We start from the raw sequence: 56,731 nt of genomic DNA, 5'->3' as shown, positions 1-56,731 counted from the left end.
GGCGGCCACCCCCAGCCGGTATCTTCGTTGCGAAAGACCAGCGTCTTGCCGTTCGGGCGCACCGTGTTGATGAAGCGCACATCGCGGCTCGTGGCGTTCGCAGTGCCTACATCGGGCGCGGCCCAGAAGATCGAGTTCTCGCCGAAGTCGATCCGGCGCACCTCGGTGCCGACGATCCGCACGATGTCATGGCGTGGCAGGTTGTAATGCAGGAACACCGCGGCGAAGCCGATCACGACCAGCCAGAAGCCCCATTTCACGTAACGCATCGCACCCTCACCTGTAATTCATCAGATAGACAATCAGCCCGACCACGACGATCGGCAGGACATAGACCAGCCAGATCAGCTTGCGCAGCAGACTTTTCTCGTAGTCTCGCATCCCGGCTTCGACATAAGCCTCGCGTGTGGTCTCGGCCCGACCCTCGGCTGCGGCCTCGTTCCAATCCTCTTCCAGCGCCTCGCGCCGGACCGACCGGGCATAGAGACGCACCAGCCAGAACAGGACCGTCAGTACGATCAGGCCGAATATCGCCAGTCGGATGAAGGCCAGCATCGCGCGCCCTCCTTGCCCCTCGCTGTCGCAAGCCTAGGCCGCAGCGGCGGGCTTGACCAGATCAGCCTTTGCGGCGCGCCATGCCGATCCGGATCAGCTTGATCACGATCGCGGAGGCCGCGACCGGGATCAGCGCCATCACGTAGGTCGCGGCGAACATCTGCCGCGGCACGTAGCCGTTCGAGCAGCTCGCCGTGTCAGAGAAGAAATGCAGCACGAAGCCCGCGCCGCAGGCGGTGCCGGTCATGTAGAAGGCAGGCACGATCATCGCCACAGGCACCAATGCCAGAAGCTTCGCCCAGTCGTATTTCGACAGCCACCCTCCGACCGCGATGCAGAGCACGAGCGCGAAGGCCAAGAACAGGTTCATCCGGTCCCTCCGTAGGATTTTGTCCCGCAATAGCGCGCGCCGTCCGCGAAAGCCACGTGTTTTCAGTCCAGCTGTTTTCGCTTGGCCCGCCGCGCCGAGCGGCGCTAGCCTTGGGTATGGACCTTGCCACTCGCCTCAAGACCGCCATTGATGCCCGCCGCGACGCGTTGATCGCGCTGACGCAGGCCTTGATCCGCATCCCGACGCTGAACCCGCCGGGGCGCAATTACCGCGAAATCTGCGAATATCTTGCCGAGCGTCTCTCCGAACGCGGGTTTGCGACCGAGATGATCCGCGCCCGTGGCGCGCCCGGCGACAGCGAGCCCTATCCGCGCTGGAACCTCGTCGCCCGCTTCGAGGGCGCGCGCCCCGGCGACTGCGTGCATTTCAATTCACATCACGACGTGGTCGAGATCGGCCACGGCTGGACCCGCGATCCGTTCGGCGCCGAGATCGACGGCGACCGCATCTACGGGCGCGGCGCCTGCGACATGAAGGGCGGGCTGGCGGCCTCGGTGATCGCTGCAGAGGCCTTCCTCGACACCTGCCCCGACTTCAGGGGCAGCATCGAGATTTCCGTCACTGCCGACGAGGAATCGGGCGGCTATGGCGGCGTGGCCTATCTGGCCGAGCAAGGCCGCTTCGATTCCGCCCGCGTGCAGCACGTCATCATCCCCGAGCCGCTGCACAAGGACCAGATCTGCCTCGGCCATCGCGGCGTCTGGTGGGCCGAAATCGAAACCCACGGCCGCATCGCGCATGGCTCGATGCCCTTCCTCGGCGACAGCGCGATCCGCCATATGAGCGCCGTTCTGAGCGAGATGGAGGAGACGCTCTATCCCCTCCTTCTGGGCAAGCATACCGAGATGCCCGTGATCCCCGAAGGCGCGCGGGCCTCGACGCTGAACGTCAATTCGATCCATGGCGGCGCGCCGGAAGAGGAGGCCGATTACACCGGCCTTCCCACGCCTTGTGTCGCCGATCGCTGCCGCATCGTAATCGACCGCCGCTTTCTGATCGAGGAAGACCTTGCCGAGGTAAAGGCCGAGATTGCAGACCTGATGGAACGCGTGAGGGCGCAGCGCCCGAGCTTCCGATACGAAATCCGCGACCTGTTCGAAGTGCAGCCCACGATGACCGACAAGGGCGCGCCTATCGTGCGCTCCACCGCCGCCGCGATCGAGGCTGTGCTGGGCCGCGAGGCGGCGTATGTCGTCTCGCCCGGTACCTATGACCAGAAACACATCGACCGCATCGGCCGGCTGCAGAATTGCATCGCCTACGGGCCGGGCCTTCTGGAACTCGCCCATCAGCCCGACGAATGGGTCGGCATCGAGGATATGACCGACAGCGCGAAGGTCATGGCGCTGGTTCTGGCGGAACTGCTGGGTTCGTAGGGGCGCTGCCCCTCGGCGCGTGCCGCGTCTCACCCCGGGATATTTCAACCAAGGCGAAGCAGGATCACCCGGCTTTCGGGCTTGTCCAAGTATCCCGGGGGGCGACGTCGTCGCGGGGGCAGCGCCCCCTCGAGATATCAGACCGCGATATTGTCGATCAGACGCACATCGCCGAGCCAGATCGCGGCCAGCATCCGCGTCGGTTGCGACAGATCCGCCGCGGGCTTCAGCCCGTCGACCGTGCGCAGCTCGAGGTAATCGAGTTCCCCAAAGCCCGCTTCCTTCAACTCGGCTTTCGCATCGTTGAGCGCGCCTTCGACCGGCACGCCGTCGCGGATCTTCGCGGCCGCCTCCTGCATCACCTTATGCAGACGCGGCGCCAGTGCTCGCTCCCGAGCGGTCAGCCGCACATTGCGCGAGGACATTGCCAGACCGTCCTCTTCGCGGATGGTCGGGCAGCCGATGATGCGGATCGGCATGTTGAGATCGCGGGTAAGCTGCTGGACCACCTGCAATTGCTGCCAATCCTTCTCGCCGAAGAATGCGCGCCCCGCCTGCGTCATGCCGAAGAGCTTCGAGCAGACCGTCGCCACGCCATCGAAATGGCCCGGCCGGAAGGCGCCCTCGAGCGGCTCGGTGATACCCGACACGGACACGGTGGTAGAGAACCCGTCGGGATAGACCTCGTCCACACCGGGCGCGAAGAGCACGTCGACCCCTTCCGTTTCCAGAAGCGCCAGATCCTGTGCCTCGTCGCGCGGGTATTTGTCGAGATCCGAGGCATTGTTGAACTGCATCGGGTTCACGAAGACCGTCACGATCACGCGGTCCGATTGCTTGCGCGCGGCGCGGGCGAGGCTGAGGTGGCCGTCATGCAGCGCGCCCATCGTCGGCACCACGCCGACCAGCATCCCCGAGCGCTTCCACGCCGCCACCTTGTCGCGCAGTTCAGCGGCCTTGCGGATCACCTGCGTCATTTCTTCACCTCGTCGGCGAAGCTGTGCTCGGCTGCCGGGAAGCTGCGATCACGTACTTCGGCTGCGTAATCGGCGACGGCGGCTTCGGCTTCCTGACCGAGCTGGCCGAAACGCTTGACGAATTTCGGTTTGAAATCGGTGAAGAGGCCCAGCATGTCATCGACCACCAGCACCTGCCCGTCGCAGCCGGCGCCCGCGCCGATGCCGACAGTGGGGATAGCGACCATCGCGGTGATCTCGTCGGCCAGCCCCTGCGGCACTTTTTCCAGCACCACCGAGAACGCCCCCGCGTCGGCAACCGCCTTCGCATCCTTGACCAGACGCGCCCGGCTGTCGCCGCGGCCCTGCACCTTGTAGCCACCCAGCGTGTTCACCGATTGCGGGGTCAGCCCGATATGGGCCTGCACCGGGATACCGCGCGCGGTCAGGAAAGCGATGGTCTCGGCCATATGCGCCCCACCTTCGAGCTTCACCGCCCCCGCGCCGGTCTCGGCCATCAGCCGCGACGCGTTGCGGAACGCCTGCGCCGGGCTTTCCTCGTAGGAGCCGAAGGGCATGTCGATCACCATCAGCGCATTCGACAGACCGCGCGCCACGGCCTTGCCGTGGAGGATCATCATTTCCATGGTGACGCCCAGCGTCGAAGGCAGTCCGTGGAGCACCATGCCCACCGAGTCGCCGACCAGCACGAGATCGCAATGGCTGTCGACCAGCTTCGCAATCGGCGTGGTGTAGGCGGTCAGGCAAACGATCGGCGCGCCGCCCTTCATCGCGAGAATATCTGCGGGCATCTTCTGCCGCGTGGTTCCGGTGACGCTCATGGCATCCTCCTGATCTGCTTGCGCGCGAGTCCTAGCGTCACCCGGCCCGCAAGGAAAGACGTGAACGCGCAAACGCTGCGACATCGGGCGTGTCGCGCATGATTTTGCCCCGCTCGCGAAAAGACCGAGCCCCCATGAAAAACGGCGCGAGGTTGCCCCACGCGCCGCAAATTTCTTGTCCAAGATCGGTTCGATCAGTTGTTGCTATCGACACAGGTGCCGGTGCCGGAATAGCCGCAATCGACAGTGGAGTTGGCATTCTCGCCCGAGCCGCCGACCTCTTGGGCCATCGCGACCGAAGCCTGATGCTGTTCCTCTTCGACTTTCTTCTGATCGGGAATCCGGCCCGCTTTCCACGCGGCCTCGTCCTCGTTGATCGCCACCTGATTATAGGCGGAGACCACGTAGCCCGAATGCAGCTGCACCACGGGCCCTTCCATCTCGAGGCTTTCGGCGCGGCTGCGAACCTTCACCGGCGTGCCCTTCGGCACTTTCGAAAACAGGTCGATGATGTCCTGGTTGAAGAGGCGGATACAGCCGGCCGAGGTGGCACGACCGATCGAGGACGGGTCCATCGTGCCGTGAATCCGGTAATAGGTATCGCGGTTGCCCTGGTAAAGATAAAGCGCGCGCGCGCCCAGCGGGTTGTCCAGACCGCCCGGCAGACCGTCTTTCAGCGGCCCGTAGAGGTCGGGATCTTCCTGGATCATGTTCTGGGTCGGCGTCCAGCTCGGATATTCCTGCTTGCGCTCGATCGTGGCGCTGCCCGAGAAAGTCTTGCCATCGCGGCCCACGGCGATGCCGTAGCGCTCTGCCTTGCCCGGCTCGGTGATGTAGTAGAGGAAGCGCGCATAAGGATCGACGACGATCGTCCCGACGGCCTCGGGCCCGTGATAGGGCACGATCTGACGGCGGTTGCGCTCAACCAAATACTTCGGGTTGATCGCCGGGATGGTTTTCCCGTCATCTTCGCGCGCCTGATATTCCGAGGGCACGGCCTTCGTCGACTGGGTCGGTTGCGCGTAGCGCTGTTCCGGCGCACTCGCGCAGGCAGCCAAGATGCCAGCCAGCCCGAAGAGCATGGCCGGTCGGATCGCGCGTTTGAGCGTCGAATAACTCGCGGTCACTTGCAATATTCCTGTCTCTTTTTCGGTGGGCCTTCTGCCCGGTTCCGTCATTCAAGGGGCTAGATAGGGGAAAGTTCCCTCCACTCACACTCACATGAATGTGATCGGAGCGACTCCGGCAGATTCCTGCCCCCTTGATTTTCCGCGCGTGCAAGCGGAGCGTGCTGCGAAATCGCGTGACAAGAGGAGGTGCCGCGCATGAGTTTGCCGCTTTGGTTCGATCCCGAGGAGATACTGATCGGAGGCGTCTGGCACAAGACCAATGCGCGCCTGCAAGTGGAATGCCCGTCCGATGGGCGCGAAATCGCGCAGATCGCCCGGGGCGGGAAGCCGGAGATCGACGCGGCGGTCGAGGCCGCGCAGGCCGCGCTTGCGGGCGAATGGGGGCAGTTGAGCGCGGCGGAACGCGGGCGGCTCCTGCTGAAGATGTCGAGGCTCGTGCTGGCCCATGCCGAGGATCTCGCGGTGATCGAGGCGCTCGATGTCGGCAAACCACTGACGCAGGCGCGGGCCGATGTGGCGGCGCTCGCGCGCTATCTCGAATTCTACGGCGGCGCCGCCGACAAGGTGATGGGCGAGACGATCCCCTATCTCAACGGCTACACCGCCTACACGCTGCGCGAGCCGCATGGCGTGACTGCGCATATCGTGCCGTGGAACTACCCGATGCAGATCATCGGCCGCTCGGTCGGGGCCGCGCTGGCGATGGGCAACGCGGCGGTCGTGAAACCCGCCGAGGAAGCCTCGCTCACCGCGCTGGCCTTCGGACGGATCGCGCAAGAAGCCGGAATGCCAGCCGGCGCGCTCAATATCGTGCCCGGTCTGGGCGAAGAAGCCGGCGCCGCGCTCTCGGCCCATCCGGGGATCGACCACATCTCCTTCACCGGATCGGTCGCGGTGGGCCAGCGCATCCAAGCTGCGGCGGCCACCAATGTCGTGCCCGTCACGCTGGAGCTCGGTGGCAAATCCCCGCAGCTCGTCTTCGCCGATGCCGATCTCGACCGCGCGCTGCCCTTCCTCGTGAATGCTGGCATCCAGAACGCGGGCCAGACCTGCTCGGCCTCGTCGCGCATCCTCGTACAGCGCAGCCGCTACGACGAGGTTCTGGAAATGATGGCCGCACGCTATCGAAGCCTCGTCGCGGGACCCGCGCTTGGCGATCACGACCTCGGCCCGCTGATCTCGGGGCGGCAGAAAGAGATCGTCGAGGGCTATCTGGCGCTCGCCGCCGACCTTACTATCGCGGCCCAAGGCCGGATCGCCGAGGACGTCCCCGCAGGCGGCCATTACGTCGCGCCGACCCTGATCGGTGGCGGCCACGGCGCACATCGGCTCGCGCAGGAGGAAATCTTCGGCCCGGCGCAGATCGTCATCCCCTTCGAGGACGAGGAAGAGGCCGTCGCCATCGCGAACGGCACAGAATACGGGCTCGTCGCCTCTGTCTGGTCGGAGAATGGCGGGCGCACGATGCGGCTCGCCCGCCGCCTGCGCGCGGGACAGGTCTTCCTGAACAATTATGGCGCAGGTGGCGGCGTGGAGCTTCCCTTCGGTGGCGTCGGCAAATCCGGCCACGGGCGCGAGAAAGGGTTCGAGGCGCTCTATGGCTTCTCCGTCCTGAAAACCGTCGCCGCCTGGCATGGCTGAGGGTTTCGGCTTGGCGGAAATACCCCGGGGGTGAGGCGGGATAAGCGGCCTTCCGGTGGAAGGACGCCCCGACGAACGCCCGAAGCGCAAGCGAAAGGGCCGGCAGACCGGGGGGCAGAGCCCCCTTGCACCCGATGTGTCCTGCGACAACAGTAGGCCCCGAGGAGGAGCACCGATGAGACTGGAAGGCAAAAGCGCGATCGTCACCGGCGCGGGCTCGGGCTTCGGCGCGGGGATCGCGCGCCGCTTCGCCGCCGAGGGCGCGCGTGTACTGGTCGCGGATCTCAACGCGGAGGCCGCACAGGCCATTGCGGACGAAACCGGCGGCGTGGCCTGCACCGTGGATGTCAGCCGCGATGCGGATGTTGCTGCCATGGCGGAGGCCGCACGCGAGGCCTTCGGTCAGATCGACATTCTGGTGAACAACGCCGGGACCACCCATCTGCCGAAGCCGATGGAGGACGTGAGCGAGGAGGAATTCGATCGCATCCTGAGGGTGAACGCGAAATCGGTCTACCTGACGGCGCGCCATATCGTGCCGGAGATGAAGGCGCGCGGCGCGGGCGCGATCCTGAACGTGGCCTCCACCGCCGGCGTTAGTCCGCGGCCCAATCTAAGTTGGTACAACGCCTCGAAGGGCTGGATGATCACAGCCACCCGCGCGATGGCGGTCGAGCTGGCGCCGTCCGGCGTGCGGGTCAACGCGATCAACCCGGTCGCCGGAGAGACCCCGCTCCTGAAGAGCTTCATGGGTGAGGACACACCGGAGATCCGTGCGAAGTTTCTCTCCACCATCCCGCTCGGGCGGTTTTCGACCCCCGAAGATATGGCGAATGCAGCGCTGTTCCTGTGCTCGGACGAGGCGAGCATGATCACCGGCGTTGCGCTGGAAGTGGATGGCGGGCGCTGTATCTGAGAACAGCGGTTTGACTTGGGGGCGTTGCCCCCAAACCCCCAGGATATTTGGACCAAGAGGAAGATGAAGGCAGGGCCGAACAATCTGATCACCGATATCGCCGGGCTGCGCGTGGGCAATGCCGAAGATGCGGGCCTGCGCTCGGGCGTGAGCGTTCTGGTCGGCGAGCGCCCCTTCACGGCGGCGGTGCAGGTGATGGGCGGCGCCCCCGGGACGCGGGAGACCGATCTTCTTGCGCCGGACAAGCTGGTGCAGGAGGTCGATGCGCTTGTGCTCTCGGGCGGTTCGGCCTTCGGGCTTGGTGCCTGCGATGGGGTGATGGCGGGGCTGCGCGCGCAAGGCCGCGGTTTCGCGGTGGGCGATCAGCGCGTTCCGATCGTGCCCGGCGCGATCCTGTTCGATCTGCTCAATGGTGGCGACAAGAGTTGGGTCGACACGCCCTATCCCGGGCTCGGGCGCGCGGCGCTCCAGGCGGCTTCTGAGCGGTTCGAGATCGGCAGCGCCGGGGCGGGCTTCGGGGCGATGACCGGCACGGTGAAGGGCGGACTTGGCTCTGCCTCGGCCGTGCTGGAGAGCGGCTTCACGGTGGGGGCACTCGTAGCAGTGAATGCGCTCGGCTCGGCGACCGTCGGCGAGGGGCCGCATTTCTGGGCCGCGCCTTGGGAAATCGCGGGCGAATTCGGCGGACTCGGTCCAGCGCCCCGGCACGGTCCCGCCACCGAGCCCGAACCGACGAAACGCCAGGGCGAGGCCACCACCATCGCCATCGTCGCGACCGATGGAGCCCTCAGCCAAGCGCAGGCGCAGCGCATGGCCACCGCGGCCCATGACGGCATGGCGCGGGCCATCGTGCCCTCGCACACGCCGATGGACGGCGATCTGATCTTCGCCGCCGCGACCGGCGAGAAGCCCCTGCACGACCCGGTCCGCGACCCGTTCCAGCTTGGCCATGCGGCGTCTTGCGTGCTTGCCCGGGCCATCGCCCGCGCCATCTATGAGGCCAAAGAACACCCCGGCGATCTGCAGCCCTGCTGGCGCAGCCGTTACGGAACATCCCACACCCCGGCGCATTGACCGGACGACCCATCCAGCCCTTCGGAGGACATCATGCTCGACGACAAGACCGACCTCAAATCCATCCTCAAGGATCCCTCGCTTCTGGTGACCAAGGCCCTCGTCGCGGGCGAATGGGTCGATGCCGATGACGGCACCACCTTCGAGGTGACCAACCCGGCGCGCGGCGACGTGATCTGCACCGTGCCCGATCTGGGCCGCGCCGAAACCGCCCGCGCCATCGCTGCCGCCGACGAGGCGATGAAGGACTGGGCGGCGCGCACCGGCAAGGAACGCGCGCAGATCATGCGCAAATGGTACGACCTGATGATGGAGAACCAGGACGATCTCGGCGCGATCCTGACCGCCGAGATGGGCAAGCCGCTGGCCGAGGCGAAGGGCGAGATCGCCTATGGCGCAGGCTTCATCGAGTGGTTCGGCGAAGAGGCCAAGCGCGTCTACGGCGAGACGATCCCGGGCCATCAGCGCGACAAGCGGATCACCGTGATCAAGCAGCCGATCGGGGTAGCAGCCTCGATCACGCCGTGGAACTTTCCCAACGCGATGATCGCGCGCAAGGCGGGCCCGGCGCTTGCCGTGGGCTGCGGCTTCGTCTGCCGCCCGGCCTCGGAGACGCCGCTCTCGGCGCTGGCGATGGCGGTACTGGGTGAACGGGCGGGCCTGCCCAAAGGCATCCTCTCGGTCATCACCTCCGCGAAAGCCTCCGATATCGGCAAGGAATTCTGCGAGAACCACACCGTGCGCAAGCTGACCTTCACCGGCTCGACCGAGGTGGGACGTATCCTGCTGCGTCAAGCGGCGGATCAGGTGATGAAATGCTCGATGGAGCTGGGCGGCAACGCGCCCTTCATCGTGTTCGACGACGCAGATCTCGATGCGGCGGTCGAAGGCGCGATGGCGTCGAAATTCCGCAATAACGGTCAGACCTGCGTCTGCGCCAACCGCATCTACGTCCAGTCCGGGGTCTATGAGGCTTTCGCCGAGAAGCTGGCCAAGGCGGTCGAGAAGCTCAAGGTGGGCGATGGTCTGAAGGAAGGCGTAGAGGCCGGTCCGCTGATCAACGAGGACGCGGTCAAGAAGGTGCAGGAGCACATTCAGGACGTGCTCGACCACGGCGGCTCGATCGTCACCGGCGGCGCGCGTCACGAGATGGGCGGTACCTTCTTCCAGCCGACCGTGCTGACCGGGGTCACGCAGGAGGCCAAGGTATCGCATGAGGAGACCTTCGGCCCGGTCGCCCCGCTCTTCAAGTTCGAGACCGAGCAGGAGGCGATCGCCAAGGCCAATGACACGATCTTCGGCCTCGCGAGCTATTTCTACGCCCGCGACGTGGGCCGCATCACCCGCGTGCAGGAGGGTCTGGAATACGGGATCGTCGGCGTGAACACCGGCCTGATCTCGACCGAAGTCGCGCCTTTCGGCGGCGTGAAGCAATCCGGTCTGGGCCGCGAGGGGTCGCATCACGGCGTCGAGGACTATCTCGAGATGAAATATATCTGTCTCGCGGTCTGAGACCGGCGCGCGGCAGAAGAAATCTTCGGAGGGCGGGCCGCGTGTCCGCCCTCTCTTTCATTAATACTCACCGCTGCTTATCTTGTTCGTGAACGAGGACGAGGGGCAGGCTTTGGGCATTTCCGACATTGCGGACGGCATCACGCGCGGGATCGAAGGCATGGGCCAATCGGTCTCGGAAGCGCTGTTCGAACCGGTGATCCGGCTCGGCGTGACGGGTCTGTCGCGCGCGGGCAAGACCGTGTTCATCACTTCGCTGGTCGCGAACCTGCTGGACCGGGGGCGGATGCCTGCGCTGGGGTCCGCCTCCGACATCACCGCCGCCTATCTGCAGCCGCAGCCGGACGACACCGTGCCGCGCTTCGACTACGAGAGCCACCTTGCCGCGCTGACTGGCCCGTCACCGCATTGGCCGGACGGCACGCGCGCGGTCTCGGAGTTGCGCCTGTCCTTCCGCATCCAGCCGCGCGGGATGCTGGGCGCGGTGCGCGGGCCGCGCGTCGTGCATCTCGACATCGTGGATTATCCCGGCGAGTGGCTGCTCGACCTCGGGCTGATGGACAAGAGCTATGCCGAGTGGTCGGCCGAGGCGCTGGCGCGTCTGCCGAACCGTCCGCAAGGCGCAGAGTATCTGGCGCAGTCCGAAGCGACGGATGGCACGGCGGAGTTCACCGAGCCGCAGGCCAAGGCGCTGGCGGCGGGCTTCACCCGGTATCTGGTCGCGGCGCGCGATGCGGGGTTCTCCGATTGCACGCCGGGGCGCTTCCTGCTGCCCGGAGAGATGGCCGGATCACCCGCGCTGACCTTCGCGCCGCTGCCCGCGGGCGACGCCCCACGCAGCTCGCTCCGGCGCGAGATGGAGCGGCGCTACGACGCCTATAAGCGCGAAGTGGTCCGCCCCTTCTTCCGCGACCATTTCGCCAAGATCGACCGGCAGGTGGTGCTGGTCGACGTACTGGGCGCGATCCACTCCGGGCCTGCCGCGCTCGACGATCTGCGGCAGGCGATGGCGGATATCCTGGCGGCCTTCCGTCCGGGGCGCGCGAGCTGGCTGACCTCGCTGATCGGCGGCAAACGGGTGGAGAAAATCCTCTTCGCCGCGACCAAGGCCGATCACCTGCACCACACCCAACACGCCCGCCTGACCGCGATCACCGGCGCGCTGCTGCGCGAAGCCAGGGACCGCGCCGATTTCGCGGGTGCGAAGACGCTGGCCCTATCGATCGCGGCGCTGCGCAGCACTACGGAAGAAACCCTCACCCATGACGGGGCGGAGTTGCAGGCGGTGCGCGGGCGGCTGGAGAATGGTAAATCGGTCGCGCTCTATCCCGGCGAATTGCCCGCCGACCCGGCGCAGCTTCTCTCGCCCGCCGCCCAAGGGGCCAGCGCATGGCTTGACGAAGACTATTCGATCATGAACTTCGCCCCGGCCCCGGTGATCCTGAGGCCCGGCGAAGGCCCGCCGCATATCCGGCTCGACCGCGCGGCCGATTTCCTGATCGGGGACAAGCTATGAAAAAACCGGTGATGATCGAGATCGAGGACGCGCCCTCGCCCGCCGAGGCCGCGCCGATCGAGGATATGCCGAGCGCGACCGAGGAACGTCTGGAAGGCCGCGCCATGCAGATCGCGACCCGACTGGGGGCACGCCGCGCCTCGCCCATCGTGCGGTTCTTCTGGCGCGCGACAGTGGCGCTGGTCGGTTTCCTGATTTCCGTCGCGCTCTGGCGCTTCATCGACGGGCTGTTCGCCACCCATCCGATCCTCGGCTGGATCGGCACCGCGCTGGTAGCGGCCTTCGCGCTTGGCGTGCTGCTGATCACGGCGCGCGAAATCGCCGCCTTCTCGCGGCTGGCGCGGCTCGACAAGGTCCACAAGGAAGTCTCGGAAGCGTTGAGCGCCGACGACCTAAGCCGCGCCCGCAAGGTGACGGCCCATGTCTCCGGCCTCTATGCCGCGCGGCCCGAAATGGATTGGGCGCGCAAACGACTGGCCGAGCAAACGGGCGAAGTGCTCGACACCGACACGCTGATGGGGCTGGCAGAGACCGAGCTGATGGGACCGCTCGACGCCGCGGCCCGGCTGGAGATCGAGGCCGCGTCGCGCACCGTCGCCACGGTGACCGCCGTCGTGCCGCTTGCGCTGGCCGATGTGTTCACCGCGCTTACCGCAAACCTGCGGATGATCCGGCGCATCGCGGAAATCTATGGCGGGCGCTCGGGCACACTCGGCTCGGTGCGGCTGGCGCGGACTGTGATGACCCATCTCGTCGCGACCGGCGCGGTAGCGGCGGGCGACGATCTGATCGAGACCGTCACCGGCGGTCATCTGGTCTCGAAACTTTCGCGCCGCTTCGGCGAAGGCGTGATCAACGGCGCGCTGACCGCCCGCGTCGGCATCGCCGCGCTGGAGGTCTGCCGCCCGATGCCCTTCCGCAAACTGCAAAAGCCGCGCGTGACCAACCTGATCGGGCGGTCGCTGACGGGCGTGTTCGGGAAGAAAGGGGACTGATCCTCTTCTTCTTGGCTTAAATATCCAGGGGGGCTGGCGGTGCCAGCGGGGCAGAGCCCCCACCGTCATTTCAGTTTCGGAATACCGCCTGGAAGCGTCTCGCGTTCGACCACGCCCTGGCGCAGGCTCATGCCAATGCGATGGGCGAGCGCTGACCAACCTTCCGCCTGTTCGGGCGAGAGCTCCTCGCGCAGCACCTTGTCGAATTCTGCAAGCCAGGTCGAAAACATGCCCGGGCGCACGTTGCCCGCCGCCCGGTGGACCTGCATGGGCGAGCCGTCATAGACCGGTTTGCGAAGGATCGCGTTCTTCCAGAACCGTGCGACCTTGTCCTCATGTGTCGGCCAGTCGGTGACATGCACCGCAAAGACCGGGCCCAGCATCGCATGTTCCCGGACGCGCTCGTAGAAGCGCGCGACGACGCGGTCGATCTCGGCCTCGGTGATCTCGAAACGTGCCAGGGGATTAGCCATCGCCGAACAGGTCCGTCTGCGGGGTTGCAGGTTTCGGAGCTTCCAGCCCCAGATGCCGCCACGCCCGCACGCCCAGCATCCGCCCGCGCGGGGTGCGGCTGATCAGGCCCTGTTGCAGCAGGTAAGGTTCGATGACTTCCTCGATCGCGTCGCGGCTTTCCGAGAGCGCGGCCGAAAGCGTCTCCACCCCCACCGGGCCGCCGCCGTAATGATCTGCCATCAGCATCATGTAGCGCCGGTCCGCGCCGTCGAGACCGAGATTGTCGACGCCGAGCCGCGTCAACGCCCGGTCCGCGATCTCGCGGGTCAGCCGCCCGTCGCCTTCGACCAGCGCGAAATCGACGACGCGGCGCAGCAGGCGGCCGGCGATGCGCGGGGTACCGCGGGCGCGCTTGGCGATCTCGCGGGTGCCTTCGGGATCGGACGGGATACCCAGCAGCCGCGACCCGCGCGTCACGATCAGGTCCAGCTCATCCTCGGTGTAGAATTGCAGTCGGGTCGGGATGCCGAAACGGTCGCGCAGCGGCGTCGTCAGCAAACCAAGCCGCGTGGTCGCGCCGACCAGCGTGAAAGGCTGCAATTCGATCCGCACAGTGCGCGCGGCGGGGCCTTCCCCGATCACGAGGTCAAGCTCGAAATCCTCCATCGCGGGATAGAGCACTTCCTCGACCGCCGGATTCATCCTGTGAATCTCGTCGATGAACAGTACGTCGCGCGCTTCGAGATTGGTCAGGATCGCAGCAAGATCACCCGCCTTGGCCAGAACCGGCCCCGAGGTCATCTTGAAATTCACGCCCAGCTCGCGCGCCATGATCTGCGCGAGCGTCGTCTTGCCCAGACCGGGCGGGCCGTGGAACAGCGTGTGATCCATCGCCTGGCTGCGCATCTTCGCGCTCTCGATGAAGACCCGCAGATTGGCGCGGGCCTCGGCCTGACCGGTGAATTCTTCCAGCGCCTGAGGCCGCAGAGCGCGGTCGGCGTCTTCGGGCAAGCGGTCGGGCCGCAACGTGGGATCGGGTTCGCTCATCGTCATCTACTGTCGCGCCTTTGGCGGAGGGGAGCAAGCGGGGCCCTGCCCCGCACCCCGGGATATTTAGATCAAGAAGAAGATCAATCCTTCGGGGCCAGGAGCCGAAGCGCCGCGCGGATCAGCTTGGCGGTATCGGTGACCTCCGGATCGTCATTGGCCTGCGCCACAGCCCCTGCCGCGTCCGAGGGCGCGTAGCCCAAATTGGTGAGCGCAGAAATCGCCTCGGCGGTGAAGTTCACCTTCGGCGTGGCGGCGGGCGCAGCTTTCTTCGCGGGCTTTTTCGCGGGCGCATCCTCGATCACCTCGGGAGAGGCGTCGACGGTCAATTCCGCGCCCATTGCCATGACGGAAGGTGCTTTCTCTTTCAGTTCCAGCACCACACGTTGCGCGAGTTTCGGACCGACGCCGGGGGCCGATTTCACCGCTGACCAATCGCCCAGCGCGATCGCCCGGCCCAGCCCTTCCGCGCCGAGCGTGCCGAGGATCGCGAGCGAGGCTTTCGCACCGATCCCCTGTACCGAGGTCAGCAGCCGGTGCCATTCCTTCTCCAGCAGCGTCGGGAAGCCGAAGAGTTGCAAAAGGTCTTCGCGCACCAGAAGGTCGGTATAGAGCGCGCAGGCCTGGCCTACGGGCGGCAGAGATTGTGCAGTGCGCTGGCTGACATGGACGACATAGCCCACCCCGCGCACGTCGATCATGACGTGGTCGAGCGCGCGGTGGATGATGACGCCTGCGATGCGACCGATCATGCGCGCCTCCGTTGCGTCGTGCCGAGGGCCTCGCGGGAGAGCCGCGCCGCGTTCATCCGGGCCGCCGATTGCAGGTGGAAGGCGTGGCAGATCGCGATGGCGAGCGCATCGGCGGCATCCGGGCCTTCGAGCTGCACGCCGGGCAGTTGGTGGCGCACCATGTGCTGCACCTGCGTCTTGTCGGCATGACCGACGCCGACGACGGTTTTCTTGATCGCGTTCGGGGCGTATTCGCCGACCTCCAGCCCGGCCTGCGCTGGCGCCAGAAGCGCGATGCCGCGCGCCTGCCCCAGTTTCAGCGTCGCAACGGCGTCCTTGTTGACGAAGGTCTGCTCCACCGCCGCAGCCTCGGGCGCGTGAGTCGCGATGACCGCGCTCAGCCCTTCGTGCAGCACCAGCAGGCGCTTTGCCAAATCCTTGCCTTCGGAGTGGAGAATCCCGTTCGCGACGTGTCTGAGCCGCGATCCGTCCATCTCGATCACGCCCCATCCGAGATTGCGCAACCCCGGATCGATCCCGATCACCCGCATCTGCCCTGCCTCGTTCTCGTGTTGTTTCGCAAGAACTAGCACGAAAAGGGAACATCGGCCAGAGGCGATGCAGAAACAGGCCTTCTATCACATGCGATTCCTGCATGGCGGGGCTGCCAAAACTGAGATTGTTTTCGCGCTCTGCCAGTCTTATCTGCGCCTCAGAAGATGGAATGCCCGAAACTTGAGCAGTTTGTGAACGAAGGATCCTCCCCATGGCTTCGATGGATATCAACACCCGCATGAGCCGCAGCGCCCGACCGAGCGTCATCACCTCGCTGATCGCCGCCCTGCACGACTGGAACGACGCACGCGTCACCCGCAAGGCTCTGATGAAGCTCAGCGACCGCGCGCTGGACGATATCGGCCTGACCCGGCTCGACGTGGCGCGTCTGCGCTAAGTCGACCGAAAGGTCATGCGAAAAGGGCTGCCCCGGCAACGGCGCAGCCCTTTCTTTTTGGGATACAGGCTTGGGTACCTAGCCGATGAACGGTGCGAGCCAGCCGGCGATTTTCCGGGTAATCGGATCGGCATGCATGATCCAGGCCCCCACCCGTTCGAATTGCGAACCACCCGCGAGGCTTGCGACACGCGCCTCGTAGCTAGCCTGCCCAACCTGCGCGAGCATCGCGCCCTTCACCAGCAGAATACCGGCGAAGATCAGCGCCACACCGCGCAACGGAAAATGGCGCCGCACCTTGGGACGCATGGAGTCGAAATAGCTGCGGCCCAAGGCACCGGACGCCTCGAATGCGCCGCCAGCCTGATGAATCTGGTCGATCCGATGCAGCCGCTTTTCAAAGGACTCTATTTGTGGATCGCGCATGGCAAACCCCGTTGACTGCGATGCCCCGAAGGCAATTTCTCAAAACAGGGTAAAGCAATCCTTACGACAATCAGAGCGGATTTGTGGCGGATTAGGCGCGCTGCATGACCAATGTCGTCCATTCGCCGAATTCCTTACGCGAATGGGAAACAAAGCCCTGCGCCTGATAGGCGGCGACGACTTCATCGGCCTGTTCGTTGAGAATCCCGCTGAGGATCACAAAGCCCGATTCGGCGCAGTTGCGGCCCATTTCGGGGGCAAGCGCGACGAGCGGGCCTTTCAGGATATTGGCGAAGATCAGATCGAAGGGGGCGGCCTCGTTCAGACGCGCGTCGCCGAAGCCCGCAGCTTCGATGCAGATCACGCGGCCCTCAAGATCGTTCACCGCGACATTCGCCGCTGCCGTTTCCACCGCGACTGGATCGATATCGGAGGCCAGAACGGGTTCGGGCCAGAGCTTCGCCGCTGCCATCGCCAGAACGGCGGTGCCGCAGCCTATATCGGCGACGTTGTGGAAGGTGTGACCCTCGTTCGCCAGATCGTCGAGCGCCGTCAGGCAGCCCGAGGTGGTCCCGTGATGGCCCGTCCCGAAGGCCATCGCCGCGTCGATCCGTAGCGCAATCGCATCGGCCGGGATCTTGTCCTCGTCATGACTGCCGTAGAGGAAGAAACGGCCCGCGCGCACCGGAGCCAGTTCACGGCGCACATGGGCGACCCAATCGGTCTCAGGGATTTCCGAAACGACGAAAGGCTGCGCCCCGTGCGAGATCGCCAGCAGGTCGAGCGCCACGTCGTCAGGTGCCTCGAGGAAATAGCCCGAGACCTCATAGCGGCCCGACCCGTCCTCGATTTCGAACACGCCCGTGCCATAGGGGCCGGGATCGAGCTCTTCGAGACGTTCGGACAGCGCCTCGGCGGCCTCGCGATCGGCCAGCGTGGTAAAGGCGGTGAAGGTGGTCATGGGGCGCGCTCCTCGGGATGGTTGCGCCCGGGCTTAGGGCCGCGGGCGCGAACCGTCAAGCGGCCCGCGCGCCCATCGGATCACGCGTTCAGCCCGATCGGGCAGGTCACGCCGGTCCCCCCGATGCCGCAATAGCCGCCGGGGTTCTTCTCCAGATATTGCTGGTGATAATCTTCGGCATAGTAGAAGGGCGGCGCGTCCATGATCTCGGTGGTGATATTTCCGTAGCCCGCCGCACTCAGGCGCTCTGCATAGGCGTCGCGCGAGGCTTCGGCCGCCTCTTTCTGCGCGGCGGTATAGGTGTAAATGCCCGAGCGATACTGGGTGCCGCGATCATTGCCCTGACGCATGCCCTGGGTCGGATCGTGGTTTTCCCAGAAGATGCGGAGCAGATCGTCGTAACTGACCTTGGCCGGATCGTAGATCACGCGGACCACCTCGTTATGGCCGGTCATGCCGGTGCAGACCTCGCGATAGGTCGGGTTGGGCGTCGGCCCGCCCGCGTAACCGACCATGGTCAGCCAGACGCCGTCGGTGTTCCAGAAGATACGTTCGACGCCCCAGAAGCAGCCCATGCCGAACATCGCCTCTTCCATGCCTTCGGGCACGGGGGAGCGCAGGTCGCGACCCCAGAGGAAATGCGGCTCTGCCAGAGGCATCGCCTCGTCGCGGCCCGGCAGGGCCTCGGCCTTGGTGGGAATGGTGGCGGGTTTTCCGAACAGCATTGTGAGTCTCCCTTTCGCGCCCCTCTCAGATAGGCGCGGCTCGACGAAATTTCCAGTTCACGCCGGAACCGGGCCAAGCCCCTGCAGCACGGTCTCGTAGCCTTTCGAGGGGTGACGCGGCACCAGCAGCGCGAGTCCCAGCGAGATCACCGCCATCGAGGCCGCCAGCCCGAAAACCGCGCCGGGCGAGACCATCCAGAGATAGCCCAGCGTCACCGGCAGGAAGACGGCGGCGATATGGTTGATCGTGAAGGCGACGGCGGCGGTGGGCGCGATATCCTCGGGGTCGCAGATCTTCTGAAAATAGGTCTTCTGCGCGAAGGCCAACGCGAACAGCAGATGATCGACGACATAGAGCGCGCAGGCGAGCCAGATGCCCCAGCCGAACCAGTAGATCCCGCCATAAGAAAGAAACAGCAGCGTCAGCCCAACATATTCGAAGATCAGCGCGCGGCGCTCGCCGAAGCGATGCACGAAGCGGCCCATCGCCGGCGCGGCGGCCATGTTGACCGCGAAGTTGATCAGGAAGAGCGCGGTGATCTCGTCCACCCGCAGCCCGAAGCGCTCGACCATCATGAAGGCGGCGAAGACCACGAAAATCTGCCGACGCGCACCCGCCATGAACGTGATCGCGTAATAGAGCCAGTAGCGGCGACGCAGCACGAATTTCTTCGATTGCGGCTCGCGGGTGTGGAACTGCGGATAAATCAGCGCGGCGGCCGCCATCATCACCATCGTCGCGATCCCGGCGGTGGCGTAGACGAACTCGTAGCTGAGATTGAAGGTCTTCCATGTCAGCACCAGCACCGCATAGGCGGCGAGCGACGCGCCTGAGCCGATGGCCACGATCCGCCCCAGCGTCTGTGGCGCCTTTGCCTTGTCGATCCACTGCAATTGCAGCGACTGGTTCACCGTCTGGAAATAGTGAAACCCGATCGACGAGAGCAGCGTCACGATGATGAGCCCGGCGAAGCTCGGGAAAAGGGCGGTCACCGCCGTCGCCCCGCCCAGAAGCAGCAGCGACAGGATGGCCAGCGTCTGCTCGCGCATTACCCAGAGCACGACGATCACCCCGATCGCGAGGAACCCCGGCACTTCGCGGAAGCTTTGCAGCCAGCCGATATCGACGCCGTCGAAATTCACCACGTCGATGACGAAGTTGTTCAGGAGCGCCGACCAGGTGGCGAAGGAGATCGGCATGGCAGCGGCCATGACGTAAAGCAGCGCTTCGGGTCTGCGCCAGCGGGGCAGCTCGTGGGCTTCGTCGAGCGGGACGGAACGGAACTTCATCATGCTTTCCTTAGACGCGACGGCAGCGTCCACGGCAAGTCTGCAAAAGGTGCGACCTGACTCAGATCAATGTGCGTTTCTGCGGTTTCTGGCAAAACCCGTGCGCGAACGGGAGATTTGGCTATGGACATCATCGCACTCATCGAGCGGATCGGCGAAGGCCCCACGGCGGCGCTTTTCGGGGTCATCACCGGGCTCATCTTCGGCGTGGCCGCGCAGAAATCGAACTTCTGCCTGCGGGCTGCGACCGTGGAATTCGCGCGGGGCAAGCTGGGCGGCAAGGTCGCGGTCTGGTTTCTGACCTTCTCGACCGCGCTGGTCTGGGTGCAGAGCGCGCAGCTGCTCGACCTCTTCCGGCAGGCCGACAGCCGGATGATGTCGGTGCCGGGCTCGTGGTCGGGCGCGATCATCGGCGGCCTCATTTTCGGCGTCGGCATGGTGCTGTCGCGCGGATGTTCGGGGCGGCTTCTCGTGCTCGCGGCGACGGGCAACCTGCGCTCGGTCGTCTCGGGGCTGATCTTCGCCGTGACCGCCACGATGAGCCTCAAGGGCATCCTCGCACCGCTGCGAGATCGACTCGCCGGCCTCTGGATTACCGGGGCGCAGAACGTGAATATCCTCGACGCGCTGCATCTGCCGGACTGGACCGGGCTCGCCGTAGGCATCGTCTTCGCCATCGCAGGCATGTATCTGGCCAAGCGCAACGAGATTGGCGTGAAGACGTGGATCTTCGCCTCCGGCGTCGGCTTCGCGGTCGCGGTGGGCTGGGTGCTGACCTTCATGCTGAGCCAGGTCGCATTCGATCCGGTGCCGGTCAATTCCGTCACCTTCTCGGGCCCCTCGGCCAATACGCTGATGTTCTTCCTCGACCGCCATTCGGTGCTGGAATTCGACGTCGGCCTCGTGCCGGGCGTGGTGCTCGGCGCGTTCCTGAGCTCGCTCCTCTCGCGCCAATTCGCATGGCAGGGCTTCGACTCGGTGCCGGTGATGCGGCGCTCGATGATCGGGGCTGTCTTCATGGGCTTTGGCGCGATGCTCGCCGGCGGCTGCGCCATCGGCAACGGGGTGACGGGCACCTCGGTTCTCGCGGGCACCGCGTGGCTGGCGCTGTTCTGCATGTGGATCGGTGCGATGGTGACCGACTTCCTTCTGGACCAGCGCAGCATGACACCTGCCACAGCCTGCTAAGCGCGCTCTTACGCTTGCGAATAGCGCGTCCCGAGAGTCTCGGGGCGCCTACGCGCCTTCCTGCCGAAGCGCGAAGCTGCGCGAATCCTCACCTTACGGCACCCGTAAAAAAGCGTTAGATATTTCAGGGAAGAACCGCCGTGGAACTCGCGAAACGCCAGTTCTCGGCGCTGCATTTAGCAAGCACCACAGCTGCCGTACGAAATACCTTGCAAAAAATCGCTTTCGGGGAAAATCGTGATCGCTGTCATGTCTTATGACACTGGGCGCAACGGATTTATCTGAGCATAGGTGGAATATGAAAGCCTGCGCATGAAAACCACTGCACCGCCCTCACCCTCATCCGACCCCCCGCCCCGGTCCCGACTCACCGATCCGGTGCGCCTTCGGGCATTACGCGAGACCGGACTGCTGGAGAGCGCTCCCGCGGACATCTTCGCGCGTGCGACGCGTCTCGCGACGCGGGTGACCGGCGTGCCTATCTCGCTGGTTTCGATCGTCGACGAGAACCGTCAGGTTTTCGTGGCGCAAAGCGGGCTGGATCGCTTCGACGCCCATTCTCCATCGGAGACGCCGCTCACCCATTCCTTTTGCCGCTATGTCGTGGAAACCGATGCGCCGCTGCGTGTGTCCGACGCGCGCGAGGATGCGGTGCTGGGCGAGAATGGCGCGGTGCGCGATCTGGGCGTGATCGCCTATCTCGGTGTGCCGTTGCGCACGATCGAGGGGCAACCGCTCGGCGCGTTCTGCCTGATCGACCGCGAGGCGCGGCAATGGACCGAGGAAGAGTACGAAGCTCTGTCCGACATCGCCGCGGGCGTCGAGGCGGAAATCCGGCTACGCCACCAGATCAACGTCGCCCACCGCGAAGAAAACCGCTACCGCGCCATTCTCGATCAGATGCCGGTCGGCGTGGGCGTGGCCGAGCTGGGCACCGGGCGGCTCCTCGATCTGAACGCGACCGCGATCGAGATGTTCGGCGTGAAGAACGGCGAGGTGGGCAAGCAGCTCGCCTTCGACGCTTATACGCCGGAAGGCCGCAAGCTCAGCCTCAGCGAATTTCCGATCGTGCGCGCCGCACGCCACGGCGAAAAGATCAACCATATGGAGCTGCGCTGCGTGCGCCGCGACGGAAGCGAAAGCAACCTGCTGATCTCGGCGCAACCGATCGAGAGCGATCCGCCGGTGGCCGTGGCCACCGCGCTCGACATTTCCGAGCTGAACGAGGCGCGCGAACGTGCGGCCGACATTGACCGGCGTCTCGCGAATTTTCACGAAATCACCTCCGACGCGATCATCGAGATCGACCGCGACGACAATATCCGCTTCGCCAATTCTGTCATGCGCGCACGCATCCGTGCCGCTGTCGGGGCCGCTACCGAGTCGCAGGCGATCGGGCGATCGCTCTGGGAAACCGTGCCGCATCTGCGCGAGAGCAAACTGGCGGAGGCGCTGGCAGAAGCCCGGCGCACAGGCACGCCGACCGTCGCCGATCAGATCGGGCGCGACGGGCGCATTCTGGAAGCTCGCATCTATCCCGAGAGCGGCGCGATCCTCGCCTATCTGCGCGACGTGACAGAGGAGCGCCAGCTCGCGCAGGCACGCGACACGCTGACGCGCGAGCTCAATCACCGGGTCAAGAACGCCTTCGCGATGATGTCGGGGCTGGTCGGCATGACCGCCCGCCACGCGACGACGCCGGACGAGATGGCGCGGGGCCTGCGCGAACGGATCGGCGCGCTCGCCCGCGCCCATGAGCTGATCAATCCGACCGCCACACCCGAGCGCGATTTCCGCGGCATGGTCGAACTGCGCGAATTGTTGCTGGGCGTGCTTTCGCCCTACACCAATCTCGACGATCCACGGCTGACCCTCGACGGTCCCGCCCTCGCGCTGAACCATGCGGGGTCCACCAACCTCGCGCTGGTAATCCACGAACTGGCCACTAACGCTGTGAAATACGGCGCACTTTCGCACGATGCGGGGCGTCTGGTGCTAAAGTGGCGCGAGATCTCCGGCCAGCTCGAGCTTGATTGGCGGGAAAGCGGCCACCCCGGGAAACTGGTGCCACCAAGCAACAGCGGCTTCGGGTCGCGCTTGATAGACCTGACGATTCAGGGCCAATTGCGGGGAACCTATGGAACCGAATGGGTTCCCGACGGGTTCCAAGCTCGCATGACCGTGCCAATGGACCTGATAAAAGGGTAGTATAGCCCATGCTACAGAGCAGTATTTCTTGCCTCGAGGGCAGCAATGTCCTCGTCGTCGAAGATGAATTATTCATCGCCTATGACATCGCCTTCTCGGTCGAGGAAGCAGGCGGTCAGGTTGCGGGACCGTTCGCGACCCTGGCACGTGCGCGTGCGGCGCTTACGGATGACTCGGTCTCCGTAGATGGCGCGATCCTCGACATGAACCTGCTGGACGGATCGGCGGAAGCCCTGATCGTCGAGCTGTGGAAGCGCGAAGTGCCTCTGGTGGTGAACACGGCCGAGCAGCTGCCGCTTGCCTTCCAATCGATCATGCCGGAAATCCCGGTCTTCTCGAAGCCGACGAACCCGTGGGAACTGGCCGAGGCGTTGGGACGCCAGCTGCGCAACTGAGGTTGGCTGTCGCGCAGTTCCGAACTCCCCTGCCCGCCTCAAAGCGGCATCTTGTATTCCTTGGCGATGGCCCAGATCTCGGCATTGATTGCTTGCATTTCGGCAAGCGCGGCTTCCAGTTCGGTAAGCGTCGCGCTGTCCAGAACGCTTTCCTCTCCAATCCGCAGACTGGTCTTGCGATCCGCGATACGCATCTGGATCGCGCGCACCGGACCTCCGCCCTCGTCGAAAGCGTAGAGGCAATGGTTGAAGTGATTGCGCAGCCCCGACACTTTCTTCATCCGTGCCGACACCGCCAGCACCCGTTCGCAGGCCCGCGGCGCGCAGGGACAGTCGTCGCGCTTGGCCAGCCGATCCACGAGATCGAGCCGCGCACGCGTGGTGTTCAATGTCAGATGGATGATCGTCGCGACGCTCTTGTCGGTCCCGGCGAGCCCGGCGATCAGATGGATCAACAGGCTCTCGGTATTGGTCCAGGCATAATTGATGCGTCCGATCAGCATCAGGAACCGATCGAAATCCGGCGGGCGCACCTCCGCGGGCGCGGGCGGGTCCTTAGGCACCTCGGATACGGTGATACCAGATCGCCGCCTCGGTGCGGTTGGTGACGCCTAGCTTCCCGATGATGCGGTGGATATGCAGCTTAACCGTATGTTCGGACAGGTTCAGCTTGCCCGCGATGATCTTGTTCGGCTGGCCCGAGGCGAGCATCTCCAGAACCTCGGTTTCGCGCGGCGTCAGCCCCGACAGGCAGATCGCATTGGCAGACTCCGTCGCGGTGGCGCCGTTCAGCATCGGCATCGGCAGCTCTGACGGACGGCAGTGCAGAAGCGCGGGCGGGATGTAGTGCCCCCCCGAGACGATCATCCGCAGGATCAGGAGCCAAGTCGTCAGATTCACGTTCATCGGCAGCAGACTGATGTGATGGGTCAGGATCGCAGAGCCGTGGCGCGCCATCAGATCCTGCGCATACGCCTCGTCCTCGATCGCGATGATCAGTTTCACGCGCGACAGGAACGGCTCGCGACGTTCCGCGAGCGCGACCAGACCATCGGCGTGATCCTCGTCCACGATCAGCGAACACAGCGTGCCGCGATGATCGATCCGTCCGTCGGACTGCAATTCCTCGAGCAGCGTCTCGAAATCGTTCAGACGCAGGCACGTCGCCGGCGTCACTTCGGCATCTACGGTTCGCAAAACGGTATCGGAAAAAACATGCGATGCGCCAAGAAAGCAGATCGCTGCGTCTTGTTTGCGGCAGGACGGCATCACGCGCGCCCCCGCAGGTTCACTCTTATGCAACGCATTCATGGTGGCCCCCTCGTCCTACCCTGAACTCAAATATTCGGGCGACTAACCCCACGTCATATCGCCCGCATCCACCATATCACGGACCAGTGAGATCAGCGTTACCCGAAGTGTTTACCCAACGGTAAGGATTCTCTTACGCAACGTAAGTCTAAGCGAATCGCGTCCGGAATCACGGTTTTTCGCTCAACGCCGCTTGGGACGCGTCACAAATGGTAGGTTGTGATCGAGTCGCCACTACACCTTGTTCAGCTTTGGGCATCTGCGACAACTTCGTGAAAATTTCTCCGATGGTCCGGGATTCCGCAGGCCACAGCGCGGAGCGCATGGGGAAACGGTTGATTTTCAGCCGGTTAAAACGGTGCACCGGCCGGCTAGACCCATTTGCTAGCTAGGTCCACCGGATCACGGGGCGCAGGATGTTGGTGTCGCAGCTGGGGGCTGTGACTCGTCTGTTTCCACATTCCGCCCGGAAAGGGTGACCCACCTGCGAATCGCTCGATTCGGGGATCGGGACCGGGGTGCCGAGCGGTTGGGGAAGCGGACATTCATCGGGGCGAAAGCCCTGCATAGCAATGGTCCGAACCATATCCGTTTTAGACAGAGTGACGGATCCCGGACCGATCAACTGGGAGAAATGAAATGGCGAACAATCGGCACAATTGGGTCCAAGGCGACTGGAAGAACCACATGGAGAACGACGACGATCACGACTCGGACTCGTCGGATAATCACTCGGCGCCCGATCCGCAGCAGCAACAGCAGCATCAGCATCAGAAAGCGGTTTCGGATTCGGATTCGCGTGCGAATGCCGATGCAGACTCGCGTGCGAATGCCGATGCGGATGCTTCCTCGGCGGCGCGTGCCTATGGTGAAGGCGGCGACGCGACCAACACCAACCGCCTCGACGACACGAACCACAACCGTGTCGATACCGACTCGACGTCAAACTCGAAAGCGGTCAACAGCAACGACATCACGATCGATTTCCCGGATGAGGGGATCTTCGGCGAAGACAACGACTTCGCGGATATCGACAACTCGGACGTGGGCGACATGGTCTTTGCCGATGGCGATATGACCTATACCTACGACTACGATCCGGGTGACGACATCAACCTCAGCGACATGCTCAACGGCATGGGTAATGACGTGATGATGGTTAACACGCAGGCCAACACGCTCACCGACAACGACACGCTCAATGATCCCAAAGTCTCCAACGACGCGAATTTCCAGGTCGACGCCGTGATCAAGGACAATTCGGCGCATTCCGATGACGGGATCGACGCATCCTCCGAAGGCGGCAACGGCGCCGAGGATGTCGGTTCGTCGGGCGGCATGGCGCTCGCGGGTGGCGGTATCGCCCTCTCGGGCGGCGGCGTTTCGCTCGCAGCCTCGGAAACCGAGGGTGAAGGCGACGATGGCGGCGACGGTGGCGACGGCTTCGGTATGGGCCTCGGCATGGGCGGCGGCATGGCGGGTGCTGGAGCGGACGAAGGCGGCGCAATCGCAAACGCCGGCGACGGCGGCGGCGGCATGCCGATGATGATGAAGCATCACCATCCGCAGATGGGCGGCGACGGTGGCAATGCAAGCGCGACCGATTCCGGCCAGGCAATGGCTGATGCACGGGCGACCGGCACTGGTACTGGCACCGGCACGGGTTACGGCGGCGACGGCGGTAACGGCGGCGATGGTAGCGCCTGGGCCACGACCAGCTCGAGCGCCACGGGCGGCGGCTCCTGGGCGACCGGCGGCTATGCCGGCGGCGGTAACGGTGGCGGCGACGTCACCGCAGGCGGCGGCGGCAATGGCGGCAGCCTCGGCAACTGGGGTTCGGGCAATGGCGACGATGGTATCGTCACCGGCCAGTCCTATGCCGATGCGAGCGCGGCCATCGACACCACCGCGTTCAACCAGTCGATCGTGATGGGCGCCAACATCCTCGGCAATGCCGTGGATACCACCGTGGTCGGCGGCAACCTGTCGTCCTCCTATATCGGCGACGACGACGCATCGTAAGCAAACACGCGGCGTGCCTCCACGAGAGGCGCGCCGCATTCCGTTCGGGCCGTTTCGCATCGCATCACGCCCGGACCTTGCCCGCGGCGGAGTTCACCCCGCCGGATGCGATGAACCGACAGTCTGACGCCCCGCATCCAAGCGCGGGTTTTCAGCGTCATGAAGGGGGGAAGGAAGATGCTTGACCGGCAGACCGAAATCATCGCCCATTTCATCGGTGCCTTCAATCAGACGACCGAGACCAATGTCGCCCGACAGGAATACGACGCCTTTCGCGCGCTGCAGGCTTCCGCGCCCTCGCCGGGGGACCTGCTCTCCGTCAATGTCAGCGTCAATTCGGATTACCTGCTCGAGGATTTCGATCCGTCGCTGCAGCTGAAGCTCCCGCTCGTGCCTCCGCCAGAGGCGCCGTGGCTTCCCTTTGTCGACGATTACCAGCTGCGCGATATCGCACCGCCCGGGTTGCCGTCCGGCCAGCTCGCAATCCCGCCCTATGATTTTCCGCCCGTTCCGGTACCGCTCCAGATGTTTCTCGGAATGGCGCCACCTTCCTCGGTGCTCCACATCACTTCGCAGATCAACACGCTGAGCGATCATGACGTGCTCTACGACAAGCCCTTCATGATGCCGGCAGAGCTGATGGACGAGTACGGCCCGGCGGCCACATCGTCGAAGCTGATGGCGCTGGCCGAATATGCAGATGCGCTGACGGTGAGTGCCGCACCCGTCGGCACGACCGTCGAAGCTCAGGCGGAGGCGCTGATGGCGCAGATCGACGCACTCGATCCCGATTCCGTGCCCGACGGCGTGACGGCCGCGATGTTTCGCAGCGAGACGATCTTCGCCGCGCCGACCGACCCGGAAGAGGGCGACGGTCTCGAGGAGGGCGCAACCGACCCGGACGCCATCAGCGAGCTGCAAAGCGAAAGCCTCGACGGTGAAGAGGCGGCGGCCTCCCTCCTGCCACCCGCGTTTTCGGGCGCGGTCGTGTTCGACGGGCAGCTCATGGACGAATTGCCCGAGACATTGAAACTTCGGCTGGAAGCACGCGACCCCTCGGACGACGAGTCGGAGGATACGCCGCTCGACGCGGGTGTGATCGAGGTGGAGACCGACGGTATCGGCGGAGATGGCGAAGGGGCGGCCGGAACGGTCCAAGGCCCCGATATGCCCGTCGATCCCGCGGACATGGCACTGGAAATCGCGCAGAGCCTCAGCACCGGCAACAACCTTCTGCTGAACCAGTCGCAGGTGGTGCATGACTGGCTCGATGCGCCGGTGATCGCGGTCGGCGGATCGGTGACCTCGCTCTCGGTGATCTCGCAGGTGAACGTGCTGCGCGACGCGGATATGAAGCCCGGTCTCGGCCACCACGGCACAGGCAACAGCGCGGGCGGGCAAGGCTTGGGTAATGGTGACAGCGCCGACCCGCTCGCCTCGCTAGGCCACAACGTCGCGGTCTACACGCAAGAGGCCAATCCCGCGAACTTCCTTAACCTGGTGATGCCGCCCGGCGGCAGCCTGATCGCGATGACGGAAATTCGCGGTGACCTGATTGTCGACAACCACATGACGCAGGTGAACGCGGTCTCCGATGGGGATCTGGTGAGCTTCGAATTCGGCTCCTATTCCGCCGAGATCGTGATGGGCGACAACTCGACCGTCAACCTGCAGCTTCTGCTGGAAGCGGGCGCGCAGTTCGACCTGATCATGATCGGCGGCAACATGTACGAGATCGCTCAGCTCGAGCAGATCAACGTATTGCTCGACGACGATCTGGTGATGAGCGGCGCGGGCGGCATCGGACACGGCGGCGTGGGCCATGTCTCAAGCGAGGATAACCTGCTGTGGAATGAGGCGCATCTGACCAAAGTGGGCATCGACACGCAGTTGGAGATGGACCCGCAATATCAGAACGTCCTCGACCAGCTGGCGGAGATCTACAGCGGCCTCGATCCGAACCCGGGCGAAGGCTATTCGATGCCGCCGGGCGCGGCCTACGACGCGGTCGAAGGGCTGCTGGGCGACGAGCTTTTGGGCGGCCAGATGGCACTGCGGGTACTCTATATCGAGGGAGACCTGATCGTTCGCGACAACCTCACCCAGATCAACATTCTCGAAGATGCCGACCTGATATCGGTCGACGGTCCGGGCGAATTCGACGTCGATGCGGGCGGCAACACGCTCGCCAACGTCTCGTCGCTGACTGTCGCGGGCGTCGACAGCACGATCATGGCCGCCGATGGCGTCTATTCCGACGCGGTGATCTGGCAGGCGGGGATGATGGACGATGGCAGCGGCGGTCCCCTCGGCCCGACGAGCCCCAGCGAAGGGGCGCTTGCCTCGGAGGCGGTGGCGTTCCTCGCGGACGGGATGATCGAGAACGCGCCGACTTACGACGATGACGAATTCCAGGTGCATCCGGGCTCCCACGGGGGAAGCGGGTCGCTCGATGCATTGCACACGGTTCTGGCCTGACGGAGGGGCGGAACTTCATTCACTAGGGGAACTTCGATGAAAGACAGGACTGACGACGCCGCCGGGGGGCAGGCGACCCGCCAAGATGGTCATGACGCGATGGCTCGGAACGTGGATCCGCCGCAGGCCGATCCGACAGACAAACGGCAGGCGCAAAACGCAACGGGCGACGGTCCCGGGGCGAAAGCGCGCGCCGACGAAACCGGTGCGGAGGGGACTGTCGAGACAGTCGCCGCCCGGACGGAGGGTGGTGCTGACGCCCGAAAGGAGGCGGGTCGTGTCCCCGCGCAAAATGCCTCCGGCTCCCCACCGGCGCCACCCTCCACCCCAGCCTTTCACAAGCGCCTCGGCCCGGTCGATTTCACCCGCACGCTGCATGACATGAAAAAGCGGCTGCGCGTGAACATGGCCTTCGTCGTGCTGATGACCTGCGCCACGAATATCCTGATCCTCGCGGTACCGATCTACCTGTTCCAGATTTCCGATCGGGTCTTCACCTCGCGCTCGACCGACACGCTGGTGATGCTGACCATCGTGATTGCCGGGGCGATCGTGGTGCAGACGCTGCTAGACGCGGTACGCCGGCTGGTACTGATGCGCTCGGCGGTGGATGTGGCCGCGCGGCTCGGCGCACCGGTCTTGTCGGCTGCAGCGCAGGCTTCGCTGCATTCCAACGGGCGCGAATATCAGGTTCTGGGCGATCTCAACGCGCTGCGGAGCTTCCTTGTCTCCGGCACGCTGCTGTCCTTCCTGGACGTGCCCTTCGCGCCGATCTTCGTGCTTGCGGTCTTCCTGATCCACCCGCATCTCGGCACGATCGTGGTCGTGACCGCATTGATCCTTATGCTGTTTGCCTGGATCAACCAGAAGATCACTTCGGACGGCTTCAGCCGTGCCAATATCGCGCAGACCCGGGCGAACCTTCACCTTGAGTCGATGTCGCGCAACAGCCAGATCATCAACGCGATGGCGATGATCCCCGAAGCCGTGTCGATCTGGGGTCGCGATACCGCCGCCTCCCTGCGCGCGCAGACGGAGGCGCAGGATCGCAACGTCTTCACCGCCTCCGCGTCGCGGATGTTCCGCCTGTTCACCCAGATCGGGATGCTGGGCTGGGGCGCCTATCTCGCTCTCGATGGGCAGATCACCGGCGGCATGGTGATCGCTGCCTCGATCGTCGCGGGCCGTGCGCTCGCGCCGATCGAAGGTGCGATCGAGGGATGGAACTCCTTCCTGCTGGCACGCGGCGCCTATGATCGGGTCGGCCAGCTTCTGGCCTCCGCCAAGACCCGCAACGACAAGCTGCGCCTGCCCAAGGTGGAAGGACGGCTCGATATCGAGCGTCTCCTCTATGTTCCGCAAGGCACCAAGCATGTCGTGCTGAATGCGCTGACCTTCTCGCTCGCGCCCGGCGACCAACTGGCGATCATCGGCAATTCGGGCGCCGGCAAGACGACGCTCGGCAAGATGCTGGTGGGATCGGTGCTGCCGACCTCGGGAGCTGTGCGGCTCGACCTGATGGACATCCGCAACTGGGACCCGCGGCAATTCGGCGAAAGCATCGGCTATCTGCCGCAGGACGTGCAGCTCTTCCCGGGCACCATCAAGCAGAACATCGCCCGGATGCGGGAGGATGCGAGCGACGCCGCGATCCATCGCGCCGCCGCGCTCGCCGATGTGCACGAGATGATCGCCTCGCTGCCGCAGGGTTACGAGACGGTCGTCAGCTCCGACGGCTCGCCGCTATCGGGCGGACAGAAACAGCGGATCGGTCTGGCGCGCGCCTTCTTCGGCGATCCGAAGTTCGTGGTGCTGGACGAGCCGAACTCGAACCTAGACACGCAAGGCGACGCGGCCCTCGTGCGCGCGCTCGGTCATGCCAAGGCCAACGGGATCACGGTGGTCGTGGTCACGCAGAAACCCTCTCTGCTCAGCGCGGTCGACAAGATCATGCTGCTCAACGACGGCAATATCGCGATGTTCGGCTGGCGCGACCAGATGCTCGCAGAGCTGGAGCGGCGCAAGCAGGCCAAGGCCCAGCAGGTGCAGCAACAACGCGCAGCGGCGCAGAACGTCGCCGCGACCGCCCCGATGCAAGGAGCCCCGGCATGACACTCCTTCTGACCAACCCGCTCAACTCCCACGAGACCCCCGACTGGTCGACCGAGGTCCCGCGCAGCATCAAGACGCTGGTCATCGTCGGGCTGACGATCTTCGCGATGGCCTTTGGCGGCTTCGGCGTCTGGGCCTTCAGCGCCCCGCTCGCCGCCGCCGTCATGGCACCGGGCTCTTTCGTGGCCACGGGCCGCAACAAGATGATCCAGCACCTCGAAGGCGGGATCATCAAGGAGATCAATGTCTCCGAGGGCGATTTCGTCACCGCGGGGCAACCGCTCCTGCGCCTCGACGAGACCTCGGCGCTCGCCAATGAACGCGCGCTATTCCTGCGCCGCGCGCGACTGGAATCGATGGAGGCCCGGATACAGGCCGAATATGACGGCTGGCGCGAACTGGTCTTCCCGAAATGGCTGCAGGACGCCCGGCGCGACGTGGAAATCGCCGCGATGATGGATTCCCAACGCCTCGCCTTTGACGTGACGAAAGCGAAAGTGCAAAGCGAGTTGGACCTGCTGGCGCGCAACATCGCCGCGATGGAGAGCCGTTCGGAAGGCTACCGCGCGCAGCTGATTGCCGCGGAGGCCCAGCGCGACCTGCTGGCCGAGGACCATGAGAGCAAGGCGAAACTCTTCGAGAGCGGGCTGATCCGGCGAACCGAGCTGAACGCGCTGCTTCGCGCTCTGGCCGATGCGGAAGGGCAGATCGGCCGCCTCAAGGCGGAGATCGGCGAGAGCGAGGAGATGCGCGCGAAATACCAGGCGCAGACCAAGCAGACGATCGAGACCCACAAGCAGGCCGCGCTCGACGAGTTGGAGACCGTGCAGGCGGAACTCGATTCCGTACGCGAGCAAGAGCGCAAGGCGACCTCCATCCTGAAGCGCGTGGTGATCGAAAGCCCGGTTTCCGGCACCGTGGTGCGGCTGAACTATTCCGGCGCGGGCGGCGTGATCGAGGCGGGCAAGGTCATCGCCGAGATCCTGCCCTCGGAAGCCCCGCTCATCATCGAGACGATGATCGCGCGCACCGATATCGACGCGATCAAGGTCGGACAGGAAGCGTCGGTGCGGCTCTCGGCGCTCAACCAGCGCACGACGCCGATCCTGATTGGGGAGGTCTATTACATCTCCGCCGACGCGATCGTGGAGCGCTCGGGCGAACATCCCCGCGAGGTCTATATCGCCCGCATCCGCCTGCCCGCCTCGGAGCTGCGCCGGGTACCGGGCTTCGCGCCGATGCCCGGGATGCCGGTGGAAGTGATGATCCAGACCGCGTCGCGAACCTTCGCCCAATACATCGCGAAACCAGTGGTGGATTCGATGAACCGTGCTTTCCGCGAGCATTGAGAGGTCGATCCGACGGAAAACCGGCGTGAAGGCGTCGCTCTCGAGGGCGCGGCGCCTTTCTCCTTCAGCCTAACGAATTCATGGGCTTACGCCACAGTTTAGACTCCTTCTAAATTCCTGAGTAAAATAATCGATCACGAAGGCGGGAAAATACCAGACTTCATTTGTCAGAGATCAATTTCCAGACTATCTCCTGACGATAGGAAGCGAAGACCGACTCGCGACCCATCACGGAGGTGCCCTCATGAAGGCCAGCCCTATCGAGAACGAAACCTGCAAATGCGCACTGCCGCTTGGCCAGTGCCGTCGCGGGTTCCGGGGCACTCTGGTCTCTGTCTGCCCGCTGGCCGGGAAGGACGGCTATGACGCGGACGAGCTGGAACTGCGCCTGCTGGAGCTTGGCTTCATCGAGGGCGCGTCGGTCCACATCCTTCACGAAGGTCCGTTCGGTCGCGATCCTATCGCGGTGCGCGTGAACGACACCACCGTCGCTCTGCGGCGTGCCGAGGCGATGGCCATCCTCGCGGAATGACGTCGGCTCCTGCCATAAACCAGCCCAAAGCCCCGCAGACCGATCCCGACGCCCAGCCGAGCGAGGCCGCGCTGGTCGGTGCGCCGAATTGCGGCAAGACGGCGCTGTTCAACGCGATGACCGGTGCGACGCAGAAGGTCGGCAATTATTCCGGCGTGACCGTGGAGCGCAAAGTCGGCGTGGCGACCACGCCTGCGGGGCGCAAGTTCGCGCTGATCGACCTGCCCGGCACCCATAGCTTGCGCGCCCGTTCTCCGGACGAGGAAGTGACCCGCGACGTGCTGCTGGGCCAGCGCCCGGGAGAGCGCGTCCCCGACATGATCCTCGCGGTGGGCGATGCGACCAACCTGCGCGGCGCGCTGCGCCTGGTCTCGGAACTGAAGAAGATCGGCCTGCCGATCGTGATGATCCTCAACATGATCGACATCGCGCGCCATCGCGGCTTGCAGATCGACCATGTCGCGCTGAGCGAGGAACTGGGCATCCCGGTGATCCCGGCCACTGCCGTCCGCCGCGGCGGGCTCGACGAGTTGTGGTCCAAGGTGGATCCGATGCTGGAAGCCGGCCTCGACGACCCGCAACCCTCTAGCTGGGCGGTTCCGAGTACGCATGACATGCGGGTCTCGATGCGCGAGGCGGAACGGCTGGTGAAGACCCACGTCATCCGCCCGCCCGAGCCGGACACGATTTCCGCCAAGATCGACCGCGTGGTGCTGAACCCGATCGCGGGGCCGATCATCCTGCTGGCGATCCTCTTCGTGATGTTTCAGGCCGTCTTTTCCTGGGCCGCGCCCTTCATGGATGCGATCGACTGGGCGTTCAGTTCGCTGGGCGCGCTGGTGACGCAAGTGATGCCCGAAGGGCTGGTGCAAAGCTTCATCTCGGACGGTTTGATCGCGGGCATCGGCTCGGTCATCATCTTTCTTCCGCAGATCCTGTTCACCTTCCTCTTCATCCTGCTGCTGGAAGATTTCGGCTACATGGCGCGGGCGGCCTTCCTGATGGACCGGATCATGGGCCGCGCCGGGCTGAACGGGCGCGCTTTCATCCCGCTTCTGTCGAGCTTCGCCTGCGCGATCCCCGGCATCATGGCCGCGCGGGTGATCGACAATAAACGCGACCGGCTGACGACGATCCTCGTCGCGCCGCTGATGACCTGCTCGGCGCGCATTCCCGTCTACACACTGATCATCGCCGCCTTCATCCCCAACACGAAAGTGCTCGGCGGGCTGAGCCTGCAGGGGCTGGTCATGTTCGGTCTTTATGCGGCTGGCGTGTTCTCGGTTCTCACAGTGGCCTTCGTCGCGCGGCATATCTTCGCACGTGAAGAGCGCTCGGCGCCACTGATGCTCGACCTGCCCGACTACAAGATGCCGATCCTGCGCAATATTGCGCTGGGGCTCTACCAGCGCGCACGGGTCTTCCTGCGCCGGGCTGGCACGGTGATCTTCTGGGCGATGGTGGTGATCTGGTTCCTGTCGACCTTCCCGATGGCCCCCGAGGGCGCTACGCAACCGGCGATCAACTATTCCTTCGCCGCGATGATCGGCCACTTCGTCGCGCCGATCCTCGCGCCTTTGGGCTTCAACTGGCAGATCGCCGTGGCGCTGGTGCCGGGCATGGCCGCCCGCGAAGTCGCGGTCGCAGGGCTAGCCACGGTCTACGCGGTGGGCGGCGAGAACGGCCTGATCCACACGCTTACCGATCAGTGGAGCCTCGGCACCGCGCTGGCGTTGCTCGCATGGTATATCTTCGCACCGCAATGCATCTCCACGCTGGCGGTTATCCGGCGCGAGGCGGGTTCGGCGAAGTGGATGTGGGTCGCGGTGGTCTACATGTTCGCGCTGGCCTATCTCGCGGCTTTCGCAACCTACCAGATCTCGGCCCTCCTCGGCGCGGGCTGAGCCCTCGCGCACCCTTCAATCGATGGTGAGACGCGGTGAACGCTTTGCCGCCTTGAGTTTCGCGCGACGATCCGGAAGATGCCGCTCGACAGTCACGGGACAGAGAGCCTCCGCATGATCCATCGCCGCCTTGCCGCCCTCTTGGGCCTCGCCGCCCTGATGCTGCCGCAGGTGGCCGCCGCCCACATCACCGCGACCGGCTCGGGCGGTTTCACCGCAGGGTTCGAGCATCCGCTCTCGGGCTATGACCATTTCCTCGCGATGTTCGCGGTGGGCCTCTGGGGCGCGCAGATGGGTGGACGTCAGGTCTGGCAATTGCCGGTGACCTTCCCGCTGATCATGGTCGTAGGTGGCGTGATCGGCATTCTCGGCCTGCCGCTGCCCGGCATCGAGATCGGGATCGCGCTGTCTATCGTAGTTCTCGGCCTCGCCATCGCCACCGCATGGAAGCCCTACGAATGGATAGCGCTCGCGATCATCTCGGTCTTCGCGCTTTACCACGGTTACGCACATGGGGCAGAGCTGCCGATGGCCGCCGACCCGGCAGATTTCGCGATCGGCTTCGTGCTGGCGACCGGGATGATCCACGTGATCGGGGTCGGCGTGGGTCTCGTCCTCGACCCGATCCGGGGTGGTCAGCTCTCGCGCGGGCTGGGCGCGATCATCGCTGTGGTCGGGCTCGGCTTCCTTGCGCTGGCACTGGGTTACCTGCAATCTCAGCTCGGGTTCCTGCAAGGTGGGCTGAGCCTCTTTGGCCATTGACGTATCGCATAACCGTTCCGGCCTTAGCTGGCTGCGTCACCTCTGGGTGCTGGCCGGGCTGACCGCTCTGATCGTGCTGGCGCTGATCCCGCCTGCGGACCGCGGCGAGACCGGGGCGTGGCTGATACGCGACGCGCTCGCGATCGAGCGGCTGTTCCCGCTATTCGGCTTCGGGATCTCGCTGGCCTTGGTCGGGCGGCGCGCTGCACTGTTCGCGGCGCTGCTCTGGGCCGTCGGGATCGCGCTCGGCTTCACCTTCCGCATCGAGCTGATGGCCACGTTGCAACAACTCCCCGGCGCGATTACGCATCACTTCCTGACCATGCCGATCTCGGCCATCGCCATCGGTGCCACGCTGGCGCTTGGGCGCTGGTCGCGGCCCGTGCTGATCGTGCCAGCGGGACTTGTTCTGGGGGTGATGTATGCGCTCTCGGTGAAATTGTCCGACCCGAGCTATGGCGGTGCGCCTTGGGTCTTCCTCGCCGGGATCGGCCTGGGCATCTGGCTGATCGGCTCGGTCTATCTGGTGCTGCGCAGCTGGCAGGCGCAATGGTTCGAGATAGCAGGCCTGATCGTCGGCAGCTGGCTGGTCGCAATCGGACTGCTTTACGGAGGCGTCGCACTGATGGGCGGCAAGCTGAAGCCGAAGAATGTAGATCCTTCGACCGCCGCCTCGGAGAACGCGCCCGCGGCAGAAACCGCAGTGCCCGAGGCCGATGCTTTCCCCAGCTTCGGCGCGCCGCCGCCCGCCGCCCCGCCCGGCAGCAAGAAACCGGATTTCCAACCATGATCCGCCGCACCGTTCTCACCCTCGCCGGTCTGATCGGGCTACTGCCGGGGCTCGCGAACGCCCACCCGGAAGACGAAATCCTGATCCGTCTGCTTGTCGGCATGGAGAGCGGCAAAGTCACCCATATCGGCGAGAGTTGGACCTTCGATCCGACCGTGTCCGACTGGCTGATCCAGAGTTTCGACAAAAATGGCGACGGGGCTTTCACCGGAGACGAGCTGGCGCCGCTGCAAGACGCGGCGAAGCAGAATTCGGAAGGCTCGTTCTTCTACACCCGGTTCTGGAAAGGGACCCAGCAACTGCCCGATCCCCAGATCTACGGCTTTCAGGCGACGGTGAAGGATGGGGCCGTCACGATGGCCTTCGCGCTCGCCCTGGCCCAGCCCGAAGACCCGAACGACCTGCGCATCGAGATGTATGACCCCGAGAACCTGACTGGACTGGTGCCGGTGAAATCGGACCCGGTGGTGATCCGCGGCTTGGCCGACGGCGCGACCTGCGTGCCGAACGTCTCGGTCAATCAGCCGGATGTGCATGGCGGGCCGGACAATATCCCGATTGCGCTGACGCTGGCTTGTAAGGGGTGAACTTGGAGGGGGCGCTGCCCCCGCGCTGATGGCCCTTCGCTTGCGCTTCGGGCGTTCGGCGGGGCGTCCTTCCACTGGAAGGCCGCGGATCCCGCCTCACCCCCCGGGATATTTCCACCAAGAGGAAGAGGCTAGTCGGCCTTTAATTTCGGAGCAGGTTTTGGTTCCGCCAAGGGCGTGTCCGAAAAACGGATCGGCGTGCGGATGCCGGGGATACCCTCGGCCTCGACCCGCATTCCGCGCGCCTCAACCTGCGGATCGGCGAAGACCTGATCGACGGAGTTGATCGGGCCCGCGGGGACCGTCGCCTTTTCGAGCGCGGCGAGCAGGTCGGCGCGCGGCCATTGCGCGAGCGCTGGCAGAAGCGTTTCGCGCATCGCCGCGCGATTGGCGACGCGGGCCTCGTTCGTGGCGAAGTCCGGGTTGGCCGCAAGGTCGAGGGCCAGAACCTCGCAAAGGCGCCGGAACTGCCCGTCATTACCAACCGCGAGGATCAGATCGCCATCCTGGGCGCTAACAACCTCGTAGGGTGCGATATTGGGATGCGCGTTGCCTAAGCGATGCGGCGCATTGCCTGTGGCGAGAAAGTTCATCCCCTGATTGGCGAGCACGCCCACCGCGCAATCCAGAAGCGCCATATCGACCAACTGCCCTCGCCCGGTGCGCGCCCGCGCAGCGAGCGCCGCCTGAATGCCGATCACCGCGTAAAGCCCGGTGAAGATGTCCGCGAAGGCCACGCCCACCTTTTGCGGCTGGCTTTCGGGATCGCCGGTCAGGTCCATCCAGCCAGCCATGCCCTGGATCAGGAAGTCATAGCCCGCGCGGCTCGCGTAAGGGCCGTCCTGCCCGAAACCGGTGATCGAGCAATAGACGAGACGCGGATTGATCGCGGAAAGGCTCTCGTAATCGAGGCCGTATTTCTTCAGCCCACCGAGTTTGAAGTTCTCGATCACCACATCCGCGTCCTTGACCAGATCGCGCACGATCTTCTGGCCTTCTTCGGTACGGAAATCGGCGACGACCGAAATCTTCCCGCGATTGGTGGCGTGGAAATAGGCGGCCGAGCGACCCTCCGGCCCGTCGCCTTCGCGCGCGATGAAGGGCGGGCCCCAGCGGCGGGTATCGTCGCCCTCGGGCGCTTCGACCTTGATCACTTCCGCGCCAAGATCGGCCAGCACCTGACCGGCCCAGGGACCGGCCAGAATCCGCGCCAGTTCGACGACTTTCACACCTTCCAGCGGGGCCATCAGAAGAAGGCCTGCAGGCCCGTCTGCGCACGACCCAGGATCAGCGCGTGCACGTCATGGGTGCCCTCGTAGGTGTTCACCGTCTCGAGGTTGACCATGTGGCGGATCACCTGAAACTCGCCCGAAATGCCGTTGCCGCCATGCATGTCGCGGGCCATCCGCGCGATGTCCAGCGCCTTGCCGCAATTGTTGCGCTTGATGAGCGAGATCATCTCGGGGGCGGCATCGGCTGCGTCCATCAGGCGGCCCACTTGCAGCGCGGCGTGCAGGCCCACCGTGATTTCGGTCTGCATGTCTGCGAGCTTCTTCTGGAACAGTTGCGTCTGCGCGAGAGGCTTGTTGAACTGTTTGCGATCGAGGCCGTATTGGCGCGCGGCGTGCCAGCAGAACTCGGCCGAGCCCATCACGCCCCAGGCGATACCGTAGCGCGCACGGTTGAGGCAGCCGAACGGACCTTTCAGCCCCTCGACATGCGGCAGCAGCGCGTCTTCCCCGACCTCGACGCCCTCCATGACAATCTCGCCGGTGATCGACGCGCGAAGCGACAGCTTCTGCCCGACCTTCGGCGCGCTCAGCCCCTTCATGCCCTTCTCCAGCACGAAGCCGCGGATCTTGCCGCCATGGGCTTCGGACTTCGCCCAGACGACGAAGACATCCGCGATCGGCGAGTTGGTGATCCACATTTTCGAGCCGGTGAGGCGGTAGCCACCGTCGGTCTTCTCGGCGCGGGTCTTCATGCCCGCCGGGTCCGAGCCCGCATCGGGTTCGGTCAGGCCGAAACAGCCGATCCACTCGCCCGAGGCCAGCTTCGGCAGATATTTCTGCCGCTGTTCCTCCGAGCCATAGGCGTAGATCGGATACATCACGAGGCTCGATTGCACCGACATCATCGAGCGGTAGCCGCTATCGACGCGCTCGATCTCGCGCGCGATCAGGCCGTAGGACACGTAGCCCGCGCCGATCCCGCCATATTCCTCGGGGATGGTCGCGCCCAAGAGGCCCATCTCACCCATCTCGCGGAAGATCGCGGGGTCGGTGGTCTCGTTCTCGAAGGCCTCGATCACGCGCGGTTGCAGCTTGTCCTGCGCATAGGCGCGGGCCGCATCGCGCAGCATCCGCTCCTCTTCGCTCAGCTGGGTTTCCAGACGCAGCGCGTCGTCCCAGGTGAACTTGCCCAGATCGGGGGCATCCTTGGCTTTGAGCGTGGGGCGGTCGGTCATGGCGGTCCTCGGGATCTGTCTTTCGTTGCGTCGAACTCTAGGCATCGAGCCGCGTGGCGCAAACGATTAAATTTGCGAAGATGATGAGTTTTTCGCATGATCCGGCAAGACACAGCGGAGCACTCTCGCGACCATGCGCAAAAGCTACACTCCTACGATCAACGAGCTGCAAGCCTTCGCAGCCTGCGCGCGCTTCGGCACGACGACGCGGGCGGCAGCGGAGTTGAACCTGACGCAATCGGCGGTGTCGCGCTCGCTCGGGACGTTGGAGGAACGGCTGGGCGTGGCGCTGTTCGACCGGGTGCGCAAACGGCTGTCTCTGTCGCCGGCAGGTCATGTTTTCCTTGCGCAGGCAGAAGAAATCCTTGGTCAGATCGACCGGGCCGCGATGGGGGCGATGGCCTTCGGCGGCGCGCGCGCGGTGCTGCGCATGGCCGTGCTGCCGAGCTTTGCGCGGTCGTGGCTGATCCCGCGATTGGCCGGGTTCGAGGCCGCGCAGCCGGAGGTGAGCCTCGATCTCAGCGCGCGACTGCTGCCGGTGGATTTCGCGCGGGAGCCATTCGACCTGGCAATCATGCGCTCCAGGCATGAACAGGCGGGGGCCGAGGTCGAAAATCTCGTTGCGGAGGAATTGATCGTCGTGGCCGCGCCGCACCTGATGACGGGGCGCGCGGAATTGGAGGACGACGCGCTGCTGGCGCTGCCCCTCTTGCAGCAGTCGACGCGCCCGACGCTCTGGCTCGACTGGTTCCGCGAGAGCGGGCGCGACGCGCGGCATATCCTCCGCGGCGCGCGGTTCGATCATTTCGACATGATCCTCGATGCGGCGAGCGCGGGCATGGGGCTGGGGCTGGTGCCCGCGATCATCGCGCAAGGGGCGCTGGCCTCGGGGCGGCTGGTGCAGGCGACGCCGCGCCGGTTTGCCACCGGTGAGAATTACGCGCTGATCCTGCCCGAGCGCGCACGGGAGGCGCCGCATGTCAGCGCCTTCCGCGATTGGTTGCGGGCCGAGATCGGCGCTTAGTCGAAGACGATAACCTGCCGGATCGCCTCGCCCGCGGCGAGCCGCTCGAAACCTTCGTTGATGTCTTCGAGCTTTAGGCGATGGGTCATCAGGTCCGGGATCGGCAGTTGCCCTTGCACCATCATCTGCGCGAAACGCGGGATGTCGCGGACCGGCACGCAGGAGCCCATGTAGGATCCCTTCAGCGCATGTTCGTTCGCCGTCAGCGACACGGCCGGGATCGTGAACTCCGCCTTCGGGTTCGGCAGGCCCGCCGTGACGGTCGTGCCGCCACGCCGGGTGATGGCATAGGCGAATTGCAGCGCCGGAGCCGCGCCAGCCAGCTCCACCGCGAGATCGACGCCGCCGCCGGTAAGGTCGCGCAGTTTCTGCACCGCGCCTTCCTCGGTCGGGTCGATGGCATGGGTCGCGCCAAGCTTGAGAGCGAGGTCGCGTTTGTCCTTGGCCAAATCGACCGCGACCAGTGTGCGCGCGCCTGCCGCGACCGCGCCAAGAAGCCCCGCGAGGCCGACGCCGCCAAGGCCGATGATCGCGCAGCTTTGCCCGGTCTTCAGCCCGCCCGAATTCAGCACCGCGCCGACGCCGGTCAGCACCGCGCAGCCCAGCAGCGCGGCTTGGTCGAGGGGGATCGATTTGTCGATCTTCACGCAGGACGCCTCGGAGACGACTGCGTAATCCGAGAAGGCCGACACGCCGATATGGTGGTTCACATGCTCGCCCGCGACCGAGATGCGTTTCGATCCGGTGATCAGGCTGCCCTTACCCGCCGCGACCGCGGCCGGCTCGCAAAGCGCGGGCCGCCCCTCGGCGCAGGGCACGCAATGGCCACAGGACGGCGCGAAGACGAGGACGACGTGATCGCCGGGCGCGAAGCGCGTGACATGGGGACCGACGGCCTCGACAACGCCCGCCGCCTCGTGACCCAGCGCCACAGGCATGTCGCGCGGGCGGTCGCCGTTGATGACGGACAGGTCCGAGTGGCACAGACCCGCCGCGGACATCTTGATCAGCAACTCGCCCGGGCCGGGATCGTCCAGCTCTGCCTCGACGATCTCCAGCGGCTGGCTGTCGGTATAGGGGCGCGCCTTGCCCATCTCCCGCAAAAGTGCGATCCGCGTTTTCATTCTTGCTCCTCCCCAAATCGATTTGGCGCAGATTGGGAAAGATCGGCGGAAGTGTCCATGCCTCTTTGACGATGCGTCACACGGTGACCGTGAAGGGAGCGTCCAGCGGATGTTCTTCGAGGTTCGCGGTTTCGCCAATCCGGTCCACCACGGCGAAGAGACCGGGCGCTGCGAGCGGCGTCAGGACACCGTGCCACGTCCCGCGATGGAGGTTGATGCCCTGCGCGCCGTCGGTCAGGAAAGCACGCGGCGTGCCGGGCTTGCCGCCTGCGTCCGGGGCCACGATCACGAGGAACGGGTCCGCGCTCATCGGGAGGAAGGCCTGCGAGCCTTCGGGGTGCCGCTCCAGCAGGTCACAAAGATAGGGCAGCGTTCGCGGCTCCGCCTTGAAGATCGAGAGGCCGGCGCGCCCGCCGGACTCCGCCCCGAAATCAAGCTGTGCGCGATCATGGTAGCGCCCACAGAGCCCGGCATTGATGATCTTGTCGGGCGCGCCGGACGCCTCGAGCACATCCCCGAACGGGGCAAACGCCTCGGGTGTCAGCGGTTCGGCCTTGATCTGCATGGCGCCTCCGGGTTCGGGCGGAAGAAAGGGGGCGCTGCCCCCTCACCCCCGGGATATTTCGACCAAGCCGAAAGGGTCAGCTCGAGATGGGCGAGCCGAGCTTCGGGTGGCGGTTCACGTCCTTGTAGAGCAGGTAGCGGAACGGACGGCGACCGGCGGCGTAGCAGGCCTGCGGGCAGAAGCTGCGCAGCCACATGAAGTCGCCCTCCTCGACCTCGATCCAGTCCTGGTTCAGCAGGTAGACTCCGCGGCCCTGCAGCACGTAGATGCCGTGCTCCATGACGTGGGTTTCCGCGAAGGGGATGGTGCCGCCCGGCATGAAGGTCACGATATTGACATGCATGTCGTGGCGCAGATCGTTCGGATCGACGAAGCGCGAGGTCGACCAGTAGCCCGAGGTGTTGGGCATCTCGAGCGGCGGCTTGTCCTGATCGGCGGTGACGAAGCTTTCCGGCGCGTCGATGCCGGGCACACGCTCGTAGCGCTTTCGGATCCAGACGAAGGTGCCGGGCGTGTCCTGATCGTTCGCGACCGACCATTGCGTGCCCGGGGCGAGATAGGCGTAGCCGCCGGCGTCCAGTTCGTGGCCAACGCCTTCGATCACGAGGCGGATGTGGCCAGCGAGCACGAAGATCACGCCCTGGCCCTCGGGATCGGGTTCGGGATTGTCCGAACCGCCGCCCGGCGCGACTTCGACGATCAGCTGCGCGAAGGTCTCGGCAAAGCCCGACAGCGGCCGCGCGAGCACCCAGGCGCGGGTGTTTTCCCAGCCCGGCATCAGCGAGATGGTGATGTCGGAGAGCACACCGCGCGGGATCACGGCGTAGGAGGTGTTGAATTGCGCGCGCTCGCGGGCGCGCTGGTTCTGATCGGGCAAACCGCCCGTCGGGGCGTAATAGGTGTATTCCATCAAAGGTCCATGGCGTTCAGGCGATGCCACGCGATCCGCTCGACCTGTTTGCAGGCCTCACGGAATTCCGTCTCGCGGCCCTGGTCAAGCCGGCGGCGGAAGGCGTGGAGGATTGACGCCTTGGTATTGTCTTTTACGGCGATGATGAAGGGGAAACCGAATTTTTCGGTATAGGCGGCGTTGAGCGCCTCGAACGTGGCGCGTTCCTCGTCGGTCAGCGCGTCGAGCCCGGCGCTCGCCTGTTCCGAGGTGCTTTCTGCGGTTAGACGTTTGGCCTGGGCGAGTTTTCCCGCGAGATCCGGGTGCGCGGTCAGCACGCCGAGACGCTCCGCCTCCGAAGCCGAGCGGAAGATGCGGACAAGCGCCGAGGCCATCCCTTCATGGCTGTCATGGGCCGGGCCCAGCTCCAGCTCGAAGGCCCGCTCGGCGATCCAGGGCGAATGTTCGTATATGCCGCCGAAGACTTCGACGAAACGGTCCCGGCTCATCTGGCTCGGGCGTTCGCGGCGCGTGTGGGGGTGGGTCGCGGCCCAATGCGCGGCGATCTCTCCACGGGTCGCGAACCAGACGCCCTCATGCGACAGCGCGTAATCGAGGAAGCGCTTCAGCCCCGCAACTTTTCCCGGCCGCCCGATCAGGCGGTTATGCAGGCCCACCGAGAACATCTTCGGCGCGCCGTCCATCCCTTCGGCATAGAGCGTGTCGAAACTGTCCTTGAGGTACTGGAAGAACTGCTCGCCCTCGATATAGCCGGGCGCCGTGGCAAAGCGCATATCGTTGGCTTCCAACGTGTAGGGGATCACGAGTTGGTCCCGCGCGCCCACTTCCAGCCAATAGGGCAGGTCGTCGTCATAAGTGTCGGAGATCCAGTCGAAGCCACCCTCTTCTGCGGTCAGCCGCACCGTGTTGGCCGAACAGCGCCCGGTATACCATCCGCGCGGACGCTCTCCGACGACCTCGGTATGCAGGCGGATAGCCTCGGCGATCTGGCGGCGTTCTTCTTCTTCCGCCATATCTTTGTGCTCGACCCATTTCAGGCCGTGCGAGGCGATCTCCCAGCCCGCTTCCTTCATCGCAGCGACCTGTTCCGGCGCGCGCGCCAGCGCGGTCGCGACCCCGTAGATCGTGAGTGGTACGTTCAGCCTGGTGAACAGCCGGTGCAGCCGCCAGAAGCCTGCGCGCGCTCCGTATTCGTAGATCGACTCCATGTTCCAGTGTCGCTGGCCGGGCCATTGCGCGGCGCCTGCGATATCGGACAGGAACGCCTCCGACGCCGCATCGCCGTGCAGGATATTGTTCTCGCCGCCCTCCTCGAAGTTGAGCACCATCGAGATCGCTACGCGCGCCTTTCCCGGCCATTGCGGATCTGGGGGCGTGCGGCCGTAGCCGCGCAGGTCGCGAGGGTAGCGGGTCATCGAATGGCTCCTGTCTTCGGGTCGAACCGGGACAAGAAAGAGCAAAATACGCGAAAGGGAAAGGGGGGCTGACCCATCGCCGCAGGTCAGACCGCCGCGATGGTGGCCTCGACCGCCTTTTTCCACGCGGCGTAGCGGGCTTCGCGTGTGGCCTCGTCCATCTGCGGGGCGAAGTTGCGATCGAGCGCCCAGCCTTTGGCGAACTCTTCCGGCTCGGGGTAGAGACCCGCCCTGTAACCTGCAAGCCAGGCCGCGCCGAGGGCAGTCGTCTCCAGCACTTCGGGCCGGTCCACTGGTGCACCGAGGATGTCGGACAGGAACTGCATCGCCCAATCCGACGCCGTCATGCCGCCATCGACCCGCAGGGTCGGGCGCGCGTCGTCGGACCAATCCGCCTGCATCGCCTCCAAGAGATCGCGGGTCTGGAAACCCACCGATTCCAGGGCCGCGCGGGCGAACTCTGCCGGGCCAGAGCTGCGGGTCAGGCCGAAGACTGCGCCGCGGCAATCGGGGTTCCAGTAAGGCGCGCCGAGGCCGGTGAAGGCGGGCACGATGATCACGTCCTGCTCGGGGTCGGACTGCTCGGCCAGCGCCTGCGTCTGGTCGGCGGCCTCGATGATCTTCAGCCCGTCGCGCAGCCATTGCACCACCGCCCCCGCGACGAAGATCGAGCCTTCGAGCGCATAGGTCACTTTGCCGTCGAGCTGGTAGGCGATGGTGGTCAGCAGCCGGTTCTCCGAGCGCACCATCTGATCGCCGGTATTGAGCAGCGCGAAGCAGCCCGTGCCGTAGGTCGATTTCAGCATCCCCGGCTTGAAGCAGGCCTGCCCAACCGTCGCCGCCTGCTGGTCGCCCGCGACGCCGAGGATCGGGATTTCCGCGCCGAACAGGTCCGCTTGCGTGACACCGAACTCCGCCGCGCAATCCTTCACTTCCGGCAGCATCTCCATCGGCACGCCGAGTTTCTTCGCGATGGTCGTCGACCAGCGCCCTTTCGCGATATCGTAGAGCATCGTGCGCGCGGCATTCGTGGCATCAGTGACATGCGAGGTGCCGCCCGTCAGTTTCCAGATCAGCCAGCTGTCGATGGTCCCGAAGGCGAGCTTGCCCGCCTCGGCCTTATCCCGCGCGCCGTCGACATTCTCCAGAAGCCAGCGCAGTTTCGTGGCCGAGAAATAGGGATCGATGATCAGCCCGGTGCGCGCGGTCACGGTCTCCTCGAACCCGTCCTCGCGCAGGGTGCGGCAGAATTCGGCGGTGCGGCGGTCCTGCCAGACAATGGCGTTATGGATCGGCTTGCCGCTCTCGCGGTCCCAGACCAGCGTCGTCTCGCGCTGGTTGGTGATGCCGATGCCGGAGATGTCCGCCGCGGTCACACCGGCCTTCTCGATGGCGCCGCGCACGGTCGTCAGCACGCTCTCCCAGATTTCCTCGGCATCGTGCTCCACCCAGCCCGAACGCGGGAAATGCTGCGTGAATTCCTGCTGCGCGCTCGCCACCGGGCGCAGCGCGCCGTCAAAGACGATCGCCCGCGACGACGTGGTGCCTTGGTCGATTGCCAGAATATGGGTCATGAAGTCCTCCCGTTTCGCGCCTCAGGCCGCGTGCTCCTCCAGCCACGCGGCGACAGAGTTGACCTGATCGGCATCGAGCCGCAAGCCCAGCTTGGTACGCCGCCAGATCACGTCCTCGACCTTGCGGGCCCATTCCCTCTCGACGAGCCAGCGCAGTTCGGCCTCGGTAAGCGTACCGCCGAAATCGCGGCCCAGATCGGCCAGCGCCTTGGCATCGCCGAAGATGTCCCACGCCTCGGTGCCATAATGACGGATCATCCGCTCGGCCCATTTGCGATCCACGAAGGGGTAGTCTTGCGAGAGCTTGGCGATCTTGGCCTCGACCCCTTCGGGGGCGAAATCGCCGCCCGGGAGACGCGCGTCTTTCGTCCACGGCCCGCCCATCCCGGGCAGATGCGGCCGCAGCTTGGCCAGCGCATCCTCGGCAAGACGACGATAGGTGGTGATCTTGCCGCCGAATACATGCAGCGCCGCCGGCTGGCCCGTCGGGGCATCGAGCGAGAGCACGTATTCGCGCGTCGCCGCGGTCGCAGAACTCGCGCCGTCCTCATAGAGCGGGCGCACGCCGGAATAGGTCCAGACGACATCGTCGGGCGTGACTTCCTGCTTGAAATACTCGGAGGCGAATTCGCACAGGTAATCGCGCTCGGCTTCGGTGCATTCGGCGGCGAGCGGCGAATCCTCATGCGCGGCCTCGGTCGTGCCGATCAGGGTGAAGTCCTGTTCATAGGGGATCGCGAAGATGATCCGCCCGTCGGTGCCTTGGAAGAAGTAGCATTTATCGTGATCGTAGAGCTTGCGGGTCACGATATGGCTGCCGCGCACGAGTCGGATATGCTCGCGGCTGGCGCTGCCCATCGTACCTTTCAGGATCTGCTCGACCCACGGGCCGCCCGCATTGACCACGGCGCGGGCCAAATGCTCCTCGCGCCCGTTCGGCCCCTCGGTGGTGATCACCCAATGACCGCCGTCGCGATGCGCCTCGACGACCCTCGTCTGCACACGAATGTCGGCGCCATGCGCCTCGGCGTCGCGCGCATTGAGCACGACGAGCCGGGCGTCCTGCACCCAGCCGTCGGAATATTCGAAGGCATGAGCGAATTGATCCTTCAGCGGCGCGCCTTCGGGCGTGTTGCGCAGATCGAGTCGCTTCGTACCCGGCAAGAGCCCCTGCCCTCCCAGATGATCGTAGAGGAACAGCCCCGAGCGGATCATCCAGGACGGGCGCTTGCCCCTCATCCACGGCATCACGGTCGAGAGCATCTTCGAGACCGGCGTATCGCTCTCGAAACGCATGTCGGCGCTGTAGGGCAGCACGAAGCGCATCGGCCAGGAGATATGCGGCATCGCGCGGATCAGCACCTCGCGCTCGGACAGTGCCTCGCGCACCAGTTTGATCTCGCGATACTCGAGATAGCGCAGCCCGCCATGGAATAACTTGGTGGAGGCCGAGGAGGTCGCCTGCGCGAGGTCGCCCATCTCGGCCAGACGCACCCTGAGGCCACGCCCTGCCGCGTCGCGCGCGATCCCGCAGCCGTTCACGCCGCCGCCGATCACGAAGAGGTCTACTGCCTGTGACATTCTGCGCACTCCTAACGCCCATCGCTTCTGCACCATTAGGCGCGATATTTTTCGTTATTGATAATTATAGACACTTTTCGCGCATAATCGAGCGTGAAAACGCCTCGCCCCCAAATTCTCCACACCGATCACGAAACTTTTAAGGAACGCCAGCGTTGCTGTATGGTGAGACTCGGGGCGTTCAGCGCGTTTGGCGGGCAGCCGACTGACGATGTAGCTAACTCGCCTAAGAGATTGATCGAGGTTAAAGTCGTGACGTGCGAATAGGCTTACGTAAGGTAAGTCGTGTCGGGAACCGGACGGGACAAGAGCATGTTCGATCATGAAACAGAACTGGAGATCGGGCTTGCTTCGGGGATGCGGGTCCGCATCGACCCGAAAGGCGCACGACTGACAAGCTTGGTCCTGCCAGGCGCCGACGACCCGGTCGAGATTCTTATCGGCCCCGATCCCGGAGAGACCGCACGCAGCTTCCACGGCGCAACAATCGGGCGCTACTCCAACCGCATCGCCGGGGGCCGCTTCACGCTTGATGGCGAGCAGTTCCAGCTCGATACGAACGAGAACGGAAACTGCCTTCACGGCGGCGGTCAGGGCTTCGACCAGCGCGACTGGACGGTCGTCGCGCATTGGATCAACGCGGTGGCGCTGCGGCTCGAAAGCCGCGACGGCGATCAGGGATTTCCCGGCAATCTCGTGGCGGAGGCGAGCTTTGCGCTATCGGACCCTGCCACTCTGACGATCACCTATCGCGCGCGCTGTGATCGGGCCTGCCCGGTCTCGCTGACCTCGCACGGGTATTTCAACCTCGCCGGCGGTGGCTCGATCGCCGATCACCGGCTGAAGATCAACGCCGATCAGGTGCTGGAGATCGATTCCGAAACATTGCCTGTCGGCGCCCCGCGCGATGTCGCAGGCACCCGGTTCGACTTTCGCGATTCGGCCCCGGTGCCGGGACCGGATGGCGCAGGCTTCGATCACAACTTCTGTCTGCGTCCCGGCGCCATGCGCGAGATTGCGGCACTGAACGATCCGGCCTCGGGGCGCAGCATGACGATGCTGAGCAACCAGCCCGGCTTGCAGGTCTACACTTCGCCATCGGGTGATAGCTTCAACGCGATCTGTCTGGAGCCGCAAGCGTGGCCCGATGCGCCCAATCACCCCGAGTACCCGTCCGCGATCCTGCAACCCGGCAAGGAATACGTGAACCGAATTCGCCTGCAGTTCTCGGGCTGAGCCCGCGAAAGCCACGCCAGCGGAAAAGGCGCGGCGCGCAGGGTCAGGTCAAACCGCTCAGCGCGGCACCGGCTTGACGATATCGCTCATAGCCCTCGTCGAACGCCGCGCGCAACGCAGGCACCGGCTCGATCGTCGCGGCAATCTCGGGCGGGCGTGCGAGTTCCAACCCGCCGCCGGTCGCCGCCATCATGCCGAGCCGTGCCGCCCCGAAGGCGCCGCCGTAGTCGCCCGCCACCGGCAGGGCCACCGGCGTATCGAGCGCCGTCGCGATTGCCTCACACCAATAACGCGAACGCGTCCCGCCGCCGACACCAAGCAGCGTCTCGATCCGCGTCCCGGTCCCAGCCAGCGCGTCGCGACAATCGCGAAGCGCGAAACTCACGCCTTCCAGCACGGCCCGCGTCGTCGCCGCCCGATCGGTCGCATGCTCAAGCCCGATGAAGGCCCCACGGATCGCCGCGTCGTTCAGCGGCGTGCGCTCGCCGCCGAGATAGGGCAGGAAGCGCGCCTTGCCCGGCGCCCGCAACGGGCCGAGGCCCTCGGTCAGCTGCTTGGCGTCGCTCTCCAGAAGCCGCGCATACCAGTTCAGCGCGTCGGTCGCGGCCAGCACCACGCCCATCTGGTGCCATGTCTGAGGCAGGGCGTGACAGAAGCTGTGCACGGCGCTCGCCGCATCGGGCCGATAGCCGTCGTCCGCGGCGAAAAGCACCCCCGAAGTGCCGAGCGAGACAAAGGCCTGTCCGGCCGCCACGACGCCGACGCCAACGCCCGAAGCCGCGTTGTCGCCACCGCCACCGGCCACGACGACACCGTCCGGGAGGCCGAAGCGTGCCGCGACCTGCGGGCGCAGCGTGCCCGACACGTCCGAGCCTTCGACGAGACGCGGCATCTGCTCGTGCCGCATCCCCGTCGCCGACAGAAGCGCGTCCGACCAGTCACGCGCACCGGTATCGAGCCAGCTGGTTCCGGCGGAATCGGACATCTCCGAGGCATGTTCCCCGGTCAGCCAGAGCCGCAGGTAATCCTTCGGCAACAGTACCTTCGCCACCTTCGCGAAGATTTCAGGCTCATGCTTCGCAAGCCAAACCAGCTTCGGTGCGGTGAAGCCGGGGAAGACGATATTACCGCTGATTTCGCGGAACTGCGGGTCGGCGTCGAGGGACGCCGCCTCGCGGTGGGCGCGAGTGTCGTTCCACAGGATGCAGGGCCGCAGCACCGCGTCCTGCGCATCCAGCAGCGTCGCACCATGCATATGCCCGGAAAGCCCGATACCGCGCACCGGCGAGAGGTCATGCTGCGCGAGCGTGCCCAGCACCGCCTCCATCGCCGCGACCCATTCGGCGGGATTCTGCTCCGACCAGCCTTCATGGGGGCGCGAAACGGTGAGGGGATGCGTCGCCTCGGCCACCACGCGCTGCGCATCGTCTATCAAGAGGCCCTTCAGCCCCGAGGTGCCCAGATCCAATCCGATAAACATGCTTGTCCTCCCGCGCGCGCTACTCGTCTCGCGCCGACCCTAACGTCTCTGGCGGGCATGTCGACTCCTCGACCCCACACGAATGTGCCTGTCCGTCGCACCGCATAACGGAACCGTGAGCGCATTGCGCGGTTGCCTTTCGAACAGTGACCCCGGAGCCTGGATGATCGCCTCTCTCTCGACCCCTCTTCTGCTTGGCGCTTTCACCCTTGCGGGGTTGATCGTCGTCATCTCCTCGATCAAGGCGACCGGGCTGGCCGACGTGATCGCGGATCGCACCCGCATCGGCGAGGCGCTGGCGGGCGGTATCGTTCTGGGCGCCGCGACTTCGCTGTCGGGGATCGTCGTCTCCGTCTCGGTAGCCGCACAAGGGGACGCGAGTTTCGCCTTCTCAAACGCCGTAGGCGGGATCGCCGCGCAGACCTTCTTTCTGGCGCTGGCCGACATGCTGCACCGGCGGGCCAATCTCGAACATTCGGCGGCGGAGCCTGCCAACCTGTTTCAGGCGGTGATGCTGATCGTGCTGCTGTCGATCCCGCTCGCCGCGACCGCCGCGCCCGATTACGCGATCTGGGGCATCAGCCCGGCCTCGGTGATCCTGTTTCTCGCCTATCTCGGCGGCACCAAGCTCGCAGCCCAGGTGTCGGAAACGCCGATGTGGAAACCGGTCGAAACCCGCGAGACCCGCCATGACGAGCCCGAGGACGAAGAAGAGAGGAACCGTTCACCACGCGGGCCGATCCTCGTCTTCGTCGGCCTCGTCGTCGTCATGGGCCTCAGCGGCTGGGTCATTTCGCAAGCGGGGCGGGAATTCGTCACACGTTTCGACCTCAGCTCCTCGCTGGTAGGCGCATTGCTGACGGCGGTGGTAACATCGCTGCCGGAACTGGTGACGACGCTGACGGCCGTCCGCCGCGGCGCACTGCAACTGGCAATCGGCGGCATTATCGGCGGCAACACCTTCGACACGCTGTTCCTAGTCTTCTCGGACGGGGCGTATCGCGAGGGTTCGCTCTACCACGCAGTCTCGATGCCGGATCTGTACTGGCTGGCGACGGGACTGATGATGACGGGCGTGTTGCTGGGCGGATTGATCCTGCGGCAGAAGGACGGGCCGGCCCGGATCGGGATCGAGAGCCTGCTTCTGGTCGCGATCTACGCCTCGGCAGTGGTGCTGCAAGTCCTCGCCTGACCAAGGATTCTTGCCTCTCAGGGCCGGATTCGCGAAATAGGCAATATACATTTGCCGCAAGGACCGTTATGCAGGCGCCTTCCGCACGGGCTGCCAGAAGCAGAGCGGCCCGTCCCTTACGTCATTGCTTGGACGACTTTCCGATGATCCCCTCCCTTTCCGCAGCGCTCGCCGAGCGCGGCTACGACACTCTCACTCCCGTGCAGGACGCGGTGACCGATCCCGCGCTGGCGGGCAAGGACCTGCTGGTCTCTGCCCAGACCGGCTCGGGCAAAACGGTCGGCTTCGGTCTCGCGATCGCGCCGACCCTTCTGGGCGAGGCCGAAAGCTTCGGCCCGGCCGGCACGCCGCTTGCACTCGTCGTGGCCCCCACGCGGGAACTCGCTTTCCAGGTCATGCAGGAATTGCGCTGGCTCTATGGCAAGACCGGCGCCATCGTCAGCTCCTGCGTCGGCGGCATGGATCCGCGGCAGGAACGGCGCGCCCTCGAGCGCGGCACCCATATCGTGGTCGGCACCCCCGGCCGTCTGAGCGATCATATCCGCCGCGGCGCGCTCGACCTGGGCGACATCCGCGCGGTCGTGCTCGACGAAGCCGACGAGATGCTCGATCTGGGTTTCCGCGAAGACCTCGAATTCATCCTCGGCTCCGCTACGGAAGAGCGCCGCACGCTGCTGTTCTCGGCCACCGTGTCGCCTATGATCGCGAAACTGGCCGAGCAGTTCCAGAACGACGCGCAGCGCATCTCGACGATCAACACCGCGCAGCAGCACTCCGACATCGCCTATAAGGCGCTGAAGGTCGCGGCCTCGGACAGCGATCATGCGATCTTCAACCTGCTGCGTTTTCATCATGACGAAAGCGCCATCGTCTTCGCCAACACCCGCGCGGCGGTGAACCATCTCAGCGCCCGTCTCGGCAATCGCGGCCTCTCGGTCGTGACGCTCTCGGGCGAGCTGTCACAGGCCGAACGCAGCCACGCGCTGCAGGCGATGCGCGACGGGCGGGCGCGGGTCTGCGTGGCGACCGACGTCGCCGCACGCGGTATCGACCTGCCGAACCTGAGCCTAGTGATCCATGCCGATCTGCCGCAGAACACAGAGAGCCTGCTGCACCGTTCGGGTCGGACGGGTCGCGCCGGGCGCAAGGGGATGTCCGCGCTGATCGTGCCGCCTCGCATGGTCAAACGCGCCGAGCGCCTGCTGAAATTCGCCAAGATCAAAGCGGAATGGACGGTGCCGCCCTCTGCCGAGTCGATCATCGCGCGCGACGAAGAGCGCCTGCTGACCGATCCCGATTGGCGCGAGCCGATCACCGAGGATCAGGCGGCGTTCGCGCGCAAGCTGCTCGACAGGCACGGGGCCGAGGCTGTCGCCGCCGCCTTCCTACGCCTGCAGCAAGCGCGCAACGCACCGCCCGAAGACCTTCTGCCGCCCGACACCAAGGGCCAGTCCGAGCGTCAGGAATTCGGTCCGAGCCGCTGGTTCACTCTGTCGGTCGGGCGCAATGACCGAGCCGAGCCGCGTTGGCTGCTGCCGCTCCTGCGCCGCCATGCCGATCTGGAGAAATCCGCCATCGGCGCGATCCGCGTGCGCGACGACGAAACCTTCGTCGAGATTGCCGAGAAGAGCGTCGCAAAGTTCGCGGCCTCGCTTGGTCCCGATGGCGAGCTCTCCGACGAGATCACGGCCCGCGCCCTCAATGGTGAACCCGATTTCGGCCCGCCGCCGAAAAAGCGGCGCGCCGACAAACCGCAGGGCAAGCCCCATCGTGGCGAGCGTGGGGAACACCCGGGCAAGGCGCCCCATCGCAAAGGCTCGCCCAAGGGCGCACGTACTGAAGGCGCTCCGGCGGACAATACCAAGACGAGCGGCTGGAGCCCGGATGACGAGGCGGTCTTTGCCGCCCTAGCGGATATCCCGTCGAAAAAGCGCAAGCCCGAGGGCGGCGCCGGCGCGAAACCGAAAAAACCTCGCGCGAAATACGCGGGCCCCGGCAAAGGGACGCATCCGGGAAAAAGCGGAAAGCCCAAGCCCGGCGGCCCGAAAAAGCCGCGCAAGTGACGATGTGATTCTACAAAAGGCCCGCAGCGATGCAGGCCTTTTTCGTACCAGATCCGAAGCGCCCGGGTCAGCGCCTCCTTACCGCCTTAGACTGTGAGAACGCGACAGAAGCCTCCGTGGCCTGATGCCCCTTAATATCACTGTCACGGGTCTTTCGCCTCGCTACGAGCGAAGCCCGGTTGGTGTTGCTATGCGTCCGTGCAGGTCAACTATTGGCCTCCGAGACGAGGTAAGCCCCGTAAGTCCGAGCTCCGGAACACGCTCGCCACGATACCAACGCCCGATCCCGTCATCATCCACCCGGCGCTTGCCGCGGTCTACCGCAGTAAGGTGGAATATCTGACGGCAGCGCTCAATGACAAGGATAGTCGCAGCGAGGCAACGGCGATCCTGCGCGGCCCGATAGAGGGGATCTTTCTGCACCCGGGCGCGGACGCACCCGGCGGCCATGTGATTGAGCTTTATGGCGAGTTGGGTGCGATCCTGGGATTGAGGGATGGCACAAATGACAAACCCCGCCTTCGTGGGGGCGGGGTGTCGAATTCTACTCCGCCTGCTTCCCCATTGCTTCTGGGGGGCTTAGCACAACGCAAGAGACCGCCCGAAGGCGGCTGTGAGCGTATGGATATGACTTAGAAGATTTGGTTGCGGGAGTAGGATTTGAACCTACGACCTTCAGGTTATGAGCCTGACGAGCTACCGGGCTGCTCCATCCCGCGTCCGTTGAGCTTTTGCCTTTTGTCAGGTTATGAGCCTGACGCGGCGATCGCGTTTTTCAAACTCTCGAGTAGAGTTTGTCTCGCTTGCGGGGTGCTCGATCCCGCGTTTGTTCCCGAGGGCATTTAGTGTTTGCGATCGGGATTTTGTTTGTCATCGTTTTTTGAGAGATGAAGTTTTTCGTCGCTTCTTTCTAGGTTTGGCGGTGACCTACTCTCCCACGTCTTAAGACGCAGTACCATTGGCGCGACGGCACTTAACGGCCGGGTTCGGAATGGAGCCGGGTGTTTTGCTCGTGCTATGACCACCAAACCGAGGAAGAAGCGATGAAGTTCAAGTCGTACACTTTGTATTGTGCATGCTGTTTGATCGGTTACCAGAGGTCTGGCTACTACCGGATCAAATCAAGCCAATCGGGCAATTAGTACTGGTCAACTGAACGCGTTGCCGCGCTTACATCTCCAGCCTATCGACGTGGTGGTCTTCCACGGCCCTCAAGGGATACCTAGTTTTGAAGGGGGCTTCCCGCTTAGATGCTTTCAGCGGTTATCCTGTCCGGACATAGCTACCCAGCACTACCGTTGGCACGATAACTGGTCCACCAGTGGTCCGTTCACCCCGGTCCTCTCGTACTAGGGGCAACTCTTCTCAAGTATCCTACACCCACGGCAGATAGGGACCGAACTGTCTCACGACGTTCTAAACCCAGCTCACGTACCTCTTTAAACGGCGAACAGCCGTACCCTTGGGACCTGCTCCAGCCCCAGGATGAGATGAGCCGACATCGAGGTGCCAAACGATGCCGTCGATATGGACTCTTGGGCATCATCAGCCTGTTATCCCCAGAGTACCTTTTATCCGTTGAGCGATGGCCCTTCCACTCGGGACCACCGGATCACTATGGCCGACTTTCGTCTCTGCTCGACTTGTCAGTCTTGCAGTCAGGCTGGCTTCTGCCATTGCACTCAACGACCGATTTCCGACCGGTCTGAGCCAACCTTCGCGCGCCTCCGTTACACTTTGGGAGGCGACCGCCCCAGTCAAACTACCCACCACGCAGGGTCCCGGATCCCGATAAGGGACCGCGGTTAGACATCAAGCAGGCGAAGGGTGGTATCTCAAGGATGGCTCCACGGAGACTGGCGTCCCCGTTTCAAAGCCTACCACCTATCCTGCACATCACATGCCTGATGCCAGTGCGAAGCTATAGTAAAGGTTCATGGGGTCTTTCCGTCTAACCGCGGGTAGTGTGCATCTTGACACACAGTTCAATTTCGCTGAGTCCACGTTTGAGACAGCGGGGAGATCGTTACGCCATTCGTGCAGGTCGGAACTTACCCGACAAGGAATTTCGCTACCTTAGGACCGTTATAGTTACGGCCGCCGTTTACCGGGGCTTCAATTCGGAGCTTGCACTCCTCCTTTTAACCTTCCGGCACCGGGCAGGCGTCAGACTGTATACGTCGCCTTACGGCTTCGCACAGCCCTGTGTTTTAAGTAAACAGTCGCCACCCCCTAGTTTGTGCCCCCGCCCCATACTTGCGTACGAAGCGGGCCTCCTTCTCGCGAACTTACGGAGGCATTTTGCCGAGTTCCTTAAACGTGGTTCTCTCAAGCGCCTTGGTATTCTCTACCAGTCCACCTGTGTCGGTTTCGGGTACGGTCCGATAGTGGGGCTATTTCCAGGAACCTGTTGGCTGCCCGATCAATCCGATAAGATCGAACAACGGCTCAGATCCGTCACCACCACATGGCCCAGGAATATTAACCTGGTTCCCATCGACTACGCCTTTCGGCCTCGCCTTAGGGGCCGGCTTACCCTGCTCAGATTAGCTTTAAGCAGGAACCCTTGGACTTTCGGCGACAGGGTCTCTCACCCTGTTTGTCGCTACTCATGTCAACATTCTCACTTCTGATCACTCCACCGGATGCCTTACGGCCCGGCTTCACAGTCAGAACATTGCCTCCAATATCCCCGAGGGGAGTAAGGAGGCAGCGTTCTATATCACAGAACGCTCCGCTACCACGCACATCACTGTGCATCCAAAGCTTCGGCTCATGGCTTGAGCCCCGTTACATCTTCGCCGCAAGACCTCTTGACTAGACCAGTGAGCTGTTACGCTATCTTTAAAGGATGGCTGCTTCTAAGCCAACCTCCTGGTTGTTTTGGAAGTCTCACATGCTTTCCCACTTAGCCATGAATTGGGGGCCTTAGCTGTTGGTCAGGGTTGTTTCCCTCTCCACGACGGACGTTAG

General features: G+C 64.7%; 49 protein-coding genes, 1 tRNA gene and 2 rRNA genes (2 of these 52 running past the window's edge). 24 read left to right on the top strand and 28 right to left on the bottom strand.

The window, feature by feature from the left end; all coding sequences use genetic code 11:
• From BMG03_RS02975 to BMG03_RS02965, 3 genes are all read right to left on the bottom strand, one after another.
• Window positions 1-269, bottom strand: partial view of a DUF1523 family protein gene (locus BMG03_RS02975; protein WP_075775789.1) — the 5' portion only. It extends 355 nt beyond the left edge of the window; 269 of the gene's 624 nt are visible here — the first part of the coding sequence; it begins with the start codon at window positions 267-269; the stop codon falls past the left edge of the window.
• 7 nt (window positions 270-276) lie between these two features.
• Window positions 277-555, bottom strand: coding sequence for a hypothetical protein (locus BMG03_RS02970; protein ID WP_077701075.1), 279 nt, complete (start codon window positions 553-555; stop codon window positions 277-279).
• A 61-nt stretch (window positions 556-616) separates the two neighbouring features.
• Window positions 617-925, bottom strand: a complete 309-nt coding sequence (locus BMG03_RS02965; protein ID WP_075775788.1) for a hypothetical protein — start codon at window positions 923-925, stop codon at window positions 617-619.
• 116 nt (window positions 926-1,041) lie between these two features.
• Between BMG03_RS02965 and BMG03_RS02960 the strand changes: the two genes are divergently transcribed.
• Complete coding sequence (locus BMG03_RS02960) at window positions 1,042-2,322, top strand: acetylornithine deacetylase/succinyl-diaminopimelate desuccinylase family protein (RefSeq protein ID WP_075775787.1); 1,281 nt, start codon at window positions 1,042-1,044, stop codon at window positions 2,320-2,322.
• 137 nt (window positions 2,323-2,459) lie between these two features.
• On the opposite strand, the gene panC is transcribed toward BMG03_RS02960, so the two are convergent.
• The 3 genes from panC to BMG03_RS02945 form a co-directional block, all read right to left on the bottom strand.
• On the bottom strand, window positions 2,460-3,299 hold the full coding sequence (panC, locus tag BMG03_RS02955) for a pantoate--beta-alanine ligase (RefSeq protein WP_075775786.1): 840 nt from the start codon (window positions 3,297-3,299) through the stop codon (window positions 2,460-2,462).
• A complete protein-coding gene (gene panB, locus BMG03_RS02950; RefSeq protein ID WP_075775785.1) occupies window positions 3,296-4,120 on the bottom strand; it encodes a 3-methyl-2-oxobutanoate hydroxymethyltransferase in 825 nt (274 codons plus the stop codon). The genes panC and panB overlap by 4 nt, the downstream gene beginning before the upstream one ends.
• 194 nt (window positions 4,121-4,314) lie before the next feature.
• A complete protein-coding gene (locus BMG03_RS02945; protein ID WP_341865719.1) occupies window positions 4,315-5,247 on the bottom strand; it encodes a L,D-transpeptidase in 933 nt (310 codons plus the stop codon).
• Window positions 5,248-5,445: 198 nt separating this feature from the next.
• Between BMG03_RS02945 and BMG03_RS02940 the strand changes: the two genes are divergently transcribed.
• From BMG03_RS02940 to BMG03_RS02915, 6 genes are all read left to right on the top strand, one after another.
• Window positions 5,446-6,891, top strand: a complete 1,446-nt coding sequence (locus BMG03_RS02940) for an aldehyde dehydrogenase family protein (protein WP_075775783.1) — start codon at window positions 5,446-5,448, stop codon at window positions 6,889-6,891.
• Window positions 6,892-7,066: 175 nt separating this feature from the next.
• Window positions 7,067-7,807 carry an SDR family oxidoreductase gene (locus BMG03_RS02935; RefSeq protein ID WP_075775782.1) on the top strand — a complete coding sequence of 247 codons (741 nt, stop codon included), beginning with the start codon at window positions 7,067-7,069 and terminating at the stop codon, window positions 7,805-7,807.
• A 63-nt stretch (window positions 7,808-7,870) separates the two neighbouring features.
• Window positions 7,871-8,881: a P1 family peptidase gene (locus BMG03_RS02930; protein ID WP_075775781.1), complete on the top strand. Its 1,011-nt coding sequence runs from the start codon at window positions 7,871-7,873 to the stop codon at window positions 8,879-8,881.
• A gap of 33 nt (window positions 8,882-8,914) precedes the next feature.
• The gene (locus tag BMG03_RS02925; RefSeq protein ID WP_075775780.1) at window positions 8,915-10,393 is read left to right on the top strand and encodes an NAD-dependent succinate-semialdehyde dehydrogenase; all 1,479 of its coding nucleotides are present in this window, start codon (window positions 8,915-8,917) and stop codon (window positions 10,391-10,393) included.
• A gap of 112 nt (window positions 10,394-10,505) precedes the next feature.
• Window positions 10,506-11,909, top strand: coding sequence for a YcjX family GTP-binding protein (locus tag BMG03_RS02920; RefSeq protein ID WP_075776002.1), 1,404 nt, complete (start codon window positions 10,506-10,508; stop codon window positions 11,907-11,909).
• Window positions 11,906-12,904, top strand: coding sequence for a YcjF family protein (locus BMG03_RS02915; RefSeq protein ID WP_244270984.1), 999 nt, complete (start codon window positions 11,906-11,908; stop codon window positions 12,902-12,904). Before BMG03_RS02920 ends, BMG03_RS02915 begins: the two co-directional genes overlap by 4 nt.
• Before the next feature lie 65 nt (window positions 12,905-12,969).
• On the opposite strand, the gene BMG03_RS02910 is transcribed toward BMG03_RS02915, so the two are convergent.
• From BMG03_RS02910 to ruvC, 4 genes are all read right to left on the bottom strand, one after another.
• Window positions 12,970-13,377, bottom strand: a complete 408-nt coding sequence (locus tag BMG03_RS02910) for a group III truncated hemoglobin (RefSeq protein ID WP_075775779.1) — start codon at window positions 13,375-13,377, stop codon at window positions 12,970-12,972.
• Window positions 13,370-14,404 (bottom strand): Holliday junction branch migration DNA helicase RuvB, encoded by a 1,035-nt coding sequence (ruvB, locus tag BMG03_RS02905; protein ID WP_075776001.1) that lies wholly within the window; start codon window positions 14,402-14,404, stop codon window positions 13,370-13,372. The genes BMG03_RS02910 and ruvB overlap by 8 nt, the downstream gene beginning before the upstream one ends.
• A gap of 83 nt (window positions 14,405-14,487) precedes the next feature.
• Window positions 14,488-15,156: a Holliday junction branch migration protein RuvA gene (gene ruvA, locus BMG03_RS02900; RefSeq protein WP_075775778.1), complete on the bottom strand. Its 669-nt coding sequence runs from the start codon at window positions 15,154-15,156 to the stop codon at window positions 14,488-14,490.
• Window positions 15,153-15,686, bottom strand: a complete 534-nt coding sequence (ruvC, locus tag BMG03_RS02895; RefSeq protein ID WP_075775777.1) for a crossover junction endodeoxyribonuclease RuvC — start codon at window positions 15,684-15,686, stop codon at window positions 15,153-15,155. The genes ruvA and ruvC overlap by 4 nt, the downstream gene beginning before the upstream one ends.
• 215 nt (window positions 15,687-15,901) lie before the next feature.
• Here ruvC and BMG03_RS02890 point away from each other — a divergent pair, with 215 nt between their 5' ends.
• A complete protein-coding gene (locus tag BMG03_RS02890) occupies window positions 15,902-16,087 on the top strand; it encodes a DUF1127 domain-containing protein (RefSeq protein WP_075775776.1) in 186 nt (61 codons plus the stop codon).
• A gap of 78 nt (window positions 16,088-16,165) precedes the next feature.
• On the opposite strand, the gene BMG03_RS02885 is transcribed toward BMG03_RS02890, so the two are convergent.
• The 4 genes from BMG03_RS02885 to BMG03_RS02870 form a co-directional block, all read right to left on the bottom strand.
• The gene (locus tag BMG03_RS02885; protein WP_075775775.1) at window positions 16,166-16,513 is read right to left on the bottom strand and encodes a hypothetical protein; all 348 of its coding nucleotides are present in this window, start codon (window positions 16,511-16,513) and stop codon (window positions 16,166-16,168) included.
• A 91-nt stretch (window positions 16,514-16,604) separates the two neighbouring features.
• Window positions 16,605-17,474: a 50S ribosomal protein L11 methyltransferase gene (locus tag BMG03_RS02880; protein ID WP_075775774.1), complete on the bottom strand. Its 870-nt coding sequence runs from the start codon at window positions 17,472-17,474 to the stop codon at window positions 16,605-16,607.
• A gap of 80 nt (window positions 17,475-17,554) precedes the next feature.
• Window positions 17,555-18,199 (bottom strand): peptide-methionine (S)-S-oxide reductase MsrA, encoded by a 645-nt coding sequence (msrA, locus tag BMG03_RS02875; RefSeq protein ID WP_075775773.1) that lies wholly within the window; start codon window positions 18,197-18,199, stop codon window positions 17,555-17,557.
• A gap of 57 nt (window positions 18,200-18,256) precedes the next feature.
• Window positions 18,257-19,489: an MFS transporter gene (locus BMG03_RS02870; RefSeq protein WP_075775772.1), complete on the bottom strand. Its 1,233-nt coding sequence runs from the start codon at window positions 19,487-19,489 to the stop codon at window positions 18,257-18,259.
• 123 nt (window positions 19,490-19,612) lie between these two features.
• Between BMG03_RS02870 and BMG03_RS02865 the strand changes: the two genes are divergently transcribed.
• The 3 genes from BMG03_RS02865 to BMG03_RS02855 all read left to right on the top strand — a co-directional run bounded on the left by BMG03_RS02865 (window position 19,613) and on the right by BMG03_RS02855 (window position 23,280).
• Window positions 19,613-20,677 (top strand): YeeE/YedE family protein, encoded by a 1,065-nt coding sequence (locus tag BMG03_RS02865; RefSeq protein WP_075775771.1) that lies wholly within the window; start codon window positions 19,613-19,615, stop codon window positions 20,675-20,677.
• Between the two features lie 312 nt (window positions 20,678-20,989).
• A complete protein-coding gene (locus BMG03_RS02860) occupies window positions 20,990-22,885 on the top strand; it encodes a PAS domain S-box protein (RefSeq protein WP_157771542.1) in 1,896 nt (631 codons plus the stop codon).
• An 8-nt stretch (window positions 22,886-22,893) separates the two neighbouring features.
• Window positions 22,894-23,280 carry a response regulator gene (locus BMG03_RS02855; RefSeq protein ID WP_075775769.1) on the top strand — a complete coding sequence of 129 codons (387 nt, stop codon included), beginning with the start codon at window positions 22,894-22,896 and terminating at the stop codon, window positions 23,278-23,280.
• Between the two features lie 38 nt (window positions 23,281-23,318).
• On the opposite strand, the gene BMG03_RS02850 is transcribed toward BMG03_RS02855, so the two are convergent.
• Together BMG03_RS02850 and BMG03_RS20970 are read right to left on the bottom strand one after the other, a co-directional pair.
• Window positions 23,319-23,843 (bottom strand): hypothetical protein, encoded by a 525-nt coding sequence (locus BMG03_RS02850; protein WP_233243104.1) that lies wholly within the window; start codon window positions 23,841-23,843, stop codon window positions 23,319-23,321.
• Window positions 23,836-24,456: a helix-turn-helix transcriptional regulator gene (locus tag BMG03_RS20970; RefSeq protein WP_233243105.1), complete on the bottom strand. Its 621-nt coding sequence runs from the start codon at window positions 24,454-24,456 to the stop codon at window positions 23,836-23,838. The genes BMG03_RS02850 and BMG03_RS20970 overlap by 8 nt, the downstream gene beginning before the upstream one ends.
• Window positions 24,457-25,230: 774 nt before the next feature.
• Between BMG03_RS20970 and BMG03_RS20625 the strand changes: the two genes are divergently transcribed.
• The 9 genes from BMG03_RS20625 (at window position 25,231) to BMG03_RS02805 (ending at window position 37,127) form a co-directional block, all read left to right on the top strand.
• Window positions 25,231-26,613 (top strand): hypothetical protein, encoded by a 1,383-nt coding sequence (locus BMG03_RS20625; protein WP_075775768.1) that lies wholly within the window; start codon window positions 25,231-25,233, stop codon window positions 26,611-26,613.
• A gap of 177 nt (window positions 26,614-26,790) precedes the next feature.
• Entirely contained in the window at window positions 26,791-29,091 is a 2,301-nt protein-coding gene (locus tag BMG03_RS02835; protein WP_075775767.1) for a hypothetical protein, read from the top strand.
• A 36-nt stretch (window positions 29,092-29,127) separates the two neighbouring features.
• Window positions 29,128-31,203 (top strand): type I secretion system permease/ATPase, encoded by a 2,076-nt coding sequence (locus tag BMG03_RS02830; RefSeq protein WP_099049348.1) that lies wholly within the window; start codon window positions 29,128-29,130, stop codon window positions 31,201-31,203.
• Window positions 31,200-32,552, top strand: coding sequence for an HlyD family type I secretion periplasmic adaptor subunit (locus tag BMG03_RS02825; RefSeq protein WP_075775766.1), 1,353 nt, complete (start codon window positions 31,200-31,202; stop codon window positions 32,550-32,552). The genes BMG03_RS02830 and BMG03_RS02825 overlap by 4 nt, the downstream gene beginning before the upstream one ends.
• Before the next feature lie 244 nt (window positions 32,553-32,796).
• On the top strand, window positions 32,797-33,084 hold the full coding sequence (locus BMG03_RS02820) for a FeoA family protein (RefSeq protein ID WP_075775765.1): 288 nt from the start codon (window positions 32,797-32,799) through the stop codon (window positions 33,082-33,084).
• On the top strand, window positions 33,081-34,988 hold the full coding sequence (gene feoB / locus BMG03_RS02815; RefSeq protein WP_077701073.1) for a ferrous iron transporter B: 1,908 nt from the start codon (window positions 33,081-33,083) through the stop codon (window positions 34,986-34,988). The genes BMG03_RS02820 and feoB overlap by 4 nt, the downstream gene beginning before the upstream one ends.
• A 114-nt stretch (window positions 34,989-35,102) precedes the next feature.
• The gene (locus BMG03_RS02810) at window positions 35,103-35,750 is read left to right on the top strand and encodes a HupE/UreJ family protein (RefSeq protein ID WP_075775764.1); all 648 of its coding nucleotides are present in this window, start codon (window positions 35,103-35,105) and stop codon (window positions 35,748-35,750) included.
• Window positions 35,740-36,540, top strand: coding sequence for a hypothetical protein (locus BMG03_RS20620; RefSeq protein WP_075775763.1), 801 nt, complete (start codon window positions 35,740-35,742; stop codon window positions 36,538-36,540). The genes BMG03_RS02810 and BMG03_RS20620 overlap by 11 nt, the downstream gene beginning before the upstream one ends.
• Window positions 36,537-37,127, top strand: a complete 591-nt coding sequence (locus tag BMG03_RS02805) for a DUF1007 family protein (protein ID WP_075775762.1) — start codon at window positions 36,537-36,539, stop codon at window positions 37,125-37,127. The genes BMG03_RS20620 and BMG03_RS02805 overlap by 4 nt, the downstream gene beginning before the upstream one ends.
• Before the next feature lie 131 nt (window positions 37,128-37,258).
• On the opposite strand, the gene BMG03_RS02800 is transcribed toward BMG03_RS02805, so the two are convergent.
• Entirely contained in the window at window positions 37,259-38,374 is a 1,116-nt protein-coding gene (locus BMG03_RS02800; protein WP_075775761.1) for a CaiB/BaiF CoA transferase family protein, read from the bottom strand.
• Window positions 38,374-39,594, bottom strand: a complete 1,221-nt coding sequence (locus BMG03_RS02795) for an acyl-CoA dehydrogenase (RefSeq protein ID WP_075775760.1) — start codon at window positions 39,592-39,594, stop codon at window positions 38,374-38,376. The genes BMG03_RS02800 and BMG03_RS02795 overlap by 1 nt, the downstream gene beginning before the upstream one ends.
• A 133-nt stretch (window positions 39,595-39,727) precedes the next feature.
• Between BMG03_RS02795 and BMG03_RS02790 the strand changes: the two genes are divergently transcribed.
• Window positions 39,728-40,618 carry a LysR substrate-binding domain-containing protein gene (locus BMG03_RS02790; RefSeq protein ID WP_075775759.1) on the top strand — a complete coding sequence of 297 codons (891 nt, stop codon included), beginning with the start codon at window positions 39,728-39,730 and terminating at the stop codon, window positions 40,616-40,618.
• On the opposite strand, the gene BMG03_RS02785 is transcribed toward BMG03_RS02790, so the two are convergent.
• The 6 genes from BMG03_RS02785 to glpD form a co-directional block, all read right to left on the bottom strand.
• On the bottom strand, window positions 40,615-41,742 hold the full coding sequence (locus BMG03_RS02785) for a zinc-dependent alcohol dehydrogenase family protein (RefSeq protein ID WP_075775758.1): 1,128 nt from the start codon (window positions 41,740-41,742) through the stop codon (window positions 40,615-40,617). The two genes, BMG03_RS02790 and BMG03_RS02785, sit on opposite strands and share 4 nt — an antisense overlap.
• Window positions 41,743-41,818: 76 nt before the next feature.
• A complete protein-coding gene (locus BMG03_RS02780) occupies window positions 41,819-42,307 on the bottom strand; it encodes an ureidoglycolate lyase (protein WP_075775757.1) in 489 nt (162 codons plus the stop codon).
• A 76-nt stretch (window positions 42,308-42,383) separates the two neighbouring features.
• Window positions 42,384-43,217, bottom strand: a complete 834-nt coding sequence (locus BMG03_RS02775) for a bifunctional allantoicase/(S)-ureidoglycine aminohydrolase (RefSeq protein WP_075775756.1) — start codon at window positions 43,215-43,217, stop codon at window positions 42,384-42,386.
• The gene (gene puuE, locus BMG03_RS02770; protein WP_075775755.1) at window positions 43,217-44,632 is read right to left on the bottom strand and encodes an allantoinase PuuE; all 1,416 of its coding nucleotides are present in this window, start codon (window positions 44,630-44,632) and stop codon (window positions 43,217-43,219) included. The genes BMG03_RS02775 and puuE overlap by 1 nt, the downstream gene beginning before the upstream one ends.
• Before the next feature lie 86 nt (window positions 44,633-44,718).
• A complete protein-coding gene (gene glpK, locus BMG03_RS02765; RefSeq protein WP_077701070.1) occupies window positions 44,719-46,206 on the bottom strand; it encodes a glycerol kinase GlpK in 1,488 nt (495 codons plus the stop codon).
• Between the two features lie 21 nt (window positions 46,207-46,227).
• Window positions 46,228-47,787 carry a glycerol-3-phosphate dehydrogenase gene (glpD, locus tag BMG03_RS02760; protein WP_075777646.1) on the bottom strand — a complete coding sequence of 520 codons (1,560 nt, stop codon included), beginning with the start codon at window positions 47,785-47,787 and terminating at the stop codon, window positions 46,228-46,230.
• Between the two features lie 312 nt (window positions 47,788-48,099).
• Between glpD and BMG03_RS02755 the strand changes: the two genes are divergently transcribed.
• Window positions 48,100-49,023 (top strand): aldose epimerase family protein, encoded by a 924-nt coding sequence (locus BMG03_RS02755; protein ID WP_075777645.1) that lies wholly within the window; start codon window positions 48,100-48,102, stop codon window positions 49,021-49,023.
• A 43-nt stretch (window positions 49,024-49,066) separates the two neighbouring features.
• Here BMG03_RS02755 and xylB read toward each other — a convergent pair whose 3' ends face one another.
• Window positions 49,067-50,503 carry a xylulokinase gene (gene xylB, locus BMG03_RS02750; protein ID WP_075777644.1) on the bottom strand — a complete coding sequence of 479 codons (1,437 nt, stop codon included), beginning with the start codon at window positions 50,501-50,503 and terminating at the stop codon, window positions 49,067-49,069.
• A 163-nt stretch (window positions 50,504-50,666) separates the two neighbouring features.
• Between xylB and BMG03_RS02745 the strand changes: the two genes are divergently transcribed.
• Window positions 50,667-51,695, top strand: coding sequence for a sodium:calcium antiporter (locus tag BMG03_RS02745; RefSeq protein ID WP_075777643.1), 1,029 nt, complete (start codon window positions 50,667-50,669; stop codon window positions 51,693-51,695).
• A gap of 143 nt (window positions 51,696-51,838) precedes the next feature.
• Window positions 51,839-53,758, top strand: a complete 1,920-nt coding sequence (locus BMG03_RS02740; RefSeq protein ID WP_075777642.1) for a DEAD/DEAH box helicase — start codon at window positions 51,839-51,841, stop codon at window positions 53,756-53,758.
• A 642-nt stretch (window positions 53,759-54,400) separates the two neighbouring features.
• On the opposite strand, the gene BMG03_RS02735 is transcribed toward BMG03_RS02740, so the two are convergent.
• The 3 genes from BMG03_RS02735 to BMG03_RS02725 form a co-directional block, all read right to left on the bottom strand.
• Window positions 54,401-54,477 (bottom strand) — tRNA-Met (locus BMG03_RS02735).
• Between the two features lie 195 nt (window positions 54,478-54,672).
• Window positions 54,673-54,787 (bottom strand): 5S ribosomal RNA (gene rrf, locus BMG03_RS02730).
• A gap of 88 nt (window positions 54,788-54,875) precedes the next feature.
• A 23S ribosomal RNA gene (locus BMG03_RS02725) occupies window positions 54,876-56,731 on the bottom strand; it runs 977 nt beyond the window's last position.

It is taken from the genome of Thioclava nitratireducens (assembly GCF_001940525.2).
Taxonomy (GTDB): domain Bacteria; phylum Pseudomonadota; class Alphaproteobacteria; order Rhodobacterales; family Rhodobacteraceae; genus Thioclava; species Thioclava nitratireducens.
Note: the sequence above shows the minus strand (reverse complement) of the source record. Positions and strands in the feature narration are given on the sequence as shown.

Excerpts from the sequence above, each read along its gene's own strand:
- BMG03_RS02970 (WP_077701075.1), bottom strand. The coding sequence starts at position 555 with ATGCTGGCCTTCATCCGACTGGCGATATTCGGCCTGATCGTACTGACG.
- BMG03_RS02965 (WP_075775788.1), bottom strand. The coding sequence starts at position 925 with ATGAACCTGTTCTTGGCCTTCGCGCTCGTGCTCTGCATCGCGGTCGGA.
- BMG03_RS02960 (WP_075775787.1), top strand. The coding sequence starts at position 1,042 with ATGGACCTTGCCACTCGCCTCAAGACCGCCATTGATGCCCGCCGCGAC.
- panC (WP_075775786.1), bottom strand. The coding sequence starts at position 3,299 with ATGACGCAGGTGATCCGCAAGGCCGCTGAACTGCGCGACAAGGTGGCG.
- panB (WP_075775785.1), bottom strand. The coding sequence starts at position 4,120 with ATGAGCGTCACCGGAACCACGCGGCAGAAGATGCCCGCAGATATTCTC.
- BMG03_RS02940 (WP_075775783.1), top strand. The coding sequence starts at position 5,446 with ATGAGTTTGCCGCTTTGGTTCGATCCCGAGGAGATACTGATCGGAGGC.
- BMG03_RS02935 (WP_075775782.1), top strand. The coding sequence starts at position 7,067 with ATGAGACTGGAAGGCAAAAGCGCGATCGTCACCGGCGCGGGCTCGGGC.
- BMG03_RS02930 (WP_075775781.1), top strand. The coding sequence starts at position 7,871 with ATGAAGGCAGGGCCGAACAATCTGATCACCGATATCGCCGGGCTGCGC.
- BMG03_RS02925 (WP_075775780.1), top strand. The coding sequence starts at position 8,915 with ATGCTCGACGACAAGACCGACCTCAAATCCATCCTCAAGGATCCCTCG.
- BMG03_RS02915 (WP_244270984.1), top strand. The coding sequence starts at position 11,906 with ATGAAAAAACCGGTGATGATCGAGATCGAGGACGCGCCCTCGCCCGCC.
- BMG03_RS02910 (WP_075775779.1), bottom strand. The coding sequence starts at position 13,377 with ATGGCTAATCCCCTGGCACGTTTCGAGATCACCGAGGCCGAGATCGAC.
- ruvB (WP_075776001.1), bottom strand. The coding sequence starts at position 14,404 with ATGAGCGAACCCGATCCCACGTTGCGGCCCGACCGCTTGCCCGAAGAC.
- ruvA (WP_075775778.1), bottom strand. The coding sequence starts at position 15,156 with ATGATCGGTCGCATCGCAGGCGTCATCATCCACCGCGCGCTCGACCAC.
- ruvC (WP_075775777.1), bottom strand. The coding sequence starts at position 15,686 with ATGCGGGTGATCGGGATCGATCCGGGGTTGCGCAATCTCGGATGGGGC.
- BMG03_RS02890 (WP_075775776.1), top strand. The coding sequence starts at position 15,902 with ATGGCTTCGATGGATATCAACACCCGCATGAGCCGCAGCGCCCGACCG.
- BMG03_RS02885 (WP_075775775.1), bottom strand. The coding sequence starts at position 16,513 with ATGCGCGATCCACAAATAGAGTCCTTTGAAAAGCGGCTGCATCGGATC.
- BMG03_RS02880 (WP_075775774.1), bottom strand. The coding sequence starts at position 17,474 with ATGACCACCTTCACCGCCTTTACCACGCTGGCCGATCGCGAGGCCGCC.
- msrA (WP_075775773.1), bottom strand. The coding sequence starts at position 18,199 with ATGCTGTTCGGAAAACCCGCCACCATTCCCACCAAGGCCGAGGCCCTG.
- BMG03_RS02870 (WP_075775772.1), bottom strand. The coding sequence starts at position 19,489 with ATGAAGTTCCGTTCCGTCCCGCTCGACGAAGCCCACGAGCTGCCCCGC.
- BMG03_RS02865 (WP_075775771.1), top strand. The coding sequence starts at position 19,613 with ATGGACATCATCGCACTCATCGAGCGGATCGGCGAAGGCCCCACGGCG.
- BMG03_RS02860 (WP_157771542.1), top strand. The coding sequence starts at position 20,990 with ATGAAAACCACTGCACCGCCCTCACCCTCATCCGACCCCCCGCCCCGG.
- BMG03_RS02855 (WP_075775769.1), top strand. The coding sequence starts at position 22,894 with ATGCTACAGAGCAGTATTTCTTGCCTCGAGGGCAGCAATGTCCTCGTC.
- BMG03_RS20625 (WP_075775768.1), top strand. The coding sequence starts at position 25,231 with ATGGCGAACAATCGGCACAATTGGGTCCAAGGCGACTGGAAGAACCAC.
- BMG03_RS02835 (WP_075775767.1), top strand. The coding sequence starts at position 26,791 with ATGCTTGACCGGCAGACCGAAATCATCGCCCATTTCATCGGTGCCTTC.
- BMG03_RS02830 (WP_099049348.1), top strand. The coding sequence starts at position 29,128 with ATGAAAGACAGGACTGACGACGCCGCCGGGGGGCAGGCGACCCGCCAA.
- BMG03_RS02825 (WP_075775766.1), top strand. The coding sequence starts at position 31,200 with ATGACACTCCTTCTGACCAACCCGCTCAACTCCCACGAGACCCCCGAC.
- BMG03_RS02820 (WP_075775765.1), top strand. The coding sequence starts at position 32,797 with ATGAAGGCCAGCCCTATCGAGAACGAAACCTGCAAATGCGCACTGCCG.
- feoB (WP_077701073.1), top strand. The coding sequence starts at position 33,081 with ATGACGTCGGCTCCTGCCATAAACCAGCCCAAAGCCCCGCAGACCGAT.
- BMG03_RS02810 (WP_075775764.1), top strand. The coding sequence starts at position 35,103 with ATGATCCATCGCCGCCTTGCCGCCCTCTTGGGCCTCGCCGCCCTGATG.
- BMG03_RS02805 (WP_075775762.1), top strand. The coding sequence starts at position 36,537 with ATGATCCGCCGCACCGTTCTCACCCTCGCCGGTCTGATCGGGCTACTG.
- BMG03_RS02800 (WP_075775761.1), bottom strand. The coding sequence starts at position 38,374 with ATGGCCCCGCTGGAAGGTGTGAAAGTCGTCGAACTGGCGCGGATTCTG.
- BMG03_RS02795 (WP_075775760.1), bottom strand. The coding sequence starts at position 39,594 with ATGACCGACCGCCCCACGCTCAAAGCCAAGGATGCCCCCGATCTGGGC.
- BMG03_RS02790 (WP_075775759.1), top strand. The coding sequence starts at position 39,728 with ATGCGCAAAAGCTACACTCCTACGATCAACGAGCTGCAAGCCTTCGCA.
- BMG03_RS02785 (WP_075775758.1), bottom strand. The coding sequence starts at position 41,742 with ATGAAAACGCGGATCGCACTTTTGCGGGAGATGGGCAAGGCGCGCCCC.
- BMG03_RS02780 (WP_075775757.1), bottom strand. The coding sequence starts at position 42,307 with ATGCAGATCAAGGCCGAACCGCTGACACCCGAGGCGTTTGCCCCGTTC.
- BMG03_RS02775 (WP_075775756.1), bottom strand. The coding sequence starts at position 43,217 with ATGGAATACACCTATTACGCCCCGACGGGCGGTTTGCCCGATCAGAAC.
- puuE (WP_075775755.1), bottom strand. The coding sequence starts at position 44,632 with ATGACCCGCTACCCTCGCGACCTGCGCGGCTACGGCCGCACGCCCCCA.
- glpK (WP_077701070.1), bottom strand. The coding sequence starts at position 46,206 with ATGACCCATATTCTGGCAATCGACCAAGGCACCACGTCGTCGCGGGCG.
- glpD (WP_075777646.1), bottom strand. The coding sequence starts at position 47,787 with ATGTCACAGGCAGTAGACCTCTTCGTGATCGGCGGCGGCGTGAACGGC.
- BMG03_RS02755 (WP_075777645.1), top strand. The coding sequence starts at position 48,100 with ATGTTCGATCATGAAACAGAACTGGAGATCGGGCTTGCTTCGGGGATG.
- xylB (WP_075777644.1), bottom strand. The coding sequence starts at position 50,503 with ATGTTTATCGGATTGGATCTGGGCACCTCGGGGCTGAAGGGCCTCTTG.
- BMG03_RS02745 (WP_075777643.1), top strand. The coding sequence starts at position 50,667 with ATGATCGCCTCTCTCTCGACCCCTCTTCTGCTTGGCGCTTTCACCCTT.
- BMG03_RS02740 (WP_075777642.1), top strand. The coding sequence starts at position 51,839 with ATGATCCCCTCCCTTTCCGCAGCGCTCGCCGAGCGCGGCTACGACACT.